Raw genomic sequence first — 57,671 nt, 5'->3', positions numbered from 1 at the left:
TTTTTAAATTTGCCTCCCAACCTGACCTGTATTCATTAAATTTATTTATCTTGGACTCATATTCCTTGATTCCATCCTCAATATTATCAAAATTCTTAGCAATATCCACTGAAAATTGAAAAACATCTCCTTGTCTAGGAGCAAGTGTGAAAAAGGCAAACTTCCAATTTCCAGAATTGATAGTAGATACAATCCTTTTTTGAAAAACATAATCAGAGATTAAAACAAATTTTTGAAACTCTTTTCTTCGTAAATAAATAAGTTCATTCCACTCATTAAAAATAGCATCTGGTAATTCACTTAAACCGATTTCAATTATATTATTAATAGATAAAAGAATTTGTAAAGTTTCTAATAAATTTAAATAATAACTATCAAAACATTGGATTGTAATCTCAAGCAAAGCAATTTTTATGAGCAACTTGGAAAGATCCAGACTATGATCTTTCATGATTTTATCAATTCTCTCTTTTGTATGATCTATAATAAATTTCTTATGGGTCTCTTTAATATTTTTACTTTTTTTAATTTGCTCTACTTTGTCATAATAATCATTAATTTCTTTATTAATTACATCTAAATTATTACTATTAGCCTCATTGGAAAAAAAATCTAATGAATTATTAAGTCGATCTAAAAATTCTTCCTGAATAAAAAATGTAGCAATTCTTATACAAGAAAACGGAGTTTTACTCTTTTTTTCAAAATTTTCAATTTTTTGCTTAAGATCTACCCTAAAATTTAAATATTTAAGCTTATCTAAAAACTTATTAAAATGAGCAACATCTTTCAATAATTCGTCTTCTTGGATATCTAAAAATTCTGAATCAGGATGATATTTTCTTATCAAATTTTTAATAATAAGCAAAGTATCTAAAAAAATAGCTTTATTAGCATCCCAAGATTGACCAACATTGGGATTAAAATCCCTATAAATCTTATCTAAAAAAACAAGCTTGTCTTTAAGCAAATTAGCATCGTTAATAAGGCTAGACTGTTCTCGATAAGAATAATAATTGATTAAACTATATCTAAAAATACTAAAATTAAGATATTTTTGAAAATCAAAAAATCTATAAAATCCTAACGAACCAAAATCAAAAAACTTCATGCCGTAATATCATCTTATTCAAAGACCTACTTTATCTTTTTGTACAGATTTAAAAGTATCGGAGACGCTATGAAAATAGAAGAATAAGTTCCAACAATTACTCCTACCATAAACACCAAAGAAAAATCTTTTATAGACCCTTCAGTAAACACATAGATAGAAAATACCGCAACAAACGTTGTAAACGATGTTAAAATAGTTCTTGATAAAGTTTGATTAATACTGATATTTAACACATTTAAAAATGCGTTATCGGTTAATCGCTTAACATTATCTCTAATCCTATCAAAAATAATTATTGTATCGTTTAAAGAATATCCAATAATGGTTAATATTGCGACAATAATAGAACTATTGATCTCTATCCTAAATACTCCTAAAAAAGCAGCTATAAAAAATATATCATGAAATGTTGAAAGTATAGAAGCAATAGCATAACTTAATTTAAATCTTAAAGTTATGTAAATCAAAATTAGAGTAAACGTTCCTAACACTAGGAATATTGACTTAATTCTCAAAGTAGAAGAAAAACTTGAATCAATAAAATAAGAATCCAAAACTTCAACATTAGCATCAAATGCTTTTTTAAGTTCATCCATTATTGTTTTTTGAACTTCTGTTTTAAAAGCATAATCAATGACATCTGACTTTACCGTAATAGAGAACTCACTTTTATTCTCATCAGGCGAAACAATACTATTAACATCTAAAGTCTTATAAATAGGAGAGAATATGCTTTTGATTTCATTTTCTTTAATACCTGATTTTTCTATTGAAAGATTAATATTAACTCCAGAAGAAAAATCTATTCCCCAATTGTATCCACCATGATAAAAAAAAGTATAAATAAGTCCAACCAATGTCAAAACAACACTAACAATTAAAACATTGCTTCCATATTTTGAAAAATTAATTACTCTTTGCATATTTTGAACTCCAAGATATACTTATAAATTTGCTTTTTCTAACAGATATAATAAATTCCAAAATAAATCTTGAAAAAATTAAGCTGCTAAAAAGGGATGCCACAATGCCAACAGAAAGAGACCAAGCAAAGCCTTGAATAACTCCTGTTCCAAGAAGAGTTAAAAAAAGCACTGCAATAAATGTTGTTATATTTGCATCCATAATGGATAAAAAGGCCTTTCTAAAACCATCCTCAAAAGCATTTTCAAATTTTCTACCTTCTCTAATTTCTTCTTTAATTCTCTCATAAATAACTATATTTATGTCGACAGCCATACCCATTGTCAAAACAAGACCTGCAATACTTGTTAAAGTTAAAGTAAAATTAAAAGCCGACAATATTGCTAAAATCAAAAATACATTATAAATGACAAGTGAAAATCCGGCTACAAAGCCACTCAATCCATAGTAAACACACATAAACAAAAAAACTAAACAAAGAGCGAGCACAGAAGCTTTAATACCAAGATCAATAGTCTTAACACCAAGAGTGGGCCCTATTATCCTTAAATCATCTATTTTAATACCAACTGGAAAAGCTGCGGTTTTAAACACTAGGGCAAGATCTAAAGCCTCTTTTTTATCAAAAGAATCACCCTGAATCGAAACATTCCCACCAGTAATAGCATATCCAATTCCTGCCACAGACTTAATTTTACCTTCCATAACAACAGCCAAAGATTTTCCAACATTCTTTTGAGTGAATTTAAAAAATTTTTCACTTCCATCAACATCAAGATTAAAAGCAACAATATCGCGACCTGTTCTAGGATCATTAGAAACTCCAGCATCTTTAATGTGGGCACCATCAAATGAATTTTCAAGACTTATATCAACTACATAATAACGCACTGAAGACTCATCATCCACCCCATAAGAATCTTTAACATACCAAGGAAAAATTTGCTTATTGTCTGGAAGATTCATATTTTTCTGAATCTCAGAAATAGAAAAAAGAGAACCAGCTTCTAATATTTTCCTATGCAAAAGAGATGTAAGCTCGTCATCAACCACATAAAAAGTCAAATTGCCTTTCCCACTTAAAAGAGTATTTATCCTGCTCTCATCTCTTTCTCCAGGAATATCTAAGAAAATTTTATTTCCCCCAGCCTCTCTTGCAATTTTAGGCTCTGTAAGCCCGAATTTATCTACCCTCTCTTTAAGAATTTGCATTGTACGATAAATAGCGTCTTCTTTCTCAGCAAAACTCAAAGAACGTCCCAATTTTTTTTCAACATTTGAATAATCAAGAGAAATAGTGGCACTCATCCCCCCAGAAAGATCAAGCCCTAAATGTATTATTCTATTTTTACTTTTCTTTATGTTTTCATAATGTCTGTAAATTTCTAAACTTACTTCTCCCATGTCCGAATCGGTTAAAAATCCCTCACGCAAAGATTTAGCAGTAAAAGAACTAGGTGGGGTTTTCATTGAAGACCTATAATTGTTTTTTGCTATTGGAATCAAATAAGACAGACTAGTTGGAATACTGCTATTGGGGCCTTTATTATACAATTCCTTAAGCTTACTAAGATCATTCAAAGCTTTTTCTTTTGAATAATCTCTTAAAGCCTCTTGTGAATAAGAGCTTATTTTCTTATCTTCAATGTCCATTAAAAAATACCACTTTAAAGTCGGAAATATTAAAAGACAAGCAAAAACCGTCACCAACAATATCAATATAAGCTTAGATCCTTTTTTCATCATACAAATCCTTAAAATTTTTAATAAATACCATTATTAGCTACCAGCTCTAATATTATCTTAAATTGTAATACCTTTTTAATTTTATTTTTTTTCAGACAAAACTTTTTCAATAGAGTTTTTTACAAAAACTGCTTCAGTATTTGAATTTAGCTCCAAAACAACATCCGTGTCGCCTAATTTTTTTACAACTCCTAGAATTCCACCTACTGTTAACACTTTATCGCCTTTTTTTAGATTTTTTATCATCTCTTTTTTATTCTTTTCTTCCTTACGCTGAGGGGATATCACTAAAAACCAAAATATAGCAATAACAGGCACAAAAACTAACAAACTTCGGAAAAAGCTACTATTGCCGCTAAACTCTTGCAATAAAAACACAAAACCTCCCTTACTATATGTATGTTACTTTTATCTTATTAAGATCATCAGGATAAACTACCCCAAATAAAAGCTTTAAATCATCTTTTTTGGTATAATTAGAATTGCTTATTTTATTATATTCTTCAATTAAATAATTAATAAGAATATCGTCATTTCTATAAAGAGCCTTGCTAAAAGCACTTCTGTAAAGCCCAAGCTCAAAAAGCTCCTTAACGCTTTTACCCTTGTTTTCTTTTAAAAGCTGCCTATCTACTATTGCTCTTGAATAATCATAGCCTATACAAAAAACAAATTCATCCTCACTCAAAATAATTCCTTTAAATAATAAAATATTCCACCAGTGGACTTTTTTATCCCACCGGTGAAACTTTAATTTACATCATTCCCATTCCTGGATCCATAGGGTAACCACCACCACCAGAAGTACTTTTCTCTTCTTTAATGTCAGTGATTGCGCATTCTGTTGTTAATAAAAGTCCCGCAATTGAAGCAGCATTTTGAAGTGCACTTCTTGTAACCTTGGCAGGATCAATTATACCACTCTCAATCATATTTACCCACTTAAAGCTAGAAGCATCAAATCCAAGTCCTTTTTTCTCTGTTCTAATTTGATGGATATAAATAGATCCTTCAAAACCAGCATTTGAAATAATTTGTCTCATTGGCTCTTCAAGGCTTCTTTTTACAATCTCAAAACCTTGTTTCTCTTCATAACTCAATTTACTTGTATCTATTGTATCTAGATACATGGCAACTTCAATAAGAGTTGATCCACCACCAGGAACAACACCCTCTTCAACAGCAGCACGAGTTGCAGAAAGAGCATCTTCAACTCTATGCTTTTTCTCTTTAAGCTCTACCTCAGTAACAGCTCCAACATTAATAACAGCAACGCCGCCAACAAGCTTTGCAAGGCGCTCTTGAAGCTTTTCCTTATCATATTCAGATGTTGATTCTTCAATTTGCTTTTTAATAAGCTCTGAACGCTCCTTTATTTGTTCCTTATTACCAGTATTAATAATAGTAGTATTGTCTTTATCCACCTTAATAGTTTTAGCCTGCCCAAGTTGCTCAATCTCAACCGTCTCAAGAGTAAGACCTAGCTCTTCACTGATTAAAACACCGCCAGTCAACACTGCAATGTCTTCAAGCATCGCTTTTCGTCTATCACCAAAACCAGGCGATTTAATAGCACAAACCTTTAAAGCTCCCCTAACACTGTTTAAAACAAGAGCAGCAAGAGCATCTCCTTCAATATCTTCAGCAATAATTAATAAAGGTTTATTTGTTCCTAAAACTTTCTCAAGAACTGGCAAAAGTTCTTTAATAGAGCTGATCTTTTTCTCATATATCAATATGAAAGCATCATCAAAATTAACGCTCATGTTCTCTTTATTGGTGGAAAAATAAGGTGAAAGATATCCTCTGTCAAATTGCATACCCTCAACATAAGAAATCGTAGTATCAAAAGTTTTTGACTCCTCGACTGTTATAACCCCATCTTTTCCAACTTTGTCCATTGCCTCAGCAATTTTCTCCCCTATATAACTGTCATTATTAGCAGAAATTGAAGCTACTTGTGCAATCTCTTCCTTTGTTGTAATTTTCTTTGCAGACTGACGAATTTTCTCAGCAGCCAAATTTACAGCATGATCTATGCCCTTTTTTATCCCAATAGGATTAATTCCTGAAGACACATTCTTAAGACCTTCTCTTGCAATAGCATAAGCAAGCACAGTAGCAGTTGTTGTTCCATCACCAGCAACATCATTTGTCTTAATAGCAACTTCTTTTAAAAGCTGTGCTCCCATGTTTTCAAACGGATTTTCAAGTTCAATCTCACGAGCAACGCTAACTCCATCCTTTGTAACTGTTGGAGAGCCGAACTTTTTATCAATTAGAACATTTCTCCCTTTTGGCCCAAGAGTTACTTTTACAGCATTGGATAATTTTTCAACACCGCTAAGTAAGCTTTTTCTAGCATCCTCATTAAAATATATGTCTTTAGCCATAAAAATTTTACCCCTTTTTGTTAATAAAATAATTTATATTTAACACTATAAGATTAACATAAACTTAACACATTCGCCATAGAGTATTGTTTCTATATATCAAAAAATACAAAATATACAAAAACAGCACAAATTTTTATTATATAATATAAATATTAACTGATCTTTACATTATAAAGACAAAGAATTTATGTTTAGAAAACTAAAAAAATCAAAAACTTACATTATTATTGTTTCAATAACTAAATTTTCAGAGGAAAATCTGTTTTCAATAATATCAAATATAAAATATTTGGTTGAGCACAAGCGATTAGCCTACAAAATACACTGGACATTTCCAATATATTTTTTTGAAATTCTAAGAGAACACGAAGAATTAAATAGATGGCTATTTGAAAGATTCAAAAACAATACAGATATATATATTCCAGGAACTTACAGCGGAAGTCCTCATGAATACATGCTACACGATGAAATACATTTAGATTTATATTGGGCACTAAAAAATCCATTCAAAAGTGGATATAAAGACATATTTCAAAATACACCTATTATGATTTACATATGCAATATAGAAAAACTTAGAAAAAAAGTAACTGAGCTATACAGAAAACTTAATTTCAACTATATAGAAGGAATAAGGCAAAGTAAAAATAGTAAAACTTACTTAATTTTTTATAAAAATAATTGTCAATATTTATATGAAGTTCAAAAAATAGACTCTCCAAAAAGCAACGTAGAAACTCTTATTTATTTTTATGAAATTAAAGAGACTTATAATAATCAAGAATTAAAAAATTTTTTACTTTATTTAAAAGATTTGGAAAATAATTTACACAGTATTAAAATACAAAATCTAGAAGGATCCAAACTGACCACCGAACTACTAGAAATTCCAAAATTCAACTCTCTTAAAGAGCAAGAGCCAATAATAAATTTTCAAAACAAAAGACTAAAAGATTATCAAATCAACGAAAAAAGCTTAAGAGAATTTTTAATAAATAAAAATCAAGAGGAAATTATAAAAAATTCTGAATCCATTGTATCTAAAAATTTGGAATACAATATGGAAGGCGATTTCACCCTATCTCACGACCAATACAATATCAAATTTGAAAATGGCAAATTAAATAAAATAAAATTTAAAGATAAAAAAGTTGAATTTCTAAACACATCTAGAACTTATTTCAAAATTCTATCAAAAAAAGAATTAATAAGAGAAGCATCTATTGAAAGTTCATTTTCCTTCTCAAATGAAAAAATTTTAGGAATAAAACAATATTTGGCTTTTAACTCTGCTGCAAAATCAACAATTGATTTTTTTATAGATGAGACTATCTCTAGCTTTTTTGTATCTATTAAAATAGAATGGCCTTCTAAAATAGATTTAGATAAAAAAACATTAAAAAAATGTAATCCTGACTATCTACTTGAATACTCAGCGCTTGAAATACCCGTTTTTGAAATCACAAAAGGCACTAATTTAAAAATAACAGCAAAATATAGCGATCTTGATACTTACGAAAAAATAATAATAACTAAAAACAATCCCAAAGGCTACATTAATGGTACAGAATTTTTGATATCTAAAGGAAATGATAAAAATAGCAACTTTTTTATAAGCTTTTTAAATGTTGAAAAACAAATCATTCATACAATTAATTATAAAATTGAAAAAATAAATTCTAGAAAATGGTTAATTTTAAACATAGGAGGCTCTTATAACACAGTTAAGATTCAAGACATAATAAATTACTCTCAAACAATAAATTTAATGATACTTCCATTAAATAATAATTTCGATAACAAAATAAAACTAAATTCAAAAATAAAAAATTTAATTTTTTATACTAATATAAAAAAATATGAAAATAAATAAATAATAAGTAGTAAAATATTAATAACTGGGTATAAAATTATCCTAGGAATAACATTAAAAGTGTTTAATCTTTAACTTAAACAAAAAGGTATAATAATATGAATGATAACATAATAGACGTACACTCTACATTGGAAAAAGTCGGCATTACAAATGATCCTATATTATTGAAAAATTTAACATCAGAATTGGGAATGAAAGCATCTCATTCGAGAAACAGAATCATTCTCTACATAGCATCAAACCCAAAAGAGTACTTTACAGCAAAAGAAGTTTATAACAAACTTATAAAAGAAATTCCAAGCCTATCAAAGGCAACAGTATATAACACATTAAACATTCTAAAAGAAAGAAATATACTAAAAGATATAAAAACTACTGATCAAAAAGAAACAAAATTTTATCTAAGCTTGGCTTCCACAATAGCTCACTTTAAATGCAACAAATGCAATCAAGTCCACCCAATTCAACTTGACGATATTAAAGATATTTTGAAAGACAAACTTGGAGAAAATTGGGAGACAAAATCTATTGAAATAATTTACTCAGGGAATTGCAATAATTGTTACAAAAAAGAATCCAATAACAACAACAATAACTTAGATACCAAGGAAATCACTCTATGAACATAAAAAATGTCATTTTTATAATTATATTCTTATTACTCTTAATACTAGTAAGTCCAAGAATAAAATTTAAAAATGAATTTTCAAAAAAAACAATTCCCAAAAATATCAAAGAAATTGACAATTACCTATTAAAAGAAGAATTATATTTTAATTTAGAAGAAAATACAAAAAAAGAAATAATATGGTACAAAGAATCACAAAAAACAAAATATTCCGTAGTGTATATTCATGGATTTGGAGCATCAAAAAATGAAATTTATCCGGTTCCAAATAATATTGCAAAAGCTCTTAATGCAAATATTTTTTTTACAAGATTGAAAGGACACGGAATCGACAATAAAAATGCATTTAAAGGAATAACCACTCAAGATTGGTTGAGAGACATTGATGAGGCTATTCAAATTGGCAAACTGATAGGTGACAACTTAATACTAATTGGCACCTCTAATGGGGGTGCTGCTAGCATTTGGGCTTTAGCAAACTATTCAGACCAAATAAACTCAGTGGCACTAATATCTCCTAATATATTTCCTTATGACAAAAGAACAAATATTGTTTACTATCCCTGGGGAAGACAAATTGCACATCTTGTAACAGGTGGTTACAATAAGTTCAAAGAAAAAGAGGACAAAAGAAAAGAACACATAACTATAAAAAGCTTCTATTCAAAAGAACAACATGTAGATGCAATTATTGCAATGATGGGCCTTGTAACATTATTAAATTCCTATGATTTTAATGAAATTAAAACGCCTTTAATAATAACCCACACACCAAATGATCATACAGTAGACCCAATAAAAATAAACGAATTCATAAAAAATTATGGAGGCCAAAAAAAAGACATCCCCATTATACTTATTGAAAATTCACACGCACACGTACCTATTGGAAACCAAAGCTATAAAAGTGCACAAAACACGTCGTACTTCACAAAGTACACAGTTGATTTCATAAAAAAGACAAACAATAAAAATAGCCTTTAACAAACATATACTTATTAAAAAAATTATTCATCCAATAGTTCTTCTATTTCATTTTTAAGAACACTAACGCCTGGTCCGTAAACTACCTGAACTCCATTTCCTTTAATAATCAATCCTTTAGAACCAGTTTCTTTTAAAATCTTTTCAGAAACCTTAAGAGTATCTCTTACTGTAACCCTTAATCTGGTTGCACAACAATCAAGTTCAACAATATTTGAAGCGCCACCAAGCCCGATAATAACCTTAGTAGCAAAATTTTCTTCCAATCCATTACTCTTCAAACTTGAAGAATCTTCAGGGCTTAAATCTTGAGATCTACCAGGAGTTTTAAAATCAAACTTATTTATTAAAAATACAAAAGTAAAGTAATAAAGCAAAAACCAAGCAATGCCTACAACTGGCACCAAAAGCCAATTAGTCCTTGAATTACCCTGCAAAATGCCAAAAAGAATAAAATCAATAAACCCTCCAGAAAACGTTTGACCTATTGTAATTTGAAGGATATGTGCCAACATAAAAGCAAATCCATCAAATGTAGCATGAACAACATAAAGAATAGGAGCTACAAAAAGAAACGAAAATTCAATAGGCTCTGTTATCCCTGTTAAAAATGATGTTAAAGATGCAGACATTAAAAGACCAAAAATTTTTATTCTCTCTTCAGGCCTTGCAGTATAGTATAGCGCAAGCGCAGCTCCAGGCAACCCAAACATCATAGTAATAAATCGTCCACTCATAAAACGACTAGTTCCAACAAAAAATCTATTTGAACCTTGAGCAGCAAGTTCTGCAAAAAAGATATTCTGGGTTCCTTCAATCAACTTCCCATCAATAATAACAGACCCCCCAAGACCTGTTGTCCAAAATGGTAAATAAAATATATGATGAAGACCAAAAGGTCCAAGCATCCTTAAGAAAATCCCATAAATCAGTGTTCCAATATAACCGGTAGAATCTACTAGGCCTCCTACCTTATTAATTCCATTTTGCAAAAATGGCCAAAAAATGAACATAATTACAGCAAGAAAAATACTAGAAAAAGAAACAACAATCGGCACAAATCTGGATCCCGAAAAAAATCCAAGAACCTTAGGCAAATTTACCTTGTTAAACTTAGAATGAAGATGATATGTTAAAAGACCAACTATAATCCCGCCAAAAACTCCTGCTTCTAAAGTCTTAATCCCAAGAACAAGACCTACAGCACCACTAGAAAAAGACTCTGCTCCACCTGACATATCAATTAAAACCCCAATAGTAGCATTCATCACAAGATAACCAATAAATGCAGCAATTCCAGCTGTACCTTTATCCGATTTGGCAAGTCCAACAGCAATCCCAATAGAAAATATTGGCGCTAAATTTGAAAAAATAATAGAACCTGATGCACTCATTATCTTGAAAACTGATTGCAAGAAAAATATATTCAAGAAAGAATAAATCTTGACAGTTTCTGGATTAGAAAGAGAACCCCCAATCCCTAAAAGTAGCCCTGCTGCTGGCAAAATAGCAATGGGAAGCATGAAAGATCTCCCAAATTTTTGAGCTTGTTCAAAAAACTTTACCATAAAAACCTCCTAAAATAAAAAACAAATTAGCCCTATAATAATTAAAATTATCTTTTAATTTGATTTATTTTTTCTACAAATGATTTATTTTTTCTACAAATCTTTTAGTAATCTCAACAGGCCTGGTGATAGCCCCCCCTACAACTACTAAATCAACCCCCATTTCAAAACATTTTTGAGCCTTCAAAGGGGTGTCTATTTTTCCCTCCACTATTAAAGCAGCTTTCAAATTAGAATTAAGCAAGGTTTTTAAAAAAGCAAAATCGTTGTCTGCAATATTTAAACCATCAGTACTTTTTGTATAACCATGCAAAGTTGTTCCAATAAAATCAAACCCTAATTTATCAGCATTAAGAGCTTCATCTAAAGAAGCAATATCTGCCATCAAACATTGATTTGGATATTTTTTTTTAATATTTTTAAAAAAATCATCAAGCACTACACCATCAGGCCTATTCCTAAAAGTAGCATCAAGGGCAATTATATCTACCCCCTCATTGCAAAGCTCATCAACCTCTTTAATAGTAGGAGTAATAAACACATCGCAGTTATTATAAGTCCTTTTAATAATACCTATTATTGGCAAATCAACTTCTAATTTAATCTGACTAATATCATTAACCCCATTAGCCCTTATTCCAATAGCTCCACCTATTTTAGCTGCTAAAGCCATCTTAGACATAATAAAACTGCTATGTAAAGGTTCATGCTCAAGAGCTTGACAAGATACTATTAATCCTTTTTTAATCTTTTCAATAATAATTAAACCTCCTACAAAATTTATTTTTTTAACAATATAAAACTCAAATACAGATTATATTTTTTCCTTAAAAAAAACAATTCTTTTAAAAAAAATTGCCCAAATTAATACAATGAAAACAAAAACAACTTATTATTCAGTCCACATTAAGCTATAATTTAAGCATGACAAATAAAATTAATTGGTTTCCTGGTCATATGAAAAGAGCTTTAGACCTAATAAAAAATAATTTACAAAAAACAAATATTGTGCTAGAAATACTTGATGCTAGAGCTCCATTTAGCAGCAAAAACCCATTAACTGAAAAAATTATTAAAAATCAAACCAAAATAATTCTTTTAAACAAATCTGATATTGCCCAAACAACAGAAATTATAAAATGGAAAAAATATTTTGAAAATCTTGGTAACCCCGTAATAATAAGTAACATTTATAAAAAAGGAATGCGTAAACAAATAATAGATAATATTAAAAAATTGGCTATTGTTAAAAAGATAAAAAACTATAAAGAAAAAATAAAGGTTTTAGTAATTGGGGTTCCAAACGTTGGAAAATCTTCAATAATAAATCTATTATCTGGCAAAAAAAGTGCAAAAGTTGCTAATAAGCCTGGATACACTAAAAATGTCCAAATAATTAAAATAAATGAAGAAATCAATCTTTTTGATATGCCAGGAATTTTATGGCATAATATAGAAGATCAATCGATTGCAAAAAAACTTGCAATACTAGATATGATAAAAAATGAAATAGTAGACAATATAGATCTTGCATTATATTTGCTAGAAATAATGGATCAAAATAATAAAAACATTCTACTAAAAAAATATGAAGCACATTCTAAAAATTCGCTTGATATTCTACAAAATTTTGCAAAAATAAGAAAATTAATCCATAAAAAAAATGAACTTGACCTTGAAAGAGCATCAAAAATATTGATTAAAGAATTCAGAGAAGGCAAATTTGGAAAAATAATTCTTGACAAGAATTATAATCCCTTTTAAAAAACCCATTTACATAAATAATAATATTAAGTATAATCTTGATTTGTATTAATACAGCCACAAGGAGGTTAGAATTAGTTGGATAATTGTATCCTAGAGATTAAAAACTTAAGTCATTATTATGATAACAGCACAAACAAAACTTTAGATAACATAAATTTAAAAATTAAAAAAAATGAATTTATTACGCTACTAGGTCCATCTGGATGCGGAAAGACAACATTAATAAAAATATTGGGTGGTTTTTTAAGTCAAAAAAATGGGGAAATTTATTTCTTTTCTAAGGAAATATCTAAAACCAGCTCAAATAAAAGAGAAATTAATACAGTATTTCAAAATTATGCACTTTTTCCCCATATGAATGTTTTTGACAATATTTCATTTGGACTTAGAATGAAAAAAACACAAAAAGAAACAATAAAAGAAAAGGTAAAAACATCTCTTTCATTGATTGGAATGCCAAAATATGCATATAGAAATATTAACGAACTATCAGGAGGACAAAAACAAAGAGTTGCAATAGCAAGAGCAATGGTAATGGAACCTAAACTTTTATTACTAGATGAACCTCTTTCGGCCCTTGATTTAAAAATGCGACAAGAGATGCAAAAAGAATTAAAAAAAATACAGCGTCAGCTTGGAATCACATTCATATATGTTACTCATGATCAAGAAGAAGCATTAACAATGAGCGATAGAATTGTTGTAATGAATGAAGGAATAATTTTGCAAGTGGGAACACCTGAGGAAATTTACAATGAACCTAAAACAAAATTCGTAGCCGATTTTATTGGGGAAAGTAATATTTTTGATGGAACATACAAAAAAGAACTGGTTGTAAGCTTGCTTGGTCACGAATTTGAATGCCTTGACAAAGGATTTGAAGCTGAAGAAGTCGTTGATCTTGTTATACGCCCAGAAGATATAAAACTACTTCCAAAAGGCAAAGGACATTTAAGCGGAACCATAACATCCGCAATTTTTCAAGGTGTTCATTACGAAATGACTCTAGAAATTCAAAAAACAAATTGGATAGTTCAAAGCACAAGACTTACAAAAGTTGGAGAAGAAGTTGACATATTCTTAGAACCTGATGACATCCATGTTATGCGCAAGGAATAATAATTATGCAAAAATTAATATTAATTATATACTCTATATTCCTATTAACATTTACCATTCTTCCCCTACTAATAATAATATTGCTAGGATTTTTAAATGAAAACTATGAATTTACAATCCACAATTTTATTGGACTTTTAGAACCAAGCTATCTTAATATTTTTTCAAGAAGTCTAAAATTAGCAGCAATAGCAACAATTTTTAGTATTTTAATAGGATATCCCGCCGCTTGGCTAATTTCATTATCAAAAAAAAGCGCTCAAAACAAATTAATCATAATGATAATACTTCCCATGTGGATAAATACATTACTTAGAACTTATGCTTGGATGAGGATACTTGGCAAAAACGGATTCATCAACAACTTATTTGAAAAGATTGGAATTGGAAATTTAGACCTTCTTTACAATGAACAAGCTGTTACAATAGGCATGGTATACAATTTTCTTCCTTTCATGATCTTGCCAATATACACAGGCCTTTTAAAAATCAAACCAGAATATATTGAGGCAGCACAAGATCTTGGAGCAAGAATGTGGCAAATATTGCTTTACATAAAAATACCCCTAACACTCTCTTACCTAGCAACTGGAATAATCATGGTATTTATTCCTTCAATAACAGTATTTATTATTTCAGATTTACTAGGAGGCTCTAAACAAATTTTAATAGGAAATCTAATAAGCAAACAGTTTCTTTTTATAGAAGACTGGAATACTGGAGCTGCAATTTCATTTATTGTAATGCTAGTAATATTAATTTTTAATTTAATAATAATAAAATTAATGCAAAAAAATAGTGGAGAGTAAAAATATGTTTAGGGTTTTTAAAAACATTTTTTTATTTCTAATAATCAGCTTTATTTACCTCCCAATAATAATTTTAATAATTTATTCTTTTAACTCTGGCGATAGTGGATTTATATGGCAAGGATTTAGCTTGAAATGGTATAAAGAAATTTTTGACTCAAGTCAAATCAAATCAGCAATATTAAATACCGTTTTAATAGCTACAATTTCATCTTTGACCTCTGTTATTATTGGAACTATTGGTGCTTATGCAATTTACAAAACAGAAAACAAAAAATTAAAAACAATACTATTATCGGCAAATAAAATAACAATAATTAATCCAGACATAGTAACAGGAATAAGCTTAATGACGTTTTATTCTGCAATAAAAATGCAATTGGGATTTCCTACAATGCTAATGTCACATATAATTTTTTCAACACCATACATAGTAATAACCATTTTACCCAAATTATATTCTCTTCCCAATAACATTATTGATGCAGCTAAAGATCTTGGAGCCTCAGAAATTCAGATATTTTTCAATATAATTTATCCAGAAATCGTCGGGAACATTGCAACTGGAGCTTTAATTGCCTTCACATTATCAGTAGACGATTTTCTTATATCATTTTTCACTACCGGACAAGGATTTAATAATTTAGCTATTTTAATAAACTCGCTAACAAAAAGAGGAATCAAACCTGTAATAAATGCTATTTCTGCAATATTGTTTTTTACAATATTAAGCCTTTTGTTTATTATTAATAAATTTATAGGGATTAAAAAATTAACAACAGATACCGAACTTTAAAATAAAAAAAGGAGTGATTATGAAAAAAATTTTTATATTAATAACAATTCTTACAACCTTTGCTTGCACTAGACAAGACATAATAACTTTAAACGTATTTAATTGGGCAGAATATATTGACGAGACTTTATTAGAGCAATTTGAAAAGGAAAATAATATAAAAATTTATTATGAAATCTTTCATAATAATGAAGAAATGATGGCTAAATTTAACACCACAAAGAACTATTACGACATAATAGTCCCATCAGAGTATTTAATCCAAGAATTAATCGATGAAGGCAAAATTGAAAAATTAGATTACTCTAAACTGCCAAATGTAACAGAAAATATTTCTCAAAATCTTACAAATCTGGAACATGATCCTGGCAATCTCTATTCAGTACCAGCTTATTGGGGATTAATGGGTATACTTTACAATAAAACTAAAATAGATATAAACGACATGCAAGGTTTTGATATATTATTTAACAAAAAATATAAAAAAGAAATTACAATGCTAGATTCTCCTAAAGATAATATCGGGGTTGCTCTAAAAAAACTTGGATATTCAATAAATGAACATGATACAGATAAAATCAAAGAAGCTGGCGAACTTTTAAAAATCCAAAACCCACTATTAATAGGTTATTTCTCAGACGTGCCTGCAAAATCTTTAATACTAAACGGAGAAGCGTCCATTCAGCTTACATGGAGTGGTGAGGCACAAAGCGCCATACTCAAAGATAAAAATCTAGACTTCTATGCACCAGAAAACACTAATCTGTGGATAGACGCATTTGTAATCCCTATTGATGCTCCAAATAAAAAATTGGCCTACAAATTTATAAACTTTCTATACGAAAATGAACCCTCTTATAAAAATTTCAAAGAAACTAGATATAATTCTCCAAATAAAAATATAATCAAAAGAATAGAAGAAGAGGCAAAAAATAATCCCGAAATGAAATTATATTTAGAAGAAAAATTTATACCAAAAGATTTTTCAAAATTTGAAATTTTTAAAAAAATACCTAAAAAAATAAAAGAAGAAATACTAAAAATATATGTAAATATATCTTCTTAAATCATTAAAATACAAAATAAATCTTAAAAGCTTTCATTTTAACAGCTTTTAAGATTTATGTTTACTACTTAAAAAAGGTCTAAATACCAATCTTACATCAAGCCCAATTATGGATAAAGCAATCAATAAAACTAAAAATCCTTGATAAATTAAAAATGGGAAAATGTCAAAAGGAGAAAGTTTACCCTTGGTAAAATCTATAAGAGCTATAACATGCATACTATGAGGCAAAATGCTTAAAAAAAGGCACGATGACATACAAATCAAAGCTCCAATACGTTTTGGATTTAAATCATTTTCCTTAGTTATTGACCTTATAACAGATCCACTCATTAAAATAGCAAGTCCATTATTTGCAAGGAAAGTGGTCAAAATACCAACTAAAACTACAATTACAAATTCCGAAGTTCTTTTAGACTTTGACATTTTTTGCAATTTTAACAGTAACCAATCAAATCCTCCATACTTAATTGCCATATAAGAAATTCCACCTGTAAAAACAACAAGAATAAACATCTCCCCTAAACCTAAAAATCCTTCGTTGATTTTTTTAGCTAATAGTAAAAATGTAACATCCGAATAATACATTCCAATAATACCAGCAACAACAATACCTAAAAACAAGGCTAAAAACACATCAAAGCCTGAAATTGCGACAACCATAACAAAAATATATGGAACAATTTTAAAATAATTTATCTCACTAGGCTCAATAATAAAATTATCAGCCTTGCAATAATAAGAACCTAAAATTGCAAAAACAATGCTTGCTAAAATTGCCGCTGGAAACGTATAAAAAGCTCCATTTTTAAAAACATCAACAACCTTCACCTTTTGAGTACGACTTGAAATAATAGGGGTATCTGATATTAAAGACATATTGTCTCCAAATGCACCACCACTAAGAATAGCCCCAGCAACTAAAGGAAGAGAAATATTCACTTTATCTGCAAGTCTCAAAGCAATAGGAGCAACCGCAATAACAGTCCCCATAAAACTTCCAGTAGAAAAAGACAAAAAAAGAGTAGTTAAAAAAATTCCACACACAAGCAAATTCAATGGAACATATTTAAGGCCAATATCTACTACAGCTTCAACACTTCCTATTTCTTTGCAAACAGTGGAAAAAGCACCAGATAACATAAATATTAAAGATATAAAAATAACATCTTGTTGAGCGCACCCTTCAATAAATTTATTCATTTTTGCTAAAAAAGATCCCCTAAAAAAAATAAATGTCAAAACAATAGCAATAAACATAGCAACTATAGGGGGCATTTGATAAAAAGCCATTTCTACACCATTAAAATAAAGAACAAGTCCTGTACCAACATAAATTCCTATAAAAAGAAAAAAAGGCGTAAGTCCCCAAAAATTTGGAACTATATTATTTTCTCTTTCCAATTTTAAACCTCCTAAATCATATAATACAATTAAAACCAATTATTCTAAATTAAAACAATAAAAATTGAACAATGAGAATTTTAAAATTCTCAAAGCCTTTATTTTTTAAGGAAATATAAAAAAACCTTTTTTATATCAATTCCAAAAATAGATAAAAGAACAAAAGCTAATAAAAATCCAAAATAAACTAAAAATGGCAAAACGCTAATTGGCGACACAAGTCCATTTGAAAATCCTACTAAAATAATCATTTGAGCACCATAAGGGATAATACCTTGAAAAATACAAGAGAACATATCTAAAATAGAGGCACTTCTTCTAAAACTAATGTTATTTTCAAAAGCTATCCTTTTTGCCACTTTGCCGCAAATAAGTATAGAAATTGTATTATTAGCAAGAAAAACATCAACTATTGAAACAAAAACACCAATAGAAAATTCAGCTGAACTTTTTCCTCTAATCAAAGATTTCAATTTAATAAGCAACCACTTGAAACCTCCATTATGAATAACAGTCAAAGAAACTCCCCCTGTTAAAATTGAAAGAAAAATTAAATCTGCCATATTTAAAAACCCTTGATTAATGTTCTTCATTACATCCAGAAAGTATAAATTACTATATAAAACACTAATAAGACATATAGAAAAAATACCCAAAAAAAGAACTAAAAAAACATTCATCCCAATCAAAGAAAAAAATATAATTATTAAATACGGAACAGTTTTCACCAAATCTATTGAATCTTCATTTAACAAGTTTGTAGCATTAAGCAAATTCCCAGAAAGAAAGAAAAAAGAAAAAAAAGTTAGTATAGCAGATGGAAAAGCATAAAAACTACTACTAATAAAAACATCTAAGATGCTACTACCCTGAGTTCGGCTAGAAACAATAGTTGTATCTGATATTAAAGAAAGATTATCTCCAAACATGGCTCCACACATTACAGATGCTGCTATCAAATTCGGATTAATATCACTTTTAACAGCAATATTAAAAGCAATAGGAGCAATTGCAACAATAGCTCCGACAGAAGTGCCTGCAGAAAAAGAAATCAAACAAGTTATAAAAAATATACCAGAAACAATCCAATTAGTATTAATATATTTAATGCCTAAATTTGCTACAGTTTCAACACAACCTATTTCCTTGCAAAGAGCAGAGAAGGCTCCTGAAAGCATAAAAATAAGACACATTAGTATAATGTCATGCTGAGCAGCCCCTTTAACAAATATATGAATTTTTTCAGAAAATTTGCCTTTAAACGCTAAAAAACAAACAACAGAAGCAAAAAACATTGCAACACTAGCTGGAAGCTGATAAAAAGCCATTTCTATGCCAAGAAACTCTAAATAAATCCCCGTGCCTAAATATATAATAATAAAAACAAAAAAAGGAATAAGCCCAAAAAAATTTGACTGAATTTTTGCTTCAACATTTTCCATATCCATCCCTTTAAATATAGACATTCTTTTTAAAAAAGATTGGTTTATATTCTTTTAATGATAACTCAAATTGATAGTCGATGCATAAACTATTTTAAATAAATACTTTTTACCCCCCACCAATTGGGGATAAAACTCTTATTCTCTTGAAATATTTAAAAGGACTTTTTAAAAAACTGGAAAATTAAATTTTTCGCCAAAAATGATCTTTTTCTAAAATAGAATCTATCTCTTTTGGCCCTTCAGATCCATAAAAATAATTACAAATTTCAACATCTTCCCATTTATTTGCAATGTCTGAAACAAATTCCCAAGAACTTTCAATCTCATCACTTGTAGCATACAACGTACCATCTCCTAAAAAAGCATCTAACAATAAGCGCTCATAAGCCTCATCAAACAATCTTTTAAATGCTCCGTGATATGAAAATTCCATATTAGCAGTTTGAATCTCATAATTATATCCAGGTTTCTTAGTATTAAATTTGATTTCAATTCCATCTCTTGGCTGAATTCTAAATATTAAAGCATTTGAAAAATCAACCGAACTATTGTTAAAAAGAGTAAAGCTTGGTTTTTTAAATTGAATGTATATTTCTGAAAATTTTCTAGCAAGCCCTTTACCGGTTCTAAGATAAAAAGGAACACCGGACCAACGCCAATTATTAATAAACACCTTCATGGCTAAATAAGTCTCAGTATTTGAATTTACCAAAGATTCTGTTTCATCTTTATATCCTTTTTTAAAAACCCCTTGAACTTGTGAGCCTATATATTGTCCTTTAACAATACAATTTTTAACATCATCTTTACTAATCTTTCTCAAACTTTTTAAAACTTTCACTTTCTCATCATGAATAAACTTAGAATCAAATTTAATAGGAGATTCCATTGCAACAAGACTCAATAATTGTAAAATATGATTTTGAACCATATCCTTCAAGGCCCCAACAGAATCGTAATACTCCGCTCTCCCATCAAGACCCAATTCCTCTGCGACTGTAATTTGAACAAAATCCACATAACGATTATTCCAAATATTTTCAAAAATAGAATTACCAAATCTAAATGTAAAAATGTTTTGCACTGTCTCTTTGCCTAAATAGTGATCTATTCTATAAATTTGATCTTCTCTAAAAGCAGAATAAAGCAAACTATTTAATTTTTTTGCTGTCTCAAGGCTAGAACCAAAAGGCTTCTCAAGAACTATTTTTGACAAAGTTAATCTTTCATTTAAAAAAAACTCTTTTAAATGATTAATTATTGGCCCATAAAATATAGGAGACGTCGAAAGATAGTATATTGTTTCTCGATTTTTATCTAAAAATTTAGATAATTTTACATAAGGCTCCTTTTCATTAAAATCACCAGGTATATAAATAAAGAAATTCAAAAAAATTTCAATCAAAGAATCGGTTTCTTCCTGCCATAAAGAATCTTTAATGTATGATCTAAATTCTTTATCTGTAAAAATTTTGCGAGAAAAACCAATAACCCTAAAATTACTAATATATCTATTTTTAAACAAATTAAAAATAGAAGGAATAAGCTTTCTCCTAGATAAATTGCCAGTAACTCCAAAAATTACAATATCAAAATTAGAAACATTCTTTTCTACCATAGAATTTTGCCCAATTTAATCAATTTGTTATATATTACAAAAAAATATTAATAAATAAAATCAAAAAATATAATTACGCTTAGATTAAATACCATTTTTTTACAAACAAAACTAGTATATAATAAGGAGAATGAAAAATCTATCACTATTTACAGATTTTTATGAAATTTCAATGATGAATGCTTACTTTATAAAAGGCATCAATCCTAAAGCAAAATTTGAAGTTTTTTTTAGAAAAACACCGTTTAAAAACGGCTATATTGTTTTAGCTGGGATTCATACATTAATTAATGAATTAAAAAAGATTAATTTTAATGAAAATGAAATTAAATATTTAAAAAGCTTGAATATGTTAGACAAAAAATTTTTAAACTTTCTCAGAGAATTTAAACTAAACATAAAAATAAGCTCAATAGAAGAGGGTCGACTAGTTTTTCCTTATACACCAATAGTCATAATTGAAGGAAATCTAATAGAATTGCTATTAATAGAAGGGCTGGTTTTAAATATAATAAACTTTGAAAGTTTAATAGCAACAAAAACAGCTAGAATAAAAGAATCTGGTGCAAAAATTTTAGCAGAATTTGGATTAAGAAGAGCACAAGGAATAAATGGCGCTCTTTCTGCTAGCAAAGCCGCCTACATAGGAGGATCAGACTTCACAAGCAACATGCTTGCTGGATACAAATATAATATACCAGTCACAGGAACTATGAGCCATAGTTGGATAATGAGCTTTGAAAACGAAGAACAAGCATTCAGAGAATACGTAAAAACATATCCAAACAAAGTAAGTTTACTAATTGATACTTATGATACACTTAACAGCGGATTAAAAAACGCCATTAAAATATTTAAAGAACTAAAACAAAACAAAAATAATAATTTTTCAATAAGAATTGACAGTGGAGATCTTGAATATCTAAGCAAAGCAGCAAGAAAAGAATTGGACCTAAATGGATTAAATAACGTAAAAATTATTGCATCTAATGAACTTGACGAGAATATTATTATGTATTTAAATTCAATAAATGCTCCAATTGATATTTGGGGAGTTGGAACAAATCTGGTTACAGCAAAAGGAGACCCAAATCTCTCGGGAGTATATAAAATGATTTCTATAGAAAAAAATGGGGAATTTATACCGAAAATGAAAATATCAAATAATACAGAAAAATCAACATTACCTGCCCAAAAAGAACTTGTAAGAATTTACTCAAATGGTCAAATGAGCTTTGATCTTATCTTTCTAAAAGAAGAAAAAGATAAAATCAAAGCTCATCTAGCTTCAAGAAAAGAACTTACCATTTTTCATCCAATACAAGAGAACGTTTTCAAGACCATTAAACAATATGATGATTTTGAATTTCTAATTCACAATATCTTGGAAAATGGGAAACTTTGCAAAGGATATGAGTCCAATCTGGACAATATTAGAAATAAAACCAAATTTGACTTAAGCAAGCTTGAACATACATACAAAAGAATAATTAATCCACACATATATAAAGTTAGCATCAGTAAAAACTTAAGAAAACTGAGAAACAAGCTTATAAAGAATAATAAAAGCAATTAATCTGTGAATATATATAAAACTAACAAAGTAAGCAAAATTTATAATAAAATTAAAGAATTAACTCAAAACGATAATATCTTCAAGAAAGAAACATTGATTGTAGTAAAAAATGATCTTCTAAAAGACGAAATTAAAAAAACTATAGCAAAACTGAGTGAAATTTCTTATAATCTAAATATTAAAAAAAATGCTATAAAAAGCATATACGAAATTTCTTTAAAAAATCCCAACATAAAAAAATACATAGAAAAGAACACTTTTCCATTTTATTTGGAAACAGAAAAATTTATATTATACAATATATTAAAAACTGAAAAACTAAAAAACACACAAGATTTCAAATCAACAAAAAATAGATACTTTTTTGCATCAAAAATAATAGATTTATTTCACCAATATTACTCAAAATTTTCAAAATTAATTGAAACCTGGGAAGAAGATGGATTTTTATTCCAAGAAGAAAATTTAAAGCCCTACGAAAATATGCAAAAAGAACTATTTAAAAAGCTTTTTGAAAAGCAAAAAAACATTTTAAATTTACATAAAAAAATAATGCAGGAAAAACCAAAAAAAAATAGAGAAATTGAAATTAAAAAAATAATATTTATTGGCAACAATAAAGAGCTTGAGAAAAAAGCTCTTAACTCTTTAGAAAAAATTTTTGATATTAAAGTGTACATGTTAATTTTTGAAGATTTGTTTAACTATAAATCCAATCTTGTTAAAGAATTACTTTTAACAACAGAAAAAAACAATCCTATAAAATATCAAGCCTTAGAAAAAGTAGATATTGAATTATTTAAAGGTAAAAATTTTTTAACAAGTATTAAAAATAACATTATAGCAAAAACTCCACTTTCAAAATTAGATGATAGCTTTAAAATAATAGAAGCTAAAAATCAAAAACGTGAAGTAGAAATTTTGACAAATCAAATAGTACACTCTATACAAAAAAACAACCTAAAATTAAACGAAATAACAATAACTTGCTTGCAAGAAAAATTTAATGAATATTTGCCACATATAGAAGAGTGCCTAAATAAATATGGTATTGAATATAGCCTTCTATGCTATAACAATTTGTCAAAAGGAGAAAGCATAATAGCCTTAAAAAGATTAATGGATCTTTTTATATCAAAAACCGGAACAATTAGCAATTTCAGCAGAAAAGAAATATTTAATCTGATAAGTAACAATAAAGTAATGAAAAAATTTCATATATCAACATCTGAATTAAACTATTTAATAGAATTTAGCGATGCAATGAACATTAGTTATGGTGCAAATAATACCCACAAAGAAAATCTAAAGTACGATCAAAACTTATTAAACTCATGGGAAGATGGATTTAATCGATTTTTAATGTCTGAAATATTTGACGAAAAATACGAAGGAGAAATTCAAAAAGAAAGCATAAAATTTCAAGATCAAGAATCAATAATAAAACTTATAACAATAGTAAAAAGTTTATATGAAGATATAAACTTTTTTAAAAATAAAGCGTACAAAGTATATGAATGGGCAGAAATAATAGAAATTTTTATTCAAAAATATATTGATCTTGAAGAATTTAATACAACTGATGAATACTTAAAAAATAAAATAAAATCCTTTAAAAATTTTCCAAAAGACTTGAATGACAATCTTTGCAAAACCTATTTAAAAGAAATTAATGAACTAAAAATCGAATTTTATCTTTTTAAGATTATGCTTGAAGAAAGTCTTGAGAAAGAAAAATCTGGAGTAATGTATAATAAAAATGGAATATTAATTGCAAATTACAAAGAAATAGAATATCTTCAAAAAAAAGAAATTCATTTTTTAGGATTTCAAAACTTCAACTCTAAAATCAATTATGATAATATGAATTTATTAAATGAATATTATGAATACGAGAACATCGAAAAAGAGGCCATCACAACTCTTTTTAATTTAATTTTTGCAACATCAGACAAGTTTTACCTTTACTATTCATTTCAAGACAATCTAAACTTAGAAATTAATCAATCAAAAGCAATAAACAAAATATTAGATCACATACAAAAATATGAAAAAAATTTTCAAATCGAGAAACATCCTAACGAAAATTATGACTTAAAATATTTTAAAGACACAAAAGAAAACAACTTAATAAACTACGATTTAGAAGCTTTTAATATCGCAAAAATACTACAAAGCTCTAAGCCAATTAAGTTCAAACAAAATAAAATTCAACTAGAAAGCCCAATTAAAATAAATTTGTATGAACTAAAAAAAGCTCTTTCTAATCCTTACAAACATTTTTATGAAAAAACTTTAAACGTTAAAATACAAGACATAAGTTTGGAAAACGAAATCAAAGAAAAACAAGAAGAACAAATCTTCAATGCTAGTGAGATTGTTTACAGATTTATAAAAAACTCAACACCGCTACATGAATACATAATGGAATCAAAAGCTGATGAGAGTAAGGCAATAGAAGTAATTAAACAAAACATTAGATATGAAATACAACAAGGAAATATTCCTTTTAACATAGATCAAAAAAAAACCATAAATCACATCTTTAAGAGAATAAATAAATTAAAACACAACACTACTAAAAGTCTAAAAGCCCTCTCAACAATGACAAAAACCAAAGTTAAATTTTGTCAAACAATAAAAATCAAATTCCAAAAAAAACTAATAGAATTTGAATTTAAAAATGATATTGATAATATATATAAAATCGAAAACGATTATTTTTATTTAAATTTTGTAAAAAAAGACTATAGTAGCATCCCAGACAAAATAAAAAATGAAATAGATCTATATATAATAGGACTGTTAATAAAAAAAGAAATACAAAATTTCAATTCATTAACAGAAGTAAAAATTAATCTTGAAAGCTTATCTGCAAAAACAACTATTGGATATCACTACAAAGAAATAATACTTGATGACATTGAAAATATGCTTATGCAATTTGCATACATATCAAGTTATCCAACTCCAATTTACCAAAACTCAATAATTAAAATTTTGACAAAAACAAATCAAAAGAATTTTTCAAATTGTTTTAAGAATTTCATAAAAATGCAAATAAAAAATCCAACTAAAGCCTATTCCACAAGCATAGCACACGAAAGATTTTTAAAAACTAACGAAATAACATTTTGCGACTACTATAACCGATTTAAAGACACTCATAATTTAAAACTAGACAAAAATTTACTAGTATTGATAGAAAAATTTTACATTAAATTTATAAAGGGAAAAAATTAAAATTTATGAATAAAATTCTAGAAAAAATTAAAAATAATACATCAATACTAATAGAAGCATCGGCAGGAACTGGTAAAACTCACATACTTGAAAATGTGGTTATAAATTTAATGGCAAATAAACTATACTCCATAAATGAAATTTTGGTATTAACTTTTACAAAAAAAGCTACAGAAGAAATGCACACAAGAATACTCAAAGCAATAGAAAATGCTTATATTAACTCAAAAACAAATGAAATTCTAAAAGAAGCTTATGAGCAATCAAAAAAACTCTTTATATCAACAATTAATAAATTTGCATTACATGCATTAAATAATTTTCAAATTGAAACAGAAAATTACTCCAAATATAAACCTAAAGAAAAATTTACAAAAGAAATAGACGAAATAATCTATGACTTTTTAAGAAAATCAGATAAATTAATTCAAGCCCTTGATATTAAGGATTACGAATTCAAAGTGTTTAAATCTGATGCTAAAAAAACAGAAGAAATTGTTTTAAAAATAAAAAAAGCTTACGAAAGAGATGCAACTCAAGAACTTGGAGATTGGCTTAACAAACAAACATCATTTGAAAGAGTTCTTCTAAAAAAGACAGAGTTAACAAAAGATTACAATAAAATAATAGAAAACTTAGAAAAAATGACCGCAGATGAAATACTAGGTTTTTATAATAAACATATTCAAACTGGCAAACTTGAAATAGAATATTCTAAAGAAAATGACATATTTAAAATAACAGAAATATTATTAAAAAATAAATTTTTTTCAACTCTAATAGAAAAAGAAACTAAAAAAAATATTAAATTGCTACCTAAAGAACTTAAGATCAAAAATGATTTAATCCATCTGGGAATGAATATTAAACATGAGAAATATAAATCAGAAGACAATAGAAATAAAAATAGAAACAATTTAAAGCAATACGTCATTTTAAAAGTGGAATACAAAATACTAAAGTATATAGAAAAAGAACTAGAAAAAATTATTAAATCAACAAACATAATAGATCAAAATTACATAATTTTAAATTTAAAAAATTATTTAAAATCAGCAGATAAAAAACTTTTAAATGCAATCAAAAATCGATATAAAATCATTTTAATTGATGAAGCACAAGACTTAAGCTTAGCACAAATAGAGATATTCAAAATATTAAAATCGGCAGGAATAAAGTTGATATTCATAGCAGATCCCAAACAAATAATATATTCTTTTAGAAAAGCCGACATCTCATTTTATAATAAAGAAATAAAAAATAAAATCAACAAAGACGCTAAAATTGTACTGCAAACAAATCACAGATCAAGTAAAAAACTTATTAAACCTTTAAATAAAATTTTTAATAATATATACAATACTGCAGTAGTTGATGAAGTTGAAAGAATTGAATTTACAAATTCAATTCCAAGTCATAAAAATGATAAAAATAACATTTTTATAAATGGACAAGAAATAGAAGGGATCAATATAATAAATGCAAATACCGAAAACGAAGAAGATATTTACCAAAAAACAGCATTAACAATAAAATACTTACTTACAAATGGAACAATTGTTGAAAATAATAAGATTAGAAATATTAAAATGAAAGACATTAAAGTACTTTGTAGAGGAAAAAATGAAATCAATTTAATTGATAAAGCATTAAAAAAAGAACAAATCCAAACAAACAAAACTCAAGAAAAATTTTTTAAAACCAAAGAATTTAACGACATTTTCTATATTCTTAAATGTTTAGATCGAAAACAAAGTTTTAAAAATTTAAATTACATTCTAAACAGTAAAATACTAAATATACCGTGGAATTTGCAAAGAATTTTAATCAAACAAGAAAAAATTCATCTAATAGAAGAATTTATTGACAATATAACGGTTTTGCTTGAAAAAAATGAAATAACATTAATAAATGCAATTAACAAAATCATATTGGAAAAAACCTTGTGGATCAAAATTGCAAATATTACCAAAGATCAAAAAATTATTGAATGGGCAAAAAATAAAATCAATTACAAAGGCCTTCTCATTAAAGAGGGTAAGTTTGAAAACTTAAAAACCCATGAAACAGTCCTTGAGAATATCTCTAAAATATATCATAAAGAACAAAGCTTACAATCTCTAATCTCTACTTTAGAAAGTCTAATAATAAACGAAGAGTCCGAAGAAATAGAAGAAAATAGCAATACCATAAATAATGAATCTATAGAGCTGATGACAATACACAAATCAAAAGGGCTTAGCATGAATATCGTATTTTTAATCAATACATCTCCAATAGGAAGTAGTAATGTTTTTTCAAAAAAAAATTATTTTTACAAATTTTATAAGGATGGAAACATTGAATATGATTTTTTCAAATTAGAAGAAAATAAAAAATATGCGAAACTAAAAATGATAAGTGAAGAAAAAAATATATTTTATGTGGGAGCAACAAGAGCTAAATTTGCTATTTTTATTACAAAAATAAATAGCATAACTAGCAAATTATTAGAAATGGCAAAAATTTTTACTATCGATAAAATCAAACATGACTTTAACATATATGAATTTATTAGCCAAAAAAATTTCAATAAAAAAAAGAACAATGCAAATGTACATGCTAAACTAATCCCACCAAAGCCAATAATTAAAAATATGTTTAAAAAAGAATATACATCTAGTTTTTCAAGCCTAACAGCACAAGCTCATCATACAACATTTTATGAAGATTATGATTTTAAAAATATTGGCTACGAAAAAGAAGCTGAGCTTGATGACGATTCTATACTAGAAGAGACTTTACCTAAAGGAAAAGATAGTGGAAACATTTTGCATGCTTCAATGGAAAAAATAATCTTTAGTACAGCAAGAGATACATTTGATAATTTTAAAAAAAATAACATTGAAACTATTGAAAAACAAATAAAAAAAATCAACTCAAATCTCAATACAGTAGAAATACAAAATTCATTAACTAAAATGATTTATAATATACTAACTTATAAAATAAGAGCAATTAATACTCGTCTGTGTGATATTGAAGAACTGCAAAAAGAAATGGAATTTTTAATCAAAATAAATCCTGATTTTCAAAAACAAAAACATCTTTTTGAAAATCACTTTAAAGATCTTCACATAAAGTTAAATGATGGGTATTTAAAAGGAATAGTAGATCTAATATTTAAAGCTAATAATAAAATATATATCCTAGATTACAAAACAAACTATCTTGGAAAAGATAAAGATGACTATAATGTAAAAAATTTAGAACATATAATAAAAAAAGAATATTATGATTTGCAATACAAAATATATGTGCTTGGAATGAAAAAAATATTATTTAAAGACAAAAAAGAATATAACCAAAAATTTGGCGGAGTAATATATCTTTTTACAAGAGCATTTAAAGATAATATTGAATGCTTGCAATCAAAATTTGAAAATGGTATTTATTTTGATCTTCCAAAATTCAATGACATAGATTTAGATAAAATTATTTTAGAATTAAGTATTAAAAGGTGACTATGAGAGATTTTTTGGTATTAAGAGAATTTTTAAAAGACAAAAATAAAAAATTCTTAACTCCCGAGCTTAAATTTTATCAAATAATTGAACTTTTAAATATCAATAAAAAAAATTACTATAAAGCACAAACGCTTACAAAGTCCATAAATAATGAACATATTACAATATTTTTAATATTTTTATTTAACTACTTTGATAAAGGGCATTTAAGAGCTAATATAAATTTATTAGCAAAAGATATTCAAAATACCATAACATTCACAAAAGATAATCTAGAAAAAAACACCAAAATTTACAACAAAGCAATAAAAATGCTAAAAGAACTAGAAATATTTGGAAACCTAAACACTATCAAAAATATAATACCACTTTTAAAGAGAAACAACATATTAATGGAATTAAATAAGCTTAAAATTACAACTCCATTAATACTAGAAAATAATATTTACATTTATACTCAAAAAAACTACAGAGAAGAAGAAGAGTTAATAACACAAATTACAAAAAGATTAGAAAACAATAAAAGTGAATTAAATGACAACGAAATAAATAATATAATATCAAATTTTAACACCAATAATTTAAATAAAGAACAAATTACATCTGTTAAAAAGGCATTAAAAAGTAACTTCTTTTTATTAAGCGGTGGCCCTGGAACAGGTAAGACTACAACTATTAACTATATATTAAAGGCAATTAATACAACATTAAATAGTAATAGTAAAAAAAAAGGATTAATAGCTATTACAGCGCCTACAGGAAAAGCTAGCCTAAGGTTACAAACAAGCATAGACTACTCATTCAAAAATTTGGAAATAGAATGCAGTACCATCCAAAAACTATTGGGAATTAAATTTATAAACAAAAAAAATATATACGATGAGGAAAATCAACTAAATTTTAATGTAATAATAATCGATGAAGCTTCAATGGTAGATGCATATACATTTTTAAAGCTATTAAAAGCAATCCCAATAACTACTAAATTAATAATAGTAGGAGATAAAAATCAACTCCCATCGATAAATGAAGGAAATGTATATTCAAGCCTTCTAGAAATACAAAAAATAAATAGTGATAATGTAGAAGATCTTAAAGAAAATTTTAGGAGCAACAAAGAAATAAATTTACTCTCAAAAGCTATATATAAAGAAGACAGCTCCTTGATCTGTAAATACATTAATAACAATAAAAACATCCAATTAAAAGAAATAGAAAAAATAAATTTAAAAAAAGATTTAATAGAATATACAAACAATTTATATAGAAAAATACCCGTTTTTAATCTTAAATTACTAAAAGAATCAAAAATTGAAACAATACTTGAAACTCTACTTGAAAATATAATTTTAAGTTCAAAAAATTTTGGAAAATTTGGAACTAAAACACTAAATGAAATAATAAAAACACATCTAAAAAAGATCTACGGAAACTTAATCGGTCAAATAATAATGATAACCAAAACTGACTATAAAAATAAATTATTTAATGGAGAACGGGGTATAATTTTTAACGAAAATTCCAAATTTTATGCTTTATTCCAAAGAAAAGATGAAAAATATAAAAAAATAAATTTAGATTTACTAACACATTATGAATTTAGCTTTGCTACAACAATACACAAAAGCCAAGGATCTGAATACAAACATATAAAAGTAATATTAGAAAATAACCCCTTTTTGACAAAAGAACTTATGTATACTGCAATAACAAGAGCTAAAGATAGCTTAGAAATAATTTCTAACAAAAAGACTATTCTTACACTAAGCAAAAAATCTGGTAAAAGAGATTCAAAAATATTAGAACGCTTAAACTCATTTAAAGAAATTGACAAATAAATTAAAAACTAATATAATCTTTAAAAAGAATGCCTTTGGGGGCGTAGTTCAGATGGTTAGAACGCCTGCCTGTCACGCAGGAGGTCGCGGGTTCGAGACCCGTCGCTCCCGATGATAAATTTTACACTCTATTATGGCAGCAGCTATTCTTAGAAAATCTATTATTGCTATTAACAGGTTTTGAATAATAAAAAGTTACAAATGTATAATTTAAAAACAATAATTTAACTAATTAAAAAATAAAACCTATAAGGAGAAGGTAAAATGAATTTACAAAAATACATATTTTTTACTGCTTTAATATTGATCTCAACATCTGTTTTTGCACAAACTAGCACTACAACAAAAGGAAATATAATTCCAAATGGAAACTTAAGTCAATTTGGAATAGAAGAGATTTGTCCAATATGTGGATATGCTAACTGTGTTTGCAATGATCAAACTACAGAAATCGCTGCAAAAATCACTCAATCAAGTACAATAACAGGCCTACTTGCAATTACAGCCATAATTACATTATTGACAGTTGTAGGATTAGCTTTAGCAACAAACAAATTGTATAAATTAAAATTAAAAATTTAGGAACAATAAATACTGTAGCTTTTTTAAAGCTACAGTAAAATTCCAAATCAACTCTATTTAAAACATTAAAAAGTACAAATATTTTCAACCCTAATCTCACAAAGCATCTTTTTAACATCTTGAAATTCACAAAGATTACCTTTTAATGCAGTAGCCGTACCGGCTGCAATACCAAATTTAAACGAATCTTCCAAAGTATTTCTATTATCAAAAGCATATACAAATCCCGCAACTACAGAATCTCCTGCCCCAATAGTGCTAACAGAAGTAATCTTTGGAACAAAGGCCCTAAAAGCAACATTTTTATTGCTAATAAAAATAGCTCCATCACTTCCCATGGAAATTATAATATTTTGAACCCCACTTTCTACAAGATTTCTCCCAATTTTAATCAATTCTTTTGTAGAATTAAATTTAGTATTAAAAAGACCTTCAAGTTCATAAATATTAGGTTTTATTAAAAAGGGATTTAATCTAAGAACTTCTTTCAAAGGTTTTCCACTAGTATCAATAATAAGCCTAACATCACTAGAAATGTTATCAGCTATCTGATTGTATGCGTTTGCACCCAAAGATGCAGGAATGCTTCCAGACATTACCAATATGCTATCATTTTTTAAACTTTTAAGCCTATCTTTCAAAACTTTAAATTCATCATCGGAAATATCTGGAGAATTTGCATTAATTTCTGTCTCTTTACCATTCGCTATCATTTTAATATTCAATCTTGTGTCATATTTTATTTTAATAAAATCGCTTTTGATACCCTTAAAATCAAGAGAAAGTCTTATATAATCGCCTGTAAAGCCTCCCAAAAATCCAAGCGCTGTGCTAGACTTTCCCAAATTTTTAAGAACAGTGCTTACATTTATTCCCTTGCCACCAGCAAAAAAATTGTTATTTAAAGTATAATTAAGGCTTTCTTCCTGAAATTCTTTTAAAACTATTTTATAATCCACAGAAGGGTTAAGTGTTAGAGTATATATCAAGTTTAATCTCCTTTGATTGATAAAATCAATTAAATAAATGTAAAATTTAACAAATATATATACACTATATAATATATAAAGGTGATTATTATGCAAAATTTATTTTCAAAAAACTTGATTGTTTTAAATTATAATGCAACTAGCAAAGAAGATGTAATTAGAAAAATGGCTAATATGCTCAATGAAAATGGATACTTAAATGACATGGAAGAATTCATAAAAGAAATTAAAAAAAGAGAAGAAATTAACGGAACAGGCATTGAAGAGCATATAGCAATGCCCCATGCAAAAGGCAATTTCATTAAAAAACATGGAATTGCTATTTTAAGAGTCGAGGGTAATGGATTTGATTTCAACTCTTCTGATCAAAAACTTTCAAAACTGTTTTTTATGATGGCTCTTCCAGAAGAAACTCCCAGCAACGCTCACATAAAAGCAATATCTTATCTAAGTAATACTTTTAGCAATAATTCATTAAGACATGAACTTATGAACACAAATAATAAAGACAAATTCTTAGAAATCATTGTAAGCAATAATAATATAAATGAATCTAATAATTTACATACAAAAAAAGACTTCATTCTTGCCGTAACAGCATGTCCTGTGGGAATAGCTCACACTTATATGGCAGCAGAAAGCTTGAAAAAAGCAGCTTTGGAATTAAACATAAACATAAAAGTAGAAACAAATGGATCTAGTGGAACTGAAAACCCAATAACAACAGAAGAGATAAAAAAGGCAAAGGGAATCATTATTGCATCTGGTAAGACTATCGATAAAGAAAGATTTAATGGAAAGCCTTTAATTGAAGTAGGAGTAAAAGACGGCATACACAAAGCAAAAGAACTTATTCAAATAATTCTTAAAAACGAAGCACTAATTTACAAAAGCAACACAAATACAACCAACAGAAACCTTAAACAAAACCAAAGAGTAGGAATTTATAAACACCTAATGAATGGGGTGTCATTTATGCTTCCATTTGTAGTCTCAGGGGGAATAATAATAGCAATATCATTTATGTTTGGAATCAAAGCATTTGATATAAACGATCCAAGCTATAACAAAATAGCAGATATTTTAATGCAAATAGGTGGTGGAAGCGCATTTGCTTTAATGATCCCAATACTTGCTGGCTATATTTCATTTAGCATAGCAGAAAGACCAGGACTTGCACCTGGAATGATTACTGGATTCATGGTGAGCAATGGAAATGCGGGATTTTTAGGAGGTATCTTAGCAGGATTTATTTCAGGATATGTTACACTGATTGTAAAAAAAATATCTGACAAAATAGTCCCTGGCAACTTAAAGGGTATAAATCCAGTACTAGCTTACCCTTTTTTCTCAGTTCTAATTTCAGGAATTTTAATATATACAATACTCAGTCCAATATCATTTATTAATAAATCAATAACAGACATACTAAATCAACTCAGCGGAACTAATATGGCAATACTTGGCGCTTTGCTTGGAGGAATGATGGCAATAGATATGGGAGGGCCCGTAAATAAAGCTGCATACGCATTTGGAATTGCAATGATAACTGCAAAAAATTATACTCCCCATGCAAGCATAATGGCAGGAGGAATGGTGCCTCCCATAGGAATTGCTCTTGCTACAAGTTTGTTTAAAAACAGATTCTCAAAAGAAGAAAGAGAATCTGGAAAAGTTTGCTATTTTCTAGGAGCATGTTTTATTACAGAAGGAGTAATTCCATTCGCAGCATCAGACCCTTTAAGAGTAATACCTGCATGCATACTAGGTTCATCTGTAGGGGGATTTATCTCTGCACTTTTCAAGGTAGAAATTATAGCACCACATGGTGGGATATTCATTCTACCAATAGTAGCAAACCCATTAATGTGGATAATATCCATCTTATTAGGATCAATAATAACAGCTGTTTTAATAGGAATCTTTAAAAAAGAATATAATTCAAGAATATAAACTTATACGTTTATATTCTTGAATTTCTAATCAATAAACTAATCTAAGTTTTATTGGTGTTTCAAGACTTAATCCTTTAACCATGTCTATTTCAAACTTCAGTGTGTTTGAATCAATCTGCTTGAATCCAAATTGTTCTTGAATATTCCTAGAAGTCTTAACTGTAAGATTAAGTTTTGAATTGTCAATAAGCTCACTTGCTTTGGAAGTAAAATCAGATAAAAAATACACCAAAACATCTTTATATTCTTTTGAAGACATTGGAATCTCATCCGATGGTAAAAGAGCTGCAAGCGCATCACTAATATACTCTTTATTTTCATTAATATTCTTAGTAGCATTTTCCAAATTAATGTCAAGATCAATAATATTCTTACCACCTCTTTTTTCTATCCTAAACACAGGCATATTGGATTTTTCCATATAACCACTTAAAGTTTTAATTAAATTATCAAACTTAACAACTAAATTAATAGAATCCCCTTGAGTTTTAATACTTAAAAGCTTAAGTCCAGACTTCTCCCCCTCATTTCTAAAATACTTTTTTATTTCTTCTACAGGAAAAAGAGACATATTTGCAACTTCTCCCCCCACCAAAGTTGTTAAGAGTTCTTTTCTAATTTTTTCAAATTCTCCATTAACATTGACAACCATTGAAATAATACCACTAAAATCATCTCTTAACTCGATTTCAACATTAGAACTACAAGCAAAAAAAATAAACAAAAACCCTAAGCTGAAAAGCCATTTTCTCATAATAAACTCCTAACCAATATACAGCTAAAAACTATTATAATAGAATATATAACTATAAAGCAATAAAATAAAGGAGAACACCTATGGTGCACGATAAAACACTAGAGCCAAAATTTTTTCAAAGTTTACTAGACAATAGTCCTACCCCTTATCACTTAGTAAACTATATTGAAAATAAATTAATAAATTATTTTAATGCGCAACAATTAAAACTTGATGAAAAATGGAAACTCGAAACAGGATCGTATTACATAAAAAAAGAAGGAACTAGTCTTATTGCCTTCAATATTGATGTCGAAAAAAAATATGAACCGTTTGTAATAGCAACAGCACATACAGACAGTCCGGGATTGAAATTAAAAATAGATGCAATAGAAAAAACAAGTGGTGTATTTTACAGTCATATTGAAGTTTATGGTAGCCCAATAATTTCTACTTGGATTGACAGAAACTTAAGCTTGGCAGGAATTGTATATTTTAAAAAAAATGAGTTGATTGATTCAAAATTAATCAATATTGAAAACATAGGAATTATTCCAAACCTTGCAATCCATTTAAACCGACAAATTAACGAAGGATTTAGATATAATACTCATGACAATTTAACAGTAATTAACAGCACGAAAAAAACAATAAAAGACAAAATATTAGAACAACTTGAAATAAAAAATGAAAGTTTTCTATCTTGTGATCTAATATTCACAGAATCACAGCCCTCCCAAATAATAGGAACTGAAGGAGAATTTTTAGCTTCAAAAAATCTTGATAACAAATCGGGATGCCATGCAATTATGAATTCTTATGTTCATACAAATAATAATAAAAATAAAATAGCTGTATTTTTTGATAACGAAGAAATAGGATCTTTAACCTCAAGAGGAGCTGATTCCAATTTTTTATCAGAAGTTCTAGAAAGAATTGACCTTGCTCTTAACTTAACAAGAGAAGAACATCTAATAAAAACAAACAAATCATTTAATATATCAATTGACAGTGTCCATGGTGTTCATCCAGGATATACATTAAAACATGATCCAAACTATCAAGCAACTCTAAGTAAAGGCGTAGTTGTAAAAAATAGCGCCAATTTTCGATACGCAACAACTTCAACAGGATTTGCAAAATTGAAAAATTTGGCTATTAAAAATAATGTTAAAATTCAAGAAATAATAATGAAAGCAAATGTTCCTTCAGGGACAACAATTGGCCCAATCTCAAATGCAAGAACTGGAATAGAAACTATTGATATTGGAACACCAATGTGGGCAATGCACTCCATACGAGAAACAGTATCAATAGTTGACCATATAGAAGCAATTAAATTGCTAAGAGCTTTCTTTGAAAATGGAATTTAAAATTGGAAAAAATTAAAGAAATGATTGTAGTTGAGGGTAAAGATGATCTTAAAAGATTAAAAGAATCTTTTGACTGCACAGTAATAGAAACAAAAGGATTTGCTTTAAAAATCGAAACTATTGAATTACTAAAAAAAGCATTAAAATATAAAGGAATAATAATCTTAACAGACAGCGATAAATCCGGAAATATTATTAGACAAAAAATAGTCAAACATATAGGAAAAAATAATAAAATTAAACATGCATATCTTAATACAAAAGATACCGAAGTTGAATCGGTGAATAAAAAAGAAATAAAAAAAATACTTAAAAAAGTTGGGACTTTCTCTAAAGGCAATCAAAAAAATTTATTAACACTAAGCGATTTGTTAGAACTCGGAATAATAGGAGAAAACTCAAAAGAAAAAAGACTGAAAATACAAAAGCACCTTTGCTTGGGAGATGGAAATAATAAGAAGTTTTTAGAAAGACTTAATTACTTTAAAATAACAAAAATAGACCTAAAAAAGCAATTGGCTTTAATTAACTCCCCCAGAAGGACTTGAACCTCCGACCTAGTGGTTAACAGCCACCCGCTCTACCACTGAGCTATAGGGGAAATTGAACACTAAAAATATTATCTTAAATTTAAAAATTTTTGTCAATTACTTTCAAATATTTTTAAAATCCCATTAGCAAGAATTTTGGAATCTTGATCTCTAAGTTTAGAAGATCTAATAGACCAAGCTTCCTCTGGAAATGCTAAATTTCTAACTTCTATTAAAAGCTTAGTCATTACTATATTGTTTCTCAAAACATGAAGATTTTGGCCCTTAATATAAAAACTTCGTTTCATTCCTTCTGTAATTTTTTCTGCTATAGACTTTGAATGAATATCATATTTTTTCTCGTCATCTTTTTGATAATAAAACCCCATACTCTTAGGCGCTCCAATGCTATTATCCGCATGCAAACTAAAAAAAACTATATCCTTATCTTTAATATGTTTATATTTACTAACAATGTTTTTAACAACTACTAGTCTTTTTTTAAGTCCTGATGGAGTACCACTGATCCAAGAATCAACGGTATCGTTTTTATTTAAATCATAATCATTGTAAACTTCATTTTTCACATTAACAAAAGTATTGTTAGCAGAAACACTATTTCTAATCAAATGATCAGGAGCTAAAATAGTAAGTTCAACATTGGCCCCCTCTTCTTTAAGATATACGTAAAGCCTTAAGGCAATATCATAAACATATTCATCCTCAACAACAAAAACTTCGTTTCCAAGCCCATCTCTAGACTTAACAATAGCTCCAGGATCAAGACCCCCATGCCCAGGGTCAAGAATTATTAACTTATCTTTAAGTTTTGATCTTTTATTAAATCTAGAATTTACCAACTTCTCAAAACTTTTAAAAAGTTGAGTTGCTTTTTTATAAGAATTTAAAGGAGAATGCCAATCTTCTGAATAAAATTCACTTGGCTGACTTACCTTTCTGGGTCTATACCAATAATAGAAATCGCCAACAACCTCAAATATTGGTATTTTAGAGTCCAAAATAACCAAAGAGCTAATATCAAAAAAGCCTTGATTGGTAGTACCAAAAGTATTCAAATTCAGCTTTTTGTTTTTACTTGAAGGAAGATTAACTATTGTTTGAACTTTATCAGAAGAATTAGTAATAGAATCAACCTTGTTTTTAAGATACAAATCATTCTTAGACTCAATTGCCAAAGACCCAGATAAAAGTTTTTTATCAAAAATTTTCAATTTTTGATCGTGCATAATATTATTGCTACTTAAATTATTCCAATTTTTAAGATCTTCAATCAAAACACCATAATGTCTGGCAATGCTATACAAAGTCTCACCTACAGCAACTGAATGATAGATAAATTGATTATCTGTTTTTTTCTCAATTTTCAAATCTCTCTCAACAGGCTTTTCTAAATCACTATTTACAACCTTTAAAACATTTAGCAATGAACCTGCTTTAAGATTAACAGCTCGATTACCATTAAGGGTTACAAGATCTTTAGCAGTAATGCCATAAATATAAGCTATTCTGCCAAGAGTTTCTCCTCTTTTAACATAATGAAAATTAACATTCTTAGCAGCTTTCTTTAAAAAAAGCTGTTGGCCAATTTTTAACTTATTATCATTAAGAAAATTAAATTTTAAAATATCTTTAGAGCTAATATTAAAATCTTGAGAAAGTTGTGACAGCGAATCTCCTTTTTTAACTACATAAGGCTTTAAAAAATCAGGCTCGGTTAATATAAGCTTCATTCCAACTTTAAGATCTTTAGATCCCAAATTGTTCCAAGCTATTATCTCTTCTTGGCTTAGCCCAACAAGTTTTGAAACACTCTCAATAGTGTCACCCTCTTTTATAGTATAAAAAACCACACTTTTATTAACAGATTCTACCAAATCAAGAGAACGATTAACTTTATGGGTAATATTTTGATTTAAATTAGAATTGCTTGGAATAATTAATATTTGATCTGCCCTAATATTGTCAGAATTAAGTTTATTGATTCTTTTAAGATCGCTTACTTTAACTTTATGCTTAATCGCAATTGAAAAAAGAGTATCTCCTTTTACAACCTTATATTCAAAATCAGCATTAAGATTCATAGGACTTATTATTATGAAATATAATAAAATGATAAGTTCTATGATTTGCAAAACACAAAAAGCTTTACTTTTCCTTAATGCCAGTATTTTGAACAATGTAGTCATAAATTATCCAATAATAATCATATTTCTTGAAGAAAAAAGTATATCTTTTGGAAATATAAAAATGCCCATCGTCAAAATATAAATCAGCAATCACCTTACCTGCAGTATCAGAATAGGTTGTCTCAATAATAGAAAATTTATTTGGTGCTTTTGAAATATCTGAACTATTAGAATTCCACAAATATTCTTTATACTCTTCAACTACGTTTTTATTAGTAGAAGGTGATAAATTCTGTTTATAAAGGTATGCTTTGCTCTTGTCATTTAATAACAAGCCTTCAAGATCAAGATACAAAAAGAATTTTTCTTTTTCTCCAAGTTGCAATGCCTTGAGTAAATATTTAACAATCTCATCAGGAGATAGTTTTTTCCTTCTCAAAATATCTTGAATATCTTTATTGTCAGACAAATTAACAAGATCTATACTACCCGGATTTTCATCAAAACCATTATTTAAAAAAAGTGTAATAATATTGGATTCTTTTTTCTTAGATGGATCTGAAATGTCTGGAAAGAAAATACCCTTAACAAAATAAACTCCATCTTTACTAAACTTAACAAATTGATTTAAGCTAATAACTACAGAAAATTTTTCATTAGGTCTCAAGCTCATATTTCTAACAGGAACAGCAACATTTTTAGATCTCTCTTTAACATATTCAATAGGTCTTTTAACCTTAATATTGGTGGTGTCAGTTACATCAAAATCAAACCCAAAAGAATTAATATCACCTATTTCTAAAGTTAAAACACTATCAGATGCATTACTAAGAGAAACTTCAATAAAAATATTACTATTAACACGATAAATAGACTGATTGAAAAATTTAATTTTAAAATCAAGACCCTTATAATCTCCCGCAAACAAAACAAAAGAAATATTTGCAAAAAAGACACAAAAAAGCAATTTTCTAATTTTCATAAGCCCCCCTCACAACCTAACCACATTATATATAAAGAAAGTAATAATACCTATAGTATATTATTATACTAAATTAATTAAACAAAAAGGTAAAAAATGAATATAGATGAAATACTAACAACAATATTAAAAAATAATTCCAATTTAAAAAAAATGAAAGAATATTTAGAACAAAACACATTTTTTTCATTAACAGGATATGAAGGATTTTTCAAAGCTTTCTTAATTAACAGAATCAAAGAATATAGTAAAACCGGAAAAATAATATTAATAGTTAAAGATGAGCTTACATTAGATAAAATCAAAAATGATTTAAAAATAATTACAAATCAAATATTTGAATTTAACTATTTTAGTCCGCTTGTATATAAAGGGATTGGTTCAAAAAGCACGATTTTTAACGAAAGAGCTAAATTCCTGATCAATCTTTATAAAAAAACTCCTGGGATATACATTACAGTCTTAACATCATTGCTCAGCAGAATACCTGATAGAAATACCTTATTAAAGGAGGTATTCAAAATTACAAAAAATACTAAAATTAACACAACAAAAATTGAAAAAACTCTTGTAAAATTAGGGTATGAAAAAACATTCAGAGTAACAATTCCAGGAGAATTTACAATAAAAGGAGAAATTATAGACCTATACTCTTTTGGAGAACAAAACCCAATAAGAATTGTACTAAACTTTGATAAAATAGAAGAAATAAGAAAATTCAATCCTTTAACCCAATTAAAACAAGATGATGAAATTTTAGAATTCCAAATTATTCCAAAAAAAGAAATTATTTGGAATAATGAAAATATTTATAACTTAGAAACAAAGATTGAAACTGCTGAATATAAAAAATTTATTGAGGAGTTGCATTTAAAAAAAGAAACAAAAACAGAAGAAATGTTTTATCCACTAGTAGCAAATACTTATTTAAGTGATGAAATTGAAAAACATATACCTATTGTCAACTTTGAAATTAACAATTTTGAAAAAGAAATTGAAAAAATACGCCAAGAGTATGAAAATCTTTACAAAGAAGCAAAAGAAGCTGGTAAAAATATAATTGATCCAAAAAGGATTCTCTTAAATTCCAAAAACTTCAATCTAAAAAGCGATGTCTTATTCTCAAAAATTAAAAGTTCTAAATCTAAAGAAATTGTAGAATTTAAAATTGAAAGCCAGAGAAGCTTTTTTTCAAATATTATGCTTGCAAAAGAAGAATTCAAAAATTGGCTAAAAAATGGATTTAAAATCATTATTGCAGCAGAATCTGAATCACAAAAAGAAAAACTTAAATATATTTTCAAAGAATTACCAAAAGTAACAATTGAGGTTTTAAAAATATCTAGCTCTTTAATATTAGAAAAAGAAAAAATTGCCATTATTCTTGAATCAAACATCTTCAATACAGGTCAAAAAATAAACAAAGTCTTTGAATCTTCAAAAACAAAAGCTATTGATTCTTTCATTGAAATTGAAAAAAATAGCCATGTGGTTCACATAAACCATGGAATTGGCATATTCAGGCAAATAAAAAGAATAAAAACAAGCTCTATTGAAAAGGACTATATTGAGATTGAGTACGCCGAAGGAGAAAAACTATTTATTCCAATAGAACAAACAAATTTAATCCAAAAATACATTGGTAGTGAGTCTAAAAATGTAAAATTAGACAAAATTAGTTCTAAGACATGGATAAAAAATAAAGCGAACGCAAAAAAAAGAATCGAAGAGATTGCAGACAAATTAATAGAACTTTACTCAAAAAGAGAAAGTGCCAAAGGCATTAAATATCCAAAAGATAACGAATTACAACTGTTATTTGAATCTGAATTTCCATACGATGAAACTCCAGATCAAATAACAGCAATAAAAGAAATCAAAAAAGACATGATGAGCTTTAAGGTAATGGATCGCCTTCTTTGTGGAGATGTTGGATTTGGAAAAACTGAAGTAGCAATGAGAGCCGCATTTAAAGCTGTAATGGGCAACAAGCAGGTTATTGTCCTTTCACCAACAACTATTCTAGCAGAACAGCATTTCAATACATTTGAAAAAAGATTCAAAAATTTTCCAATCAAAATTGAAGTATTAAGCAGATTTACAAACAAAAACGCAGAAAAACGAATTTTAAAAGAATTAAAAAGTGGAGAAATTGATATCATAATAGGAACACATAAAATTCTTTCAAAAAAATTCGCCTGCAAAAGTTTGGGATTAATAATAATTGATGAAGAGCAAAGATTTGGCGTAAAGGAAAAAGAAAAACTTAAAGAAATAAAAATTTCTGTTGATTGTCTTGCTCTTTCTGCAACACCAATTCCTAGATCTCTTCACATGTCACTAATTAAACTAAGAGATATTTCTGTTTTAAAAATCCCACCTAAAAACAGGGTAAAAATAGAAACTTATTTAGAGTCCTTTAATGAACTTTTAATAAAACATGCGATTGAAAGTGAACTATCTCGAGATGGTCAAGTTTTTTTAGTAAACCATAATATTGAAGAATTGCACTATTTAAAAACACTAATTGAAAAATTAACTCCTTATGCAAGAATTGCAATAATTCATGGAAAACTCACAGGTGAAGAAATTGAAGGAATAATGCACAATTTTATTAAAAAAGCATATCAAATTCTATTGGCAACAACAATAATTGAAAATGGCATAGATATTCCAAATGCAAATACAATAATAATCAATAATGCAAATAAGTTTGGACTAGCGCAGCTATATCAACTAAAAGGGAGAGTTGGAAGAGGCTCTGAAAAAGCTTATGCTTATTTTTTGTATCAAGACAGTGGAAAACTAAATGAACGCTCTATTGAAAGGCTAAGAGCAATAACCGAATTTTCAGAACTAGGATCAGGATTTAAAATAGCAATGAAAGATATGGAAATAAGAGGAGTTGGGAATTTGCTTGGCAGAGAACAGCATGGAGAAATTGAATCGATTGGATTAGATTGCTACCTAACAATGTTAAACAAAGCAATTGAAAAAAAAATGGGAAAAATTTCATCAGAAGAAGACATTGATATTGAAATTAATTACAGCGGCTTTATTCCTGATAATTATGCAAAAAATGAACAATCCAAAATACTAATCTACAAAAAAATCTTTGAAATTCAAACCGAAGAAGAAAATAAAAAGATAAGAGAAGAAATCCATAATAATTTTGGACCCATTCCTAAAGAAATAAATAGCTTACTAATGTTGACTGAACTTAAGATTTTAGCAAAAAAATTAAACATAGCAAAACTAAAAGAAACAAATAGAACTTTAGAAATAGAATATAAAAATACAGAGAGCATTCCTATGGAAAAAATAATAGAAATACTTCAAAAACATCCTAATTTATTAGGATTAAATCCATCAAATCAAAAATCAATCTTTTTAAGCTTAAAAAATATTGAAAAATCTGAGAAAATAAATTATATATATAAAAATATTAACTTACTAAAAGAAAACACATAGCTTGTCAAACAAAAAAGGATAAAAAATGAAAATATTAATCATAAACACAGGAAGTTCTTCCTTAAAATTTGCTATTTATCAATATGAAAATTCAAAAAAATTAATATCTGGAATTATTGAAAAAATAAAATCTCAAGAATCAATCATAAAGATTACAAATACTGACGGATTAACAACAGAAAAATTTGTACAAGGAATTGAAAATCATCAAAAAGCAATAAAAAAAATGTTTAAAACATTATTAAACAGTAATTCAAAAATCCTTAAAACTATCAGTGAAATTAAAATAATAGGACATAGAGTTGTACATGGAGGCTCAAGCCTTAAAAATTCAGTAATTCTTAAAAATAGTGTTTTGGCTAAATTAAAACAAATTTCTGAACTTGCTCCACTTCACAATCCAAGCGCAATCACTGCAATAGAAGCGGTTCTTAAAATTTTACCACACACAAGACAAGTTATATGCTTCGATACATCATGGCATCAAACTATAAAAGAACACGCTTTTCTTTATGCAACCCCATATTCTTGGTATAAAAAATATAACATTCGAAAATATGGCTTTCATGGCCTTTCTTATTCGTACATAACAAAAAAATCTTCAGAAATTCTAAATAAAAAAATAGATAATCTAAATTTAATAATATTACATCTTGGAAATGGAGCAAGCATTAATGCTGTTAAAGGTGGAAAATCTTACGACACAAGCATGGGAATTACTCCACTTGAAGGCCTTGCAATGGGAACAAGAAGTGGTGACATAGATCCATCAATTATTAATTTAATGAGCAATATATTAAATAAAAACACCGAACAAATTGAAGAAATATTAAATAAAGAAAGCGGTATACTAGGAATTTCTGAAAAATCAAATGATATGAGAGACATTTGGAACAATATTGAAAAAGGAGAATATCAATCAAAACTTGCAGTAGAGATAATGACCTATAGAATAAAAAAATACATTGGATCTTACATGGCCATTCTTGATTTTAATACTGATGCAATAGTTTTTACAGGTGGAATTGGCATTGTTGATTATAAAATAAGAGAGCTTGCATTAAAAGGATTTGAAAAAATTGGAATAGATCTAGATCCTGAAAAAAATAAAATAGCTCAAAATAAAAATTTAGAATCCGAAATATCAACTACTAATAGTAAAATAAAAATATTAGTAATACCAACAAATGAAGAATCAACCATCCTTGAAGACATTTACCACTTGATTCCAAAAAATTTATAATTCTCAATTTTAAAAACTAAATTTGATTTATTTACTAAACCTATTTAAAATAGTTCTTATTTAATTGTCACAAAATAAAGTTGCTTTTTTAACACTTTCCATTATTTGCCTTCCCTTTACCATTTCAAGAAGAGTAAAAGCAAATTCAAATGAAGTCCCAACTCCTTTAGAGGTAATAAAATTATTGCTGATAACAACATTTTTATCTACAAACTCACCATCAAATGCATTTTTTTCCAATCCAGGATAACATGTAAACTTATTAACCTTCAAAAGACCTTTAGCAGCAAGCACTACTACTGGAGAAGCACAAATAGCCGCAATAAACTTACCTCTAGCATTCATATCTTTTAAAATAAAATCCAATTTCTTTGAATTAAAAAGATTTGTAGCTCCAGGCATGCCTCCCGGAAGAATTATTAAGTCAAAACTATCAACCTTACAATTTGATATTACATCATCTGTTAAAAAAGAAACGCCTTTTGAGCTTATTACAACATTGTCATCATTTACACTGACAACTTGAATATTAACATTACCCCGTCTTAAAATATCGATTGGGATTATGGCCTCAATATCTTCAAAGCCATTTGCAAGAATTATTCCCACTACCATTCATAACTCCTAATGCTGATGGAGGGACTTGAACCCACGACAACTCGGATATGAGCCGAGTGCTCTAACCAACTGAGCTACATCAGCTTAAGCTTTTAATAAGTGTATAAATTCAATACTGCTTTGTCAATGTATTATTCAAAAGCACCATTATAAAGTATAATACAAAATGATTTGCTAATAAATACAGATATTAAAGTTAGCATTCGTTATTTATATGGTTAAATGAAAAGAAATTTTTATCTCATTGTCCTTTTTATAGCTAACAACTGCTTTCCCATTGATTTTTGGAATACGATGGAAAAAGAGACACTAATAAATGAAATGGTAAGCAAAATGCAAGACCACGAGTTATTAGGACAAATGTTTATGATAAGTTATCCAAATCAATCAATAACAAATTTTGTTCTTGATTTTATAAGTAAAAAAAACCTTGGGGGAATTAAAATTTTTGGATGGAATGCAAAAAATTTAAAACACTTAACAGAAAGTATTAACAAAGCTCAAAAAACATCTCAAAACAATAGATTTAAAATTCCTTTGTTTGTAGCAACAGATCAAGAAGGAGGATGGACACAACACATAAAATCAAATACATCAGAAACAATCGGAAATCTTGGAATTGCAGCATCTCTGTCCCCAAAAGATTCTTATAATACAGGATATTATATAGCACAAGAGCTAAGTCAGCTTGGAATAAATTTAAATTTTGCACCTATAGTAGATATATATAGCAATGAAAATAATTTCACAATAGGACCAAGAGCATACTCAGATAACCCTAAAATAGTTTCACTTCTTTCTCTAGCCTTTTATAAAGGACAAAAGCAAGGAGGAATAATTTCTACTGCAAAGCATTTTCCAGGACATGGTAATACTGCCCTTGACTCCCATATAAATATTCCAATAATAAATTCTAATTTATTAGAAATGAGCTCAAATGAACTTTTGCCATACAAAATATTAATCCAAGAAAATATTCCAATAATAATGACAGGGCATTTAGCATATCCAAACCTTACAAATGGAGAAAATATTCCAGCATCATCCTCAACAAAAATAGTTAAAGATATACTAAGAAATAAATTAAAATATAACAACATAATCATTACTGATGATTTATTAATGAACGCAGTAAAATACAACAATGAAAGCATTTATAATACAATTGAAAGAATAGTTAGAACTAACAGTGACATTTTTTTAATATCTTTAAATGAAAATATACAAAAAACCGCATACAACAAGCTTTTAAGCTTAATGAAAAAAGATCCGGAAATAAAAAATAATATTATTGAATCTAATAAAAGAATATTAAGAATAAAATTGGAATACTTAAAAGAAAATAAAAATAAATCCAATCTTTATCCTAATTACAATAAAAATGAAAAAATATATTCAAAAGAAGGTGAAAAATTTTTTGAACAAAGCACATTAAGGGGCATTACAAAAGTAAGAATAGAAAAAAAAATATCTAAAACTAAAAATACCCTTATAATATCTCCTTACTATAAAATGATTGCAGAAGGCAAAAAAATATTTCAAAATACGTATGCTTATTATTACAGCTATTACCCCTTAAACGAATTCAATCCCCAAAAGCTTTACGAAATTAAAAAATTAATTAAAAAATATGAACAAGTCGTCTTTAGCTTATCAACACCTGGGAGCTTAAAATATTTAGAAAATTTAAAAGAATATAAAGATAAAATAAGTGTAATTGTCTCTCTTACACCTCAACACATTAAAAACTTAAATTGGATAAAAAACATAGTAATAATTTATGGAACAACACCTCTGGCATTTAAATCTGGATTTTTAACACTTACTAAGGATTTTGATCCAAAAGGGACTATTCCTTTAAGAAATATTATCCTTAATGTACGCTAACATTCGATTTTTTACAATTTCTAAAGAACCTTGTTTAATTCTAAATCCACTAGCATTTTTATGCCCCCCACCTCCAAAATCTTCTGCTAGTTTTCCAACATTAAAAGAATCTTTAGATCTCAATCCAACTATAATCGAGCCGTCTTCCATTTCCTTTAAAATACCTAAAATTTCATTATTCTCAACATTGCTTAAAAGCATATAAAAAAGCTCATTAACCCCGCTAGCACCGCCATCTTTACTAGAACTAGCAGAAGATAAAAATGTAAACAAAACCTTCCCATTCCAATAAGATTCAAGACTGTTTAACATTAACTTAAGAGTTTCTATTGATTTTAGACTTTTAGTTGTTTCTATATAACTGTAAACTTCTTTAAGACTTATTCCTTTTGAAACCAATCTTGCAACCATTTCAAAAGGCTCAGGATCGCTTCTTGAAATAAATTTAAAAAAACCAGTATCCGTACAAAAGCCTACTAAAATATACCAAGCCTCCTCTTTTGTAAGATCATACCCAAACTCTCTGATCAATTTTTCAATTAAAAAAGTAGTAGAGGGTGCAAAAGGATCAATATACCCCGCACATTTTAATTTCTCACCAGACATGTGATGGTCGATTACCAAAATGGGCATATCTTTTACATAAAATACAAACTCATCACCTATCCTATCTAAAATTGAGCAATCCAAAATAATAACTGAATAATCTGAAACATCAATATTGGGCCATTCGGAAAAAAATCTGTCTTTAAAAGGAATTATCTCTTTTCTAAGAAAAGGACCTTCATTTAACAAAACAGAATTTTTACCAATTCTTGAAAGAAAAGACGATAAAGCTAAAGATGAACCTATGCAATCAAAATCAGGATCTTTGTGCCCAATAATAATAAAATTATTGTACTTTTCAATAAACTTAATAACATCTCTCATAATAAAGTTAGCAAACCCTCCATAAAACAAGTTTATAGCTTGTTTTACATTGACTATATTACAATATTTCAATAAAATAAACTACAAAAGCTAATGAAATATAAAAAGTGAGGACAATTTTGGAAAAGCCAAAACAAGAAGATATTAATAAAGCATTTTATATGGCAGAAAAAGCAAGAAACAATTCGTATTCCCCATATTCAAAATTCAAAGTAGGTGCCTGCATTAAAAGTAAAACAAACGATTTTTTCATTGGAACAAATGTCGAGAATGCAAGCTTTGGAGCAACTTCCTGTGCAGAAAGAAACGCAATTTTCAACATGGTTGCAAAAATTGGCGTACAAACACTAGATTTTTTACTTCTCAATACAAGCCCTGAATCTATTCCATGTGCAATATGTTTGCAAGTTATGACTGAATTTTTTGATCAAGATACAAAAATAATAATAACAGAATCTAATTCATTTAATGAAAACAAAACACCAATAAAAATCTATACATTAAAAGATTTGCTTAAAGCTCCTTTTGATAAAAAAGAATTACAAAGAGTAACATAATCTAAACTTAAAAAAATTTAAATCAATCAAACATCTTTAGAGAAACTACAGCACTTGCAAGTCTATTTAATTTATCGCTTTCAAGGATATTAGCAGACAAATCAAAAACATTTAAAATAAGTTTTTTCTCATCAGAATTAAAACTATATTCTAAATTTTCCAATAATAAAAAATTAATAATTGGAACAAATTTTTCTATAAAACCGTATAAACTATTATTAAAATCATAAGCTTTATAATAATAATTGAATATATCCTCTAATGACTTTCTGTCAAACTCTTTTAAAAACTCACAAAAAATATTTTTAATATTCTCAATCAAACTGTGTAAATCATTATTATTTAAAATATTTTTTTTACATTTTTTTACAAAAAAATCCGATTGCCGCATAAAATATTCCTCACTTTTATCTTAACAGACTAAGATTGAGCTTAAATTTAATAAATGATAAAATATAGCATTTAACACTATATTAATAAAATTATGCAATAACTAGGAGAATGTTACAATTATGGTCAAGATAATAAGCTTAAAAAACATTAATAAATTTGCTTATTTAAAACTGGGTCCTTTAAAAAAAAACGATATCTGCATCGTTTATATTGAAAACAATTCAAAATTAATCGCAAATCTTAAAGCAAAAGCAAGCGATGATAAAATTGAAATAATGCATTTTTATATCGATAATGATTTTAAATCAGAAGGTATAGAAAGAATAATGATTAGCAATTTAATTCACTACGGGAAAAAAAATAAATTTAAAACAATTTTATGTAAAATCACTGAAATACAAGAAGAACTTTTAAGCTTAGGATTTGAAAATAGAAATTCTCAATACAAAAAAGAATTAGCACCTGACATAGAAGAAGATAAATTTGTAATGGGAATAGGAATAATATCTATATTTACCGAAGTAGCATCAATATCTTCCAAGCTTACTGTTGGAATACTGTTCAACTCATTTGCACTCATTGCTGATGCTTTCCACGTCATGGCCGATTTTGTTTTGTCTACAATAACTTACTTCAGTTTAAAAATTACAAGCAGACCTGAAACTATTCACTACCCTCATGGACACAAGCTAATGGAAAGCCTAATAGCATTTATCATGGGAATAATTATACTTATTGCAGGATTTACACTATTTTTAAATACAACCGGATTAAATAAATTTATCACTCTTGGGGGAGAATCTGGATTTAATCTACACATACACCAAAGCAAAAATAAACATGATACTATACATGATCATGATCACGATCACGATCACTCCCACGATCACAGCGAAGAAGACAAAAAAAATATACTAGAAATATTTTCAAATAAATCCCTTAAAAAAAGCTTATGGATACCCATAATCCCCTTCATTTTTTTTATAGTGAAAATAATAGAATATTTAACAAAATTCCAAATAGGTAAAAGATACAACAACCAACTTCTCCTAGCATTAGCCTCAGCCGATAAAAACTGTATATTCTCACATGGAGGAATTACACTAAGTTTACTTCTTGCAACTTACATGTGGAGCGGTTTTGACAAAATTATGTCTATATTTATTGGCTTTATAATAATAAAAGAAGGACTTAACGTAATAATAAATAATGCAAACAATTTGCTCTCAAAACAAAATATAGATCTCAAAAGAAACGTAAAAGATACATTAAAAAATTTAAATATAAACTTTAAAACACTCAATTTCCATAACCAAGGCAATAAACTTGTGCTTTATATTAAAATAAATTTAAATTCAGAAAATGACTTGCAAAGTTTTATAAATAAAATCCAAGACATTAAAAAAATAATAAAACAAGAATATAAAGAAATAAATGATATATATTTTTTAGTCTAATTAAATTAATAATAAACAAATAATTGACACTTACAATAAAATTATGCTAACATTTTAAACTGTAAGACGCAGGGTAGAGCAGTTGGTAGCTCGTCGGGCTCATAACCCGAAGGTCATAGGTTCGAGTCCTATCCCTGCTATACTTTATTTTTAATATGCGAGGAATTGATGAATAGAAAACAAATAGCTAAAGGTAAGCTGGTAAGGAGATTCGGAATTAACATTTTTGAACAGCCAAAATATGACAAAATCCTTAAGAAAAAGCCACATCCACCTGGAATGCATGGAAAAGCAAGAAAAGCTAAAATCACAGAATATGGAAAACAATTAATAGAAAAGCAAAAGATAAAGTTTACTTATGGTGTAAGCGAAAGACAGCTAACCAACACCTTTAAAGAAGCAAGAAAACATCATGGTGTTACCGGAGACAATCTCTTGTCAATACTTGAGAGAAGAATTGACAATGTTGTATATAGAGCTGGATTTGCTATCTCAAGAGCACATGCAAGGCAAATAGTTTCTCACGGTATTATTATATTAAATGGAAGAAGAGTTACAATCCCTTCAATAATACTAAGAGCTAATGATCAAATTCAAATAAAAGAAAAAGACAGTCTAAAAAAATTAATAAGATCGAATATAGAAAAAACCTCGTCTCTTAGAAATTTACCAACCTGGATAGAAGTAAACGCCGATGACTTAAATATAAAAGTAAAGCATTCTCCATCAAGAGATGAAATACCTACACTTGCTAATGAGCAAATGGTAGTAGAGTATTATTCTAAGAGAGCATAAACTTATTTATGAAATATCAAGAAAACCAAAAAGTGGCTATAATTGGCCACTTTTTTATTTACCTTTTTTCTTACCCTTTGAAAAATTCTTTCCCAAATTATTTTTAGCAAAACTAGCAAAACTGTTATTCTTACCCAAACTTTTAGCATGAGGCTGAGAATCAAAAGAAGCTCTACTGCCTGAAGGTCTTCTAACTCCATCTTTCATATATCTACTCCTAAAATATAAATTTAAATATGTAAATTTTTAAATAATATTCAAATAATCAAAAACTTCTTCCAAACTGGAGACAAACTTAACATCTATATTATCCTTAACTTCTTCTGGAAGCTTGAAATAATCTTTTTCATTATCTTTAGGCAAAATAACTTTGTTTATACCGTTTCTATAGGCTGCTAAAACTTTTTCTTTAATGCCACCCACGGGAAGAACAGAACCTTTCAAAGTCACCTCACCAGTCATTGCAAGATCCAAAGGAACTTTCTTGTCAGAGAGTATTGAGGCTATTGCTGTTGCAATAGTAATGCCTGCAGAAGGACCATCTTTTGGTGTCGCGCCTTCTGGAAAATGCAAATGAATCTCGGGACTTTCTTTTACGTCAAAATTAAGCCTAGAAGAATATGTCTTAACTATAGAATATGCAAGCTGAGCGCTCTCTTTCATAATAGTCCCAAGGCTACCTGTTAAGATAATGTCTCCTTTCCTTTCAAACTTAGTTGCTTCAACGGGAAGAACCGTACCACCATAATTTGTCCAAGCAAGTCCATAAACAAATCCAGAAGAGTCAATCTTAATCAAATCCAAATTATACTCAGTATCTACATAATTATAATAGTTATTAATATTGATTATTTTATAAATACCTGAAACATCAGGATCATGAGTAAAAATTGAATTATTACCATGTATTAAAGAACTCGGAGAATAAAAATTTCCCTTAATAATTTGATCCTTGGAATACTCATGAAGTAGCTCTCTTACAAGTTTCCTAATCAAATTAGTTAAAACTCTCTTTAGCCCCCTAACACCAGATTCCATAGTATAATTTCTAATTAAATTAAAAATAACATCGTCTTCTATTCTTATATACACTTTATCTAAAAAGCTCTCTTTGATTATACTTGGAATCAAAAAAATCTTTGCAATCTCTAACTTTTCAAGATAAGAATAACCCTCAACTTTAATTATTTCCATCCTATCAAGAAGTGGTTTTGACATACCGTTAAGAGAATTTGCTGTCGTAACAAATAAGACATTAGAAAGATCATAAGGGATTTCTAAATAATGATCTACAAATTTATAATTTTGCTCGGGATCCAATACTTCCAAAAGAGCAGATTCAGGATTTCCTTTATAACTATTATTAATTTTATCTATTTCATCAAGAAGAATAACAGGATTAGATTTGCCTGATCTTTTCATTGCACTAATAAAAACACCCGGAAGAGAGCCAACATAAGTTCTTCTGTGCCCCCTAATTTCTGCCTCATCTCTTAAACCCCCAAGGGATATTTTAACAAACTCCCTAGACAATGATCTTGCAATAGATTCTACAAGAGATGTTTTACCAATACCAGGAGGCCCTACAAGACACAAAATAGGAGCCTTGACCTTGGAATTAATTTGATAAACAGCTAAAAAATTTATTATTTTTTCCTTTGCTTCATCCATACCATAATGAGAATTCCTTAAAATAAACTCAATCTCATTTAAATGATTTTTCATAACAGTATTTTCATTCCATGGAAGATCTAATATTAATTCTATATAACTTCTAATAATATTAGCATCAGGAGAATTTGCTTGCATTTTAGACAATCTAGAAATTTCTTTTTCAATCTTAGACTTAACATCTTCTGGAATATCTTTTAAATTTAATCTGTCAATATAATCGTTATCATCTTTTCCTAATCTTTTTTGTATCTCTTTAACTTGCTCAGCAAGAAAATAATCCCTTTGACCCTTATCCAACTTAGCTCTAACTTTAGAATTAATATCTTTTTTAAGATCTAAAAGATCAATTTCAATGTTTAAATTAACAATTAACTTTTCTATTCTGGTTTTAACATTTAACTCTTGCAAAAGCTCTAACTTTATACTGTTTTCCAAGTTTACATTAGAAGCTATAATATCAGCAAGTTTACTTGGATTCTCAAAATAATTAATTGGCTCATTATCACCATCAGAAGATTTTAAAGATAAACAATTTCTATAAGCTTCATAGGTTTCCTTTAAAAATTTAGAGTAGGTAAAAAGCTCTCTGTTTAATCCATTGTCATCAGGCACAAAAGTAACTTTAGCTCTCAAATAATCATTTTTCTTTGAAACACTACTTATGATAACTCTGCTTTGACACTCAACTAAAACTTTTACTACATCTTTGCTGACCTTTATAACCTGTATAAGTTTAGAATAAGTACCTACAGAATATAGGTTTTTAACTCCTTCCACACAAGATTCATCACAATTAGATTCATTGGAATAAGCAAACAAAATTAATCTTTCCTCTGCCATAGATTGAGATATGGAATTGATTACAAATTCATTATCAAAGGTTACCCACAACGTCATATTTGGGAAAAGAACATTTTCTTTTAAGATAACAATTGGAAGATCTTCTTTTTTATTTTTTATCATATTTAAGATTAATTTCATACAACTCTTTTGTCCAAGGTTTTTTAATTGCATTGCCAACTAAAATTAATGGATTAATATCTGCATTTAAAACAGATTCTTTTGTAACAATAACCTTCTTAGTCTTGCTAATTGAAGGAACCTCAAACATAACATCTTTAAGAAGACTCTCTAGAATAGACCTAAGACCTCTTGCCCCAGTATTTTTTAAAATAGCTCCATCTACGATTGATTCTAAAGCATCCTTTTCAAATACCAATTCAACATTGTCCATCTTAAACATATGATAATACTGCTTAACAATAGAATTTTGAGGATCAACTAATATTTTCATCAAATCTTCTTTATTTAGCTTTTCAAGATACGAATGTACAGGAAGTCTACCAACAAACTCTGGTATCAAACCAAACTTAATCAAATCTTCCATTTCCAAATACTTTAATGAAGTGTCTTCTCTTATGGTCTTTTTTGCAATCCCTGAAAATCCAATAGAACTCTTATTTATTCGATTCTTAACAATATTCTCAAGCCCGACAAAAGCTCCACCACATATAAAGAGTATATTTTGAGTATTAATTTCAATAGTATCCTCATAAGGATGCTTTCTTCCACCTCTTGGAGGAACGTTGGCAATAGTACCCTCAATTATCTTTAGCAAAGCCTGTTGAACCCCTTCTCCAGAAACATCTCTTGTTATTGAAACGTTTTCATTTTTCTTAGCAATTTTATCTATTTCATCTATATAAATAATCCCTCTCTCAGCTAGACTAACGTCTCCATGAGCAGCATGTATCAATTTAAGCAAAATATTTTCTACATCCTCACCAACATATCCAGCTTCTGTCAAAGTTGTAGCATCTGCTATTGCAAATGGCACATTCATTTCAGCAGCCAACGTTTTTGCCAGCAAAGTTTTACCACTGCCTGTAGGCCCAACCAAAAGTATATTGGATTTTTCAATCTCAATGCCATTATCATATTTATTATTTTTCAATATCCTCTTGTAATGATTATAAACAGCCACAGATAAAACTTTTTTTGCATCTTCTTGTCCAACAACATGCATGTCTAAATGATCCTTAAGTTGCTTAGGGGTTGGCAAACCATTGGGCTTAGAATCTAGCGGCTTGCACAGCTTTTCTTTAAAAAGATTGTGACATATTTTAGAACATTCAGGACAAATTGCCACTCCATTAGATATAACAACATTGCCCCCAAGCTCAGCAACACTAAGCCCGCAAAAAGAACACTCTTTTACTTTTTGACCTTTTACTCTTGCCATAAAAATTTTTTCCAAAAATAAAACTACTCTCTTACTAAGATACTATCAATAAGACCATATTCAAGAGCATCGCTTGAAGTCATAAAATAATCTCTTTCCATATCAAGAGCCAGTTTTTCCTTATCAACTCCTATCTGATTAGACATAATGTCTATTATTAATTTTTTAAGTCTTAAAATTTCATTAGCTTGTATATTAATATCACTAGCTTGACCACTTATCCCACCCCAAGGTTGGTGAATCATTATTCTAGAATAAGCTAGCGACTCTCTTTTCCCCTTGGCACCACCAGCAAGTAAAAAAGCCCCCATTGAAGCAGCTTGCCCTATACAGATTGTCCTTACATCAGGCTTTATATATTGCATAGTATCATAAATTGCAAGACCTGAAGTAATACTGCCTCCCGGAGAATTCAAATAAAGGTAGATATCTTTATTTGAATCTTCTGATTCTAAAAACAAAAGTTGAGCAATAACAGTATCTGCTTTAAGATCATTAATCTCCCCACTCAAAAATATTATACGTTCTCTAAGTAATCTTGAATATATATCAAATACCCTTTCGTAATTTCCAGTATTCTCTATAACAGTAGGTATTAAATTATGCATAAACTCCATTATTCTTACTCACAAATTTTATAATTTAACGAAATCTTTAAAAGAAATTTGATTACCTTTTACTTCTTTAAGATTCTCTAAAATTCTTTTCTTAGCTCTTTTCCTTTTGATATCATCCCTCAAATAAGAAATCAAATTTTGATCTTCATAAAATTTCTTAACCTCTTCATAACTCAAACTTGAATTTTCAGACTGTCTAGCAATTTCATCCTCAAGATCTCTCTCAGTAACTTTAATTGGATCTAAATCCACCATTTTTTGAATTATTAACTTAGATTTCAAATTGCTAAGAATTTCATTTTTTAAATTATCACTGCCAATATCTCCTGAAGAATAAAACATGCTTTTAAATTCTTCAAGACTCATCTTATTTTGCTTTTCAGCATCTTTAAAGGCAATTTCAATTTCAGCCTCAATCATTGAATGAGGAATATCTATTTCTAATTTTTCAGAAATAGCAGAAAAAAATTTATTTAGCTTTAAAGCTGCCTTTTTTTCTTCAATAAAGCTTAAAATATTAGATCTTATAAAATTTTTAAGGTCATCCAATGTGTTATACCTGTCGCTAATATCTTTTGCAAACTCATCATCTATTAAAGGAAGATCTCTTTTTTTAATACTCTTAATCTTAATCTTCAATTTTTTTGAAAAACCTGCAAGTTCTTCAAATTTGTAATCCGTAGTATAAGATTTTTCTAAAAGCCTATCCTCATTTATTCTCATTCCAATTAGATCTCTGTCAAAATTATAATAAGTCTCAGATTTTCCAACTGTAAAAACAAAGTCTTGTCTTTTTGTTGATACTATTTCATTCAAAGCATCATCAAGTTCAACAAAATCCACTTTAACAATACTACCGTCTTTGACAACCCCTTCTTTATCCTCAACAATAATTGAACTTTCCATTTGAAGGCGAAGAATCTCATTATCAATATCAGAATCATCAATCAAAACTTCAGGAATCTCCACCTTAATATCACCACCATCAAAATTTGGAATTTCAAATTCAGGATAAGTTTCATATATAAAAGTAAATTCAAAATCTTCATTAAGATTTAATTTTAAAT

General features: G+C 28.0%; 43 protein-coding genes, 4 tRNA genes and 1 pseudogene (2 of these 48 cut by a window edge). 23 read left to right on the top strand and 25 right to left on the bottom strand.

Going from position 1 to position 57,671, the window contains the following annotated elements:
- From OY14_03275 to groEL, 6 genes are all read right to left on the bottom strand, one after another.
- On the bottom strand, positions 1-1,111 hold the 5' portion of the coding sequence (locus OY14_03275) for a hypothetical protein (protein ID AJA90445.1). Its footprint begins 32 nt before the window's first position; the window shows 1,111 of its 1,143 coding nt (coding positions 1-1,111); its start codon is at positions 1,109-1,111; the stop codon falls past the left edge of the window.
- Positions 1,112-1,137: 26 nt separating this feature from the next.
- Positions 1,138-2,037 carry a preprotein translocase subunit SecF gene (locus OY14_03270; protein ID AJA90444.1) on the bottom strand — a complete coding sequence of 300 codons (900 nt, stop codon included), beginning with the start codon at positions 2,035-2,037 and terminating at the stop codon, positions 1,138-1,140.
- Positions 2,021-3,781, bottom strand: a complete 1,761-nt coding sequence (locus tag OY14_03265; protein ID AJA90443.1) for a preprotein translocase subunit SecD — start codon at positions 3,779-3,781, stop codon at positions 2,021-2,023. The genes OY14_03270 and OY14_03265 overlap by 17 nt, the downstream gene beginning before the upstream one ends.
- Positions 3,782-3,865: 84 nt before the next feature.
- Positions 3,866-4,162, bottom strand: a complete 297-nt coding sequence (locus tag OY14_03260; protein AJA90442.1) for a membrane protein — start codon at positions 4,160-4,162, stop codon at positions 3,866-3,868.
- A 13-nt stretch (positions 4,163-4,175) separates the two neighbouring features.
- Complete coding sequence (locus tag OY14_03255) at positions 4,176-4,472, bottom strand: hypothetical protein (protein AJA90441.1); 297 nt, start codon at positions 4,470-4,472, stop codon at positions 4,176-4,178.
- A gap of 67 nt (positions 4,473-4,539) precedes the next feature.
- Positions 4,540-6,177 carry a molecular chaperone GroEL gene (gene groEL, locus OY14_03250; GenBank protein ID AJA90440.1) on the bottom strand — a complete coding sequence of 546 codons (1,638 nt, stop codon included), beginning with the start codon at positions 6,175-6,177 and terminating at the stop codon, positions 4,540-4,542.
- Between the two features lie 190 nt (positions 6,178-6,367).
- Between groEL and OY14_03245 the strand changes: the two genes are divergently transcribed.
- The 3 genes from OY14_03245 to OY14_03235 all read left to right on the top strand — a co-directional run bounded on the left by OY14_03245 (position 6,368) and on the right by OY14_03235 (position 9,671).
- The gene (locus OY14_03245) at positions 6,368-8,056 is read left to right on the top strand and encodes a histidine kinase (GenBank protein AJA90439.1); all 1,689 of its coding nucleotides are present in this window, start codon (positions 6,368-6,370) and stop codon (positions 8,054-8,056) included.
- A gap of 98 nt (positions 8,057-8,154) precedes the next feature.
- Positions 8,155-8,682 (top strand): Fur family transcriptional regulator, encoded by a 528-nt coding sequence (locus OY14_03240; protein ID AJA90438.1) that lies wholly within the window; start codon positions 8,155-8,157, stop codon positions 8,680-8,682.
- Positions 8,679-9,671 carry a carboxylesterase gene (locus OY14_03235; GenBank protein AJA90437.1) on the top strand — a complete coding sequence of 331 codons (993 nt, stop codon included), beginning with the start codon at positions 8,679-8,681 and terminating at the stop codon, positions 9,669-9,671. Before OY14_03240 ends, OY14_03235 begins: the two co-directional genes overlap by 4 nt.
- A gap of 23 nt (positions 9,672-9,694) precedes the next feature.
- Here the strand turns inward: OY14_03235 and OY14_03230 are convergent, their stop codons facing one another.
- The gene (locus tag OY14_03230) at positions 9,695-11,239 is read right to left on the bottom strand and encodes a PTS glucose transporter subunit IIB (GenBank protein AJA90436.1); all 1,545 of its coding nucleotides are present in this window, start codon (positions 11,237-11,239) and stop codon (positions 9,695-9,697) included.
- A gap of 73 nt (positions 11,240-11,312) precedes the next feature.
- Positions 11,313-12,023, bottom strand: a complete 711-nt coding sequence (locus tag OY14_03225) for an N-acetylmannosamine-6-phosphate 2-epimerase (GenBank protein AJA90435.1) — start codon at positions 12,021-12,023, stop codon at positions 11,313-11,315.
- Positions 12,024-12,163: 140 nt separating this feature from the next.
- Here OY14_03225 and OY14_03220 point away from each other — a divergent pair, with 140 nt between their 5' ends.
- The 5 genes from OY14_03220 to OY14_03200 all read left to right on the top strand — a co-directional run bounded on the left by OY14_03220 (position 12,164) and on the right by OY14_03200 (position 16,796).
- Positions 12,164-13,003: a GTPase gene (locus OY14_03220; protein AJA90434.1), complete on the top strand. Its 840-nt coding sequence runs from the start codon at positions 12,164-12,166 to the stop codon at positions 13,001-13,003.
- Between the two features lie 78 nt (positions 13,004-13,081).
- On the top strand, positions 13,082-14,125 hold the full coding sequence (locus tag OY14_03215; GenBank protein AJA90433.1) for a spermidine/putrescine ABC transporter ATP-binding protein: 1,044 nt from the start codon (positions 13,082-13,084) through the stop codon (positions 14,123-14,125).
- A gap of 5 nt (positions 14,126-14,130) precedes the next feature.
- Complete coding sequence (locus tag OY14_03210; GenBank protein AJA90432.1) at positions 14,131-14,934, top strand: ABC transporter permease; 804 nt, start codon at positions 14,131-14,133, stop codon at positions 14,932-14,934.
- Between the two features lie 4 nt (positions 14,935-14,938).
- Complete coding sequence (locus OY14_03205; GenBank protein AJA90431.1) at positions 14,939-15,730, top strand: spermidine/putrescine ABC transporter permease; 792 nt, start codon at positions 14,939-14,941, stop codon at positions 15,728-15,730.
- 19 nt (positions 15,731-15,749) lie between these two features.
- The gene (locus tag OY14_03200) at positions 15,750-16,796 is read left to right on the top strand and encodes a spermidine/putrescine ABC transporter substrate-binding protein (GenBank protein ID AJA90430.1); all 1,047 of its coding nucleotides are present in this window, start codon (positions 15,750-15,752) and stop codon (positions 16,794-16,796) included.
- A gap of 48 nt (positions 16,797-16,844) precedes the next feature.
- On the opposite strand, the gene OY14_03195 is transcribed toward OY14_03200, so the two are convergent.
- From OY14_03195 to OY14_03185, 3 genes are all read right to left on the bottom strand, one after another.
- Complete coding sequence (locus OY14_03195) at positions 16,845-18,200, bottom strand: sodium:proton antiporter (protein ID AJA90429.1); 1,356 nt, start codon at positions 18,198-18,200, stop codon at positions 16,845-16,847.
- 98 nt (positions 18,201-18,298) lie between these two features.
- A complete protein-coding gene (locus OY14_03190; protein AJA90428.1) occupies positions 18,299-19,642 on the bottom strand; it encodes a sodium:proton antiporter in 1,344 nt (447 codons plus the stop codon).
- A gap of 184 nt (positions 19,643-19,826) precedes the next feature.
- Entirely contained in the window at positions 19,827-21,263 is a 1,437-nt protein-coding gene (locus OY14_03185) for a glucose-6-phosphate dehydrogenase (protein ID AJA90427.1), read from the bottom strand.
- A gap of 130 nt (positions 21,264-21,393) precedes the next feature.
- On the opposite strand from OY14_03185, the gene OY14_03180 reads away from it, so the two are divergent.
- From OY14_03180 to OY14_03155, 6 genes are all read left to right on the top strand, one after another.
- A complete protein-coding gene (locus tag OY14_03180; GenBank protein ID AJA90426.1) occupies positions 21,394-22,839 on the top strand; it encodes a nicotinate phosphoribosyltransferase in 1,446 nt (481 codons plus the stop codon).
- A 3-nt stretch (positions 22,840-22,842) separates the two neighbouring features.
- Complete coding sequence (locus OY14_03175) at positions 22,843-26,082, top strand: exodeoxyribonuclease V subunit gamma (protein AJA90425.1); 3,240 nt, start codon at positions 22,843-22,845, stop codon at positions 26,080-26,082.
- A 5-nt stretch (positions 26,083-26,087) separates the two neighbouring features.
- On the top strand, positions 26,088-29,585 hold the full coding sequence (locus tag OY14_03170) for an exodeoxyribonuclease V subunit beta (protein AJA90424.1): 3,498 nt from the start codon (positions 26,088-26,090) through the stop codon (positions 29,583-29,585).
- A gap of 2 nt (positions 29,586-29,587) precedes the next feature.
- Positions 29,588-31,426, top strand: coding sequence for an exodeoxyribonuclease V subunit alpha (locus tag OY14_03165; GenBank protein ID AJA90423.1), 1,839 nt, complete (start codon positions 29,588-29,590; stop codon positions 31,424-31,426).
- A gap of 37 nt (positions 31,427-31,463) precedes the next feature.
- A tRNA-Asp gene (locus tag OY14_03160) sits at positions 31,464-31,537 on the top strand.
- A 153-nt stretch (positions 31,538-31,690) separates the two neighbouring features.
- Positions 31,691-32,008: a hypothetical protein gene (locus OY14_03155; protein AJA90422.1), complete on the top strand. Its 318-nt coding sequence runs from the start codon at positions 31,691-31,693 to the stop codon at positions 32,006-32,008.
- A 65-nt stretch (positions 32,009-32,073) separates the two neighbouring features.
- On the opposite strand, the gene OY14_03150 is transcribed toward OY14_03155, so the two are convergent.
- Positions 32,074-32,997, bottom strand: a complete 924-nt coding sequence (locus OY14_03150; protein ID AJA90421.1) for a 1-phosphofructokinase — start codon at positions 32,995-32,997, stop codon at positions 32,074-32,076.
- Positions 32,998-33,087: 90 nt separating this feature from the next.
- Between OY14_03150 and OY14_03145 the strand changes: the two genes are divergently transcribed.
- On the top strand, positions 33,088-34,950 hold the full coding sequence (locus OY14_03145) for a PTS fructose transporter subunit IIA (protein AJA90420.1): 1,863 nt from the start codon (positions 33,088-33,090) through the stop codon (positions 34,948-34,950).
- A gap of 30 nt (positions 34,951-34,980) precedes the next feature.
- On the opposite strand, the gene OY14_03140 is transcribed toward OY14_03145, so the two are convergent.
- Entirely contained in the window at positions 34,981-35,706 is a 726-nt protein-coding gene (locus OY14_03140) for a lipoprotein (GenBank protein ID AJA90419.1), read from the bottom strand.
- Between the two features lie 83 nt (positions 35,707-35,789).
- Here OY14_03140 and OY14_03135 point away from each other — a divergent pair, with 83 nt between their 5' ends.
- Positions 35,790-37,061 carry an aminopeptidase gene (locus OY14_03135; GenBank protein AJA90418.1) on the top strand — a complete coding sequence of 424 codons (1,272 nt, stop codon included), beginning with the start codon at positions 35,790-35,792 and terminating at the stop codon, positions 37,059-37,061.
- On the opposite strand, the gene OY14_03130 is transcribed toward OY14_03135, so the two are convergent.
- From OY14_03130 to OY14_03115, 4 genes are all read right to left on the bottom strand, one after another.
- Positions 37,024-37,401, bottom strand: coding sequence for a hypothetical protein (locus OY14_03130; GenBank protein AJA90417.1), 378 nt, complete (start codon positions 37,399-37,401; stop codon positions 37,024-37,026). The genes OY14_03135 and OY14_03130 overlap by 38 nt on opposite strands.
- A gap of 189 nt (positions 37,402-37,590) precedes the next feature.
- Positions 37,591-37,662 (bottom strand) — tRNA-Asn (locus OY14_03125).
- Between the two features lie 42 nt (positions 37,663-37,704).
- Entirely contained in the window at positions 37,705-39,744 is a 2,040-nt protein-coding gene (locus tag OY14_03120; protein AJA90651.1) for an N-acetylmuramoyl-L-alanine amidase, read from the bottom strand.
- A gap of 13 nt (positions 39,745-39,757) precedes the next feature.
- The gene (locus OY14_03115; protein AJA90416.1) at positions 39,758-40,720 is read right to left on the bottom strand and encodes a hypothetical protein; all 963 of its coding nucleotides are present in this window, start codon (positions 40,718-40,720) and stop codon (positions 39,758-39,760) included.
- 96 nt (positions 40,721-40,816) lie between these two features.
- Between OY14_03115 and OY14_03110 the strand changes: the two genes are divergently transcribed.
- Together OY14_03110 and OY14_03105 are read left to right on the top strand one after the other, a co-directional pair.
- Positions 40,817-44,191, top strand: coding sequence for a transcription-repair coupling factor (locus OY14_03110; GenBank protein ID AJA90415.1), 3,375 nt, complete (start codon positions 40,817-40,819; stop codon positions 44,189-44,191).
- A gap of 25 nt (positions 44,192-44,216) precedes the next feature.
- Positions 44,217-45,434 carry an acetate kinase gene (locus tag OY14_03105; GenBank protein AJA90414.1) on the top strand — a complete coding sequence of 406 codons (1,218 nt, stop codon included), beginning with the start codon at positions 44,217-44,219 and terminating at the stop codon, positions 45,432-45,434.
- A 60-nt stretch (positions 45,435-45,494) separates the two neighbouring features.
- Here OY14_03105 and OY14_03100 read toward each other — a convergent pair whose 3' ends face one another.
- On the bottom strand, positions 45,495-46,049 hold the full coding sequence (locus OY14_03100) for a 4-methyl-5(B-hydroxyethyl)-thiazole monophosphate biosynthesis protein (protein ID AJA90413.1): 555 nt from the start codon (positions 46,047-46,049) through the stop codon (positions 45,495-45,497).
- A gap of 13 nt (positions 46,050-46,062) precedes the next feature.
- Positions 46,063-46,136, bottom strand: a tRNA-Met gene (locus OY14_03095).
- Positions 46,137-46,346: 210 nt separating this feature from the next.
- Here OY14_03095 and OY14_03090 point away from each other — a divergent pair.
- A complete protein-coding gene (locus tag OY14_03090) occupies positions 46,347-47,939 on the top strand; it encodes a beta-glucosidase (GenBank protein AJA90412.1) in 1,593 nt (530 codons plus the stop codon).
- Here OY14_03090 and OY14_03085 read toward each other — a convergent pair.
- The gene (locus OY14_03085) at positions 47,910-48,869 is read right to left on the bottom strand and encodes a delta(24)-sterol C-methyltransferase (protein AJA90411.1); all 960 of its coding nucleotides are present in this window, start codon (positions 48,867-48,869) and stop codon (positions 47,910-47,912) included. The two genes, OY14_03090 and OY14_03085, sit on opposite strands and share 30 nt — an antisense overlap.
- A 119-nt stretch (positions 48,870-48,988) precedes the next feature.
- Between OY14_03085 and OY14_03080 the strand changes: the two genes are divergently transcribed.
- Positions 48,989-49,426 carry a cytidine deaminase gene (locus OY14_03080; protein ID AJA90410.1) on the top strand — a complete coding sequence of 146 codons (438 nt, stop codon included), beginning with the start codon at positions 48,989-48,991 and terminating at the stop codon, positions 49,424-49,426.
- 22 nt (positions 49,427-49,448) lie between these two features.
- Here OY14_03080 and OY14_03075 read toward each other — a convergent pair whose 3' ends face one another.
- Positions 49,449-49,817 (bottom strand): hypothetical protein, encoded by a 369-nt coding sequence (locus tag OY14_03075; GenBank protein AJA90409.1) that lies wholly within the window; start codon positions 49,815-49,817, stop codon positions 49,449-49,451.
- Between the two features lie 121 nt (positions 49,818-49,938).
- On the opposite strand from OY14_03075, the gene OY14_03070 reads away from it, so the two are divergent.
- From OY14_03070 to OY14_03060, 3 genes are all read left to right on the top strand, one after another.
- Positions 49,939-51,276: a membrane protein gene (locus OY14_03070; GenBank protein AJA90408.1), complete on the top strand. Its 1,338-nt coding sequence runs from the start codon at positions 49,939-49,941 to the stop codon at positions 51,274-51,276.
- A 67-nt stretch (positions 51,277-51,343) separates the two neighbouring features.
- A tRNA-Met gene (locus OY14_03065) sits at positions 51,344-51,416 on the top strand.
- Positions 51,417-51,444: 28 nt separating this feature from the next.
- Positions 51,445-52,071: a 30S ribosomal protein S4 gene (locus OY14_03060; protein ID AJA90407.1), complete on the top strand. Its 627-nt coding sequence runs from the start codon at positions 51,445-51,447 to the stop codon at positions 52,069-52,071.
- Positions 52,072-52,317: 246 nt separating this feature from the next.
- Here OY14_03060 and OY14_03055 read toward each other — a convergent pair whose 3' ends face one another.
- From OY14_03055 to OY14_03040, 4 genes and pseudogenes are all read right to left on the bottom strand, one after another.
- Complete coding sequence (locus OY14_03055; protein AJA90406.1) at positions 52,318-54,726, bottom strand: Lon protease; 2,409 nt, start codon at positions 54,724-54,726, stop codon at positions 52,318-52,320.
- Positions 54,695-55,987, bottom strand: a complete 1,293-nt coding sequence (locus OY14_03050; GenBank protein ID AJA90650.1) for an ATP-dependent protease — start codon at positions 55,985-55,987, stop codon at positions 54,695-54,697. Before OY14_03050 ends, OY14_03055 begins: the two co-directional genes overlap by 32 nt.
- A 23-nt stretch (positions 55,988-56,010) precedes the next feature.
- Positions 56,011-56,604: a Clp protease gene (locus OY14_03045; protein AJA90405.1), complete on the bottom strand. Its 594-nt coding sequence runs from the start codon at positions 56,602-56,604 to the stop codon at positions 56,011-56,013.
- 5 nt (positions 56,605-56,609) lie between these two features.
- Positions 56,610-57,671: pseudogene (locus OY14_03040) on the bottom strand (trigger factor); it runs 298 nt beyond the window's last position.

Source organism: Borreliella chilensis, from assembly GCA_000808095.1.
Classification (GTDB): domain Bacteria; phylum Spirochaetota; class Spirochaetia; order Borreliales; family Borreliaceae; genus Borreliella; species Borreliella chilensis.
Note: the sequence above shows the minus strand (reverse complement) of the source record. Positions and strands in the feature narration are given on the sequence as shown.

Coding starts and splice junctions, on each gene's coding strand:
- OY14_03270 (AJA90444.1), bottom strand. CDS start 2,037: ATGCAAAGAGTAATTAATTTTTCAAAATATGGAAGCAATGTTTTAATT.
- OY14_03265 (AJA90443.1), bottom strand. CDS start 3,781: ATGAAAAAAGGATCTAAGCTTATATTGATATTGTTGGTGACGGTTTTT.
- groEL (AJA90440.1), bottom strand. CDS start 6,177: ATGGCTAAAGACATATATTTTAATGAGGATGCTAGAAAAAGCTTACTT.
- OY14_03245 (AJA90439.1), top strand. CDS start 6,368: ATGTTTAGAAAACTAAAAAAATCAAAAACTTACATTATTATTGTTTCA.
- OY14_03240 (AJA90438.1), top strand. CDS start 8,155: ATGAATGATAACATAATAGACGTACACTCTACATTGGAAAAAGTCGGC.
- OY14_03235 (AJA90437.1), top strand. CDS start 8,679: ATGAACATAAAAAATGTCATTTTTATAATTATATTCTTATTACTCTTA.
- OY14_03230 (AJA90436.1), bottom strand. CDS start 11,239: ATGGTAAAGTTTTTTGAACAAGCTCAAAAATTTGGGAGATCTTTCATG.
- OY14_03220 (AJA90434.1), top strand. CDS start 12,164: ATGACAAATAAAATTAATTGGTTTCCTGGTCATATGAAAAGAGCTTTA.
- OY14_03210 (AJA90432.1), top strand. CDS start 14,131: ATGCAAAAATTAATATTAATTATATACTCTATATTCCTATTAACATTT.
- OY14_03205 (AJA90431.1), top strand. CDS start 14,939: ATGTTTAGGGTTTTTAAAAACATTTTTTTATTTCTAATAATCAGCTTT.
- OY14_03200 (AJA90430.1), top strand. CDS start 15,750: ATGAAAAAAATTTTTATATTAATAACAATTCTTACAACCTTTGCTTGC.
- OY14_03190 (AJA90428.1), bottom strand. CDS start 19,642: ATGGAAAATGTTGAAGCAAAAATTCAGTCAAATTTTTTTGGGCTTATT.
- OY14_03185 (AJA90427.1), bottom strand. CDS start 21,263: ATGGTAGAAAAGAATGTTTCTAATTTTGATATTGTAATTTTTGGAGTT.
- OY14_03180 (AJA90426.1), top strand. CDS start 21,394: ATGAAAAATCTATCACTATTTACAGATTTTTATGAAATTTCAATGATG.
- OY14_03170 (AJA90424.1), top strand. CDS start 26,088: ATGAATAAAATTCTAGAAAAAATTAAAAATAATACATCAATACTAATA.
- OY14_03165 (AJA90423.1), top strand. CDS start 29,588: ATGAGAGATTTTTTGGTATTAAGAGAATTTTTAAAAGACAAAAATAAA.
- OY14_03155 (AJA90422.1), top strand. CDS start 31,691: ATGAATTTACAAAAATACATATTTTTTACTGCTTTAATATTGATCTCA.
- OY14_03145 (AJA90420.1), top strand. CDS start 33,088: ATGCAAAATTTATTTTCAAAAAACTTGATTGTTTTAAATTATAATGCA.
- OY14_03140 (AJA90419.1), bottom strand. CDS start 35,706: ATGAGAAAATGGCTTTTCAGCTTAGGGTTTTTGTTTATTTTTTTTGCT.
- OY14_03135 (AJA90418.1), top strand. CDS start 35,790: ATGGTGCACGATAAAACACTAGAGCCAAAATTTTTTCAAAGTTTACTA.
- OY14_03115 (AJA90416.1), bottom strand. CDS start 40,720: ATGAAAATTAGAAAATTGCTTTTTTGTGTCTTTTTTGCAAATATTTCT.
- OY14_03110 (AJA90415.1), top strand. CDS start 40,817: ATGAATATAGATGAAATACTAACAACAATATTAAAAAATAATTCCAAT.
- OY14_03105 (AJA90414.1), top strand. CDS start 44,217: ATGAAAATATTAATCATAAACACAGGAAGTTCTTCCTTAAAATTTGCT.
- OY14_03100 (AJA90413.1), bottom strand. CDS start 46,049: ATGGTAGTGGGAATAATTCTTGCAAATGGCTTTGAAGATATTGAGGCC.
- OY14_03090 (AJA90412.1), top strand. CDS start 46,347: ATGGAAAAAGAGACACTAATAAATGAAATGGTAAGCAAAATGCAAGAC.
- OY14_03085 (AJA90411.1), bottom strand. CDS start 48,869: ATGAGAGATGTTATTAAGTTTATTGAAAAGTACAATAATTTTATTATT.
- OY14_03075 (AJA90409.1), bottom strand. CDS start 49,817: ATGCGGCAATCGGATTTTTTTGTAAAAAAATGTAAAAAAAATATTTTA.
- OY14_03070 (AJA90408.1), top strand. CDS start 49,939: ATGGTCAAGATAATAAGCTTAAAAAACATTAATAAATTTGCTTATTTA.
- OY14_03060 (AJA90407.1), top strand. CDS start 51,445: ATGAATAGAAAACAAATAGCTAAAGGTAAGCTGGTAAGGAGATTCGGA.
- OY14_03055 (AJA90406.1), bottom strand. CDS start 54,726: ATGAAATTAATCTTAAATATGATAAAAAATAAAAAAGAAGATCTTCCA.
- OY14_03050 (AJA90650.1), bottom strand. CDS start 55,987: ATGGCAAGAGTAAAAGGTCAAAAAGTAAAAGAGTGTTCTTTTTGCGGG.
- OY14_03045 (AJA90405.1), bottom strand. CDS start 56,604: ATGGAGTTTATGCATAATTTAATACCTACTGTTATAGAGAATACTGGA.